Here is a 57,671-nt window from a genome sequence, read left to right as displayed (position 1 = left end):
CGCAGAGGTGGCGGAGTGTGACATTGGAGGAAGTGGGCATAAAAAATGCGGCCCGGTCGGTGACCGGGCCGCATCTGTTGGTGCGCCCAGAGGGATTCGAACCCCCGGCCTTCTGTTCCGTAGACAGACGCTCTATCCAGCTGAGCTATGGGCGCTTGGCCTCGCGGCCGGATACAACTGTAGCGTGTTTATCGGGCGGTCGCCAAATCGAGGGACCGATGCCCCGCTTGGCCCCGGAATTCCGGGCATTCTCGGCCCCTTGGGCTGGTCAAGCCCACTGCGGCGCCATGTGAACTAGACCGGTCTATATGACCTTAATCACATATTTGATCGCCGTCACAACCAAAAACCCCGGAATCGCGGGCCTTATCCTATTCGTCCCCGCCGAGGCCGGTTGGCGGACCCCCGACTGGTCTAGCCGGTGGCCCATAGCATCAGTACACACCACTGGCCCAAGAAAGGGATGAGTCATGGGCGATACAACGCGTCAGCCGGTTCTTGAGGAAACACTTGGGGACGCCCCAACTACACATGCAAAGCTTCTGGCCTGGGTGGCCGAAGTTTCCGAGCTGACGCAGCCCGACTCTGTGTATTGGGTGGACGGCTCCGAAGCGGAATACGCACGCCTGACCGACCAGTTGGTCGAGGCCGGAACGCTGCAGCGGCTGAACCCTGAGCTGTTCCCGAACTCGTTCGTCGGTTCGTCCGACCCGAAGGACGTGGCCCGCGTTGAAGAGCGGACCTTCATCTGCTCCGAGAAGGAAGCGGATGCCGGATTCACCAACAACTGGATGGACCCCGCCGAGATGAAGGCGATCCTGCGGGAACGCTTCGCCGGAAGCATGCGCGGGCGCACCATGTATGTGATCCCGTTCGTCATGGGTCCCCTGGATGCCGAGCAGCCGCAGTACGGCGTCGAAATCACTGACTCCGCCTACGTGGTCGCTTCGATGCGCATCATGGCCCGGATCGGAACCGACGTGCTGCGCAAGATGGAAGCCGAGGATGCCTTCTTCGTCCCCGCGCTGCATTCCGTCGGTGCCCCGTTGGAGCCCGGCGAGGCCGACGTCGTGTGGCCCTGCAACGAAGAGAAGTGGATCGTGCACTTCCCGGAAGAGCGTTCCATCTGGTCCTACGGCTCCGGCTACGGCGGAAACGCGCTGCTGGGCAAGAAGTGCTACGCCCTGCGCATCGCCTCGGTGATCGCCCGTGACGAAGGCTGGCTGGCCGAGCACATGCTCATCCTCAAGCTCACCAGTCCGGAAGGCAAGGCCTACAACGTTGCCGCAGCCTTCCCCTCCGCTTGCGGCAAGACCAACCTGGCGCTGCTGGATCCCACCATCGAAGGCTGGAAGGCCGAGACCCTGGGCGATGACATCAACTGGATGCGCATCGGCAAGGAGGGTGAGCTGCGCGGCGTGAACCCGGAGTACGGGCTGTTCGGCGTCGCGCCGGGAACCGGCTGGGGCACCAACCCGAACGCCATGCGCGCCATCGCCAAGGGCAACTCCATCTTCACCAACGTCGCATTGACCGACGACGGCGGTGTCTGGTGGGAGGGCATGACCGAGGAAGTGCCTGCTCACCTGACCGACTGGCAGGGCAATGACTGGACGCCGGACTCCGGCCGTCCCGCCGCCCATCCGAACTCGCGCTTCTGCACCCCGATCTCGCAGATCGACATGCTGGCCCAGGAGTACTACAGCCCGGACGGTGTGGAAATCCACGCCATCCTCTTCGGCGGTCGCCGCAAGACCACCATCCCGCTGGTCACCCAGGCCCGCTCCTGGACCAACGGCATCTTCATGGGTTCCACGCTGTCCTCGGAAACCACCGCTGCCGCGGCCGGTGCCGTGGGAGTGGTCCGCCGCGACCCGATGGCGATGCTTCCCTTCATCGGCTACAACGCCGGCGACTACCTCAAGCACTGGGGCACCATCGAGGGCAAGGCCAACCCGGAGCGCCTGCCCAAGGTCTTCCTTGTCAACTGGTTCCGCCGCACGGCCGACGGCGGCTTCGCCTGGCCGGGCTTCGGCGAGAACTCCCGCGTGCTCAAGTGGGCCATCGAGCGTATCGAGGGCACCGCGGACGCGAAGGAGACTCCGATTGGTTACATCCCGACCGGAGAGTCGATCGACCTGACCGGCCTGGACATGACTCCGGAGCAGGTGGAAGAAGCCGTCAAGGTGGATCCCCGGGAGTGGAAGGAAGAGCTCAAGGGCATCGAGGAGTGGTACGCCCGCTTCGGCGACGCACTGCCCGATGAGCTGGCTGCCGAACTGAAGCAGCTGCAGGCCCGCTTCGCCTGATCGGATCAGTCCGGGCCGCCACCATGGGCCCAAAAACGGGTGAGACCCGGCGCCGTTGCGCCGGGTCTCACCCGTTTTACCGTCCTGGACCTTGGGATCGGATCAACAGCCGCAGCACCGAGTCCGTGGAGCCGCTGGTCTAGACCGGTGACTCCACGGGCCAGCGGGATTAGTTGGCCGAGGCCAGCCAGAGGTCCGGACCGAAGACCTCGTAATGGACCTTGCTGGCCGGAATGCCGGCGTCGATCGCCTGGCTGCGGATCGACTTCATGAACGGCAACGGGCCGCAGACGTAGACCGATGCATCCGCCGGCAGTTCCACATCCTGCAGGGTCATGAAGCCGGCGTTGAAGCCTTCGGTCGGCTCTTCCAGCCAGAGCTGGAGGTTGGCGCCGTCCAGCTTCTCGACGTCCTCGGTCATCTGCTCGCGCAGGGCCCAGGCATCCAGGCTCTTCTCTGCATGCAGCACGATCACTTCGCGATCCGATCCCTGGCTGGCCAAGAGCCGCAGCGCGGAGGCGGACGGCGTGCAGCCGATGCCCGCGGTGGCGAAGACCAGCGGCCCCTCGCCGTCGTCCAAGGTGACGTCTCCGTAGGGGTTGGACAGCTCCAGCACGTCGCCCACCTGCACGTCGTTATGCAGGACCGGGGACACCTCGCCGCCGTCGTCGCGCTTGGTGGTGAAGACGCGGCGGGTGGTGGATTCGACGTCGGAGCTGAGCGAGTACTGCCTGACCTGGCGCAGCCCGTCCGCCAAAGTGACCTTGACCGAGACGAACTGGCCCGGGACGGCAACGGTGGCCGGGGTGTCGTCGGCCGGTTCCAGCACAAAGGTCATGCAGCCGATGCCGGCCGGGGTCTTCTCCACCACCTTCCACGGGGTCCACATCTTGTCATTGGCCTGCCGCGCGTAGAGGCCCTTCTCCAGCTTGATCAGGGCATCGGCCATCAGCCAATAGACCTCGGTCCACGCTTCGGCGATTTCCGCCGTGATCACGTCGGCCAACTCTTCGGCAATCGCCTCGAAGAGGTACTTGTAAACGATCTGGTACTGGTCCTCGGTGATGCCCAATGAGGTGTGCTTGTTGGCAATGCGGCTGAGCATCTGCTCCGGCACCAAGTCCGGGTTGGCGACCAGCGCGGAGGCGAAAGCGGCAATCGAGCCTGCCAGGGCCTTCTGCTGCTCGCCGTTGCGCTGGTTCGCGCGGCTGAACAACCCGTCCAGCAGCTCCGGATGAGCGGCAAACATCCGCGAGTAGAAGTTGGGGGTGATGCTCCCGAGCCGCTCGCCGACGAGGGGCAGGGTGGCTTCGATGATGGGGCGGGATTTTTCCGAGAGCATTGCTACTCCTTGCTGGAAGTGATCGTTACGAGATCAAAGTAGCACCGCAAATACTGGTTTAAATCCAAGTTTCTACGTGCTGTAGAAAAGATCGGCGGAATGGTGCGGATCAGGCCGGACGACGGGTGAGCAACGTCACAAACACCGGCTCCATTTGTGACTCGTGCGGCAGTGAGGAGACCACAACGGTGTCCAGTTCGCGGTAAAAAGCCTCGCGTGCACGGCGCAGGGCCCCGCGCAGTCCGCAGTTGTTGTTCATCGGGCAATCACCGTTGGGCGACTCGCAATCCACCAGGTCTTCGCGGGCATCCAGAGTGCGCAGCACGCTGCCCACTGTGACTGCCCGGCCGGCAGGGCTGATCCGCACGCCGCCGGACCGGCCGCGGACCGCTTCGATGAGTCCGAGCCCGCGCAGCTTCAGCACCGCCTTGCTGACATGGTTGTAGGGCGTCCCCACCCCGTCGGCAATGGCCTGGGTGGTCATCAATTCTCCGTCCGGGGCTGCCGAGAGCAGCATCAGCGCCCGCAGGCACACATCGGAGAACGCATTGATACGCATGCTTGCCATATTAGCCGCCCGCTCTTGACAAAAGCTGCGGCTGTGCCTTCAATCACCCAGTGCGGCGCAGCCCCGAGCCGTCGGGCCCACCCCGACGACGGGGAAACGGCGGCCCTGCTCAGCCCTCCGCCGGGCCGGCTTCTTCCACGGCATCGGGCCAGACCAGGCGTTCCTGCGGGTCCACGAAGGGGTCCGGGTAGCTCCACTTGCCATCGTCGTCGTGATGATAGGGCTGGATGGCGGAGACGGCGACGCCGGTAGAGTGCTCCACGGCAATCTGGATCGCGTCGGCGTCCTCTTCGGGCAGGAAGATGTCGCTGATCACGGCGACGGCGCGGAAGTCGCCGCGTTCCTGCCGCAACGTGGTGTACAGATCCTCGATCATGCCGTCCACGTTGACCTCGGCTGCCTCCGCATCCAGATCATCCGGAGAAACCACCACCAGGCGCAGTCCGCCGTCGTGCGTGGTGACCAGCGCTGCCGGCAGGAACGCCCCGTGGTCGGCCAACTGCTCCTGTGCTACGCCCAGTCCGGTGCCGAACAGCGTGTCGATGTCGGCCAGTACCTCGGCGGGTAGGCCGTCGCGCCAGGACGCACTCATGCTGCTTCCCGGACCCGGGCCAGCACATGTTCACGGAGCGTGGTGAGCAGCGCCGGGCTGGTGGCTTCGGCGTTCAAGCGCAGGAACGGTTCCGTGTTGGAGGGCCGCAGGTTGAACCACCAGGATCCGTCGTCGGCAATGACGGTGGTGCCGTCCAAGCGGTCCACACTCACACCGGTTCCCGCGTAGGCAGCAGGGCAGTTTGCGGCGGTGGCGGCGGTCCCGCCGGCGGCCGGGTCGCCGGCCAGAGCGGGCGCGAAGTCGGCCAGCACTCGGGCGACGGCGGCGTCCTTGTCCTCGACCTGCGAGTTCAGTTCCCCGGTGGCGTGGTAGGGATCGTACTCGGCGGCCAGCTCGGACAACGGCGCCTGCTGTTCACCGAGCGCGGCCAGTACATGCATGGCGGCGAGCATGCCGGTGTCGGCGTTGTAGAAGTCGCGGAAGTAGTAGTGCGCCGAGTGTTCGCCGCCGAATACTGCCTTTTCCTCCGCCATGTGCGCCTTGATGAACGAGTGGCCCACCCGGGTGCGCACGGCCCGGCCGCCGGCGGCTGCAATGGCTTCGGGCACGGCGCGCGAGGTGATCAGGTTGTGGATCACGGCCGGGTGTTCTTCGCCGGCGGCCCGGGCACGGGCGATTTCCCGGCGCGCGACCAGCGCGGTGATGGCCGAGGGGGAGACCACGGCCCCGGTGTTATCAATCACAAAGCAGCGGTCGGCGTCGCCGTCGAAGGCCAGGCCGATGTCGGCCCCGTGTTCCCGGACAGCGGCCTGCAGGTCCACCAGGTTCTCCGGTTCCAGCGGGTTGGCCGGATGGTTGGGGAAGGTGCCGTCCAGCTCGAAGTACAGCGGCACAATCTGCAGCGGCAGCGCCGGCAGGAGGCTGTCGCCGAGCACCGCGGGAGTGGTCATTCCGGCCATGCCGTTGCCGGCGTCGACCACCACTTTCAGCGGCCGGATGCCGGTGAGGTCCACCAGCGAACGCAGGTACCCGGCGTAGCCGGAGAGCACGTTGGTTTCGGTGATGGTTCCCGTTTCGGTGCCGTCCGGAATGCCGGTCTCAAGGTATTTCTGCGCACGGTCGCGGATGTCGAACATGCCGGTGTCGGAAGAGACCGGCACGGCGCCGGGCTTGGCCATCTTCATGCCGTTGTACTGGGCCGGGTTGTGGCTGGCGGTGAACACCACTCCGGCGGCGTCGAGGGATCCGCAGGCATAGTAGAGCTCGTCGGTGGAAATCAGTCCCAGCATCACGATGTTGGCACCCCGGCCGGCCGCGCCGTGCGCGAACGCGGCGGCGAACTCCGGCGAGGATGGCCGCATGTCCCCGCCCACCAGCACCGTCTGCCCGGCCAGGGATAGCACGTCCACGAAGGCGGCTCCGGTCGCCTCGACAGTAGCGGCGGTAATGGTCTCGCCCACGATCCCGCGGACGTCGTAGGCCTTGAAGGACAGGCCAAGATCTATGCTGCTCACCTCACCAGCTTATAAGGGGCACCTGTGGAAAAGGGACAGGTTGTCAGCTGCGGCTGGAATACTGGGCAGCATGGCTGAGCGGACCGACGGGACATTGAACACTGCGACGAACACCGCGACGGCGGAGATCGCCACAATGGAAACGGCGGCGGCCGGGCCGGACGGCGGGGCCCTGCGCCAAGAGGCTACGGCGCTGCTGCGGGCCCTGGTGGGCAATGACGCGGCGGAGTTCCACGAGGGCCAGTTCGAGGCCGTCGAGGCGCTCGTCTCCGGCGGCCGCCGGGCACTGGTGGTGCAACGTACCGGCTGGGGCAAGTCGGCGGTCTACTTTGTGGCGAGCCTGCTGCTGCGCCGCCGGGGAGCCGGTCCCACGTTGATCGTCTCGCCGCTGCTCGCGCTGATGCGCGACCAGGTGGCCGCTGCCGAACGCGCCGGCGTGCGGGCGGCCGCCATCAACTCGGCCAACCAGCTGGAATGGGGGCAGATCCAGGAGCAGCTGGCCGCCAACACGGTGGATGTGCTGCTGGTGTCGCCCGAGCGGCTGAACAATCCGCGCTTCCGGGACGAGCAGCTGCCGCAGCTGGTGGGCAGCTCCGGACTGTTGGTGATCGACGAGGCCCACTGCATCTCCGACTGGGGCCACGATTTCCGCCCCGACTACCGCCGGATCCGGGACTTGATCGGACAGCTCCCGGACCGGGTGCCGGTGCTGGCCACCACAGCCACCGCCAACTCCCGCGTGGTCCATGACATCGAAGAGCAGCTCGGCCTGCATGCCACCGCGGAGCACGACGGCGGGGTGCTCACCATCCGGGGGCCGCTCGCCCGCGCCTCGCTGCGGTTGGGAGTGCTTCGGCTGGCCAGAGCGCGTGCCCGGCTCGGCTGGCTGCTCACCCACCTGAACGACCTGCCCGGCAGCGGGATCATCTACGCGCTCACGGTCTCCGCGGCCGAGGATACGGCACGGCTGCTGCGTGAGGCCGGCCATGAGGTGGCCGCCTACACCGGCCGCACCGATTCAGCCGAGCGGGAACAGGCGGAAGCGGCGCTGAAGGAGAACCGGGTCAAGGCGCTGGTGGCCACCAGCGCGCTCGGCATGGGATTCGACAAACCGGACCTGGGCTTCGTGGTCCATCTGGGGGCGCCAAGCTCCCCGGTGGCTTACTACCAGCAGGTGGGACGCGCCGGGCGCGGCACCCCGAACGCTGACGTACTGCTGCTGCCCGGCACCGAGGACCGGGATATCTGGGAGTACTTCGCCACCGCATCGATGCCCAACGAGGGGACCGCCACCGCCGTGCTCCGCGAACTAGCCGCTCCCGGCACGGTGCTGTCCACGGCGGCGCTGGAGACGCTGGTCAACCTGAAGCGCTCGCCGCTGGAGCTGCTGCTGAAGGTCCTGTCCGTGGACGGCGCGGTCCGCAAGGTCAGCGGCGGCTGGGAGGGAACCGGCCAACCGTGGGTCTACGACGTGGAGCGCTACGGTCGCATTGCGCAGGCCCGGGTGGCGGAACAGAACGCCATGCTGGACTACGAGAATACTTCCGGTTGCCGGATGGAGTTCCTGGCCAGCGCGTTGGACGATCCGGCCGCAGCGCCGTGCGGTCGCTGCGACAACTGTGCCGGACCCTGGTACTCAGACAGCATCGCAGCCGAAGCCACCGAAAGCGCCGGCGCCGCCTTGCAGCGGGCCGGCGTCGAGCTGGAGCCCCGGGCCATGTGGCCCAGCGGAATGGACAAGCTGGGCGTGCCGGTCAAGGGCAAGATTCCGCCGGCCGAGGCCAACGGCAGCGGGCGGGCGCTGGCACGCCTGACCGATCTGGGCTGGGGCGGTCAACTGCGGGAGGTCTTTGGCACCGATGCTCCGGACCGTGAGGTACCTGCCGGCATGCTGAAAGCCTGCGTGCAGGTCCTGGCCCAGTGGGGTTGGGCCCAGCGTCCGGTGGCCATCGTCAACGTGCCGTCGCGGAGCCGGCCGCTGCTAGTGCGGTCACTCGCCCGGGGGCTCTCGGACATCGGCCAGCTGCCGTACCTCGGCGAACTCGCTGTCCCGCACGGCGGCCCCCGCAGCGGCCCCGGCGGCAACAGCGCCTTCCGGCTGGCCGATGTCTGGGACCAGTTCCAGGTTCCCGATGGCGGGGAAGCCTGGCTGGCGCAGAACCGGGGCCCCGTGCTGCTGGTCGATGATCTCGCCGACAGCCGCTGGACGCTGACCGTGGCGGGCCGCACACTGCGTCTGGCCGGGGCGGAATCCGTGCTGCCCTTCGCGCTCGCGCTCAAGGGCTGAGTTGCTCCCTGGGCCGCTCGGCGGGCGTACGCTCACGGGCTGAGCCGCGACCTCCCCGGGCACGTTGACGGTTGGCTGTGCCGGGGCCACAATCGCATTGTCAACGCGGACGAGATGCCGCGGGCCTAGGTGAAGGGGCACGGCTGCCTGGCCCGGCGGGTCCCGAACGTTCGAGGCCGCTGGCGCTGGTCGGATGGGCGGCGGTTCCTAGCATCAGGGGAGGTCGCCGAGCGTGGCCGAAAAGAAAATCGAGCACCCGACCGTCGAGGAGCGCGCTTCCCGCGGCAAGGAATGCCGCCAGCAGACGCCCGTCGCCAGCCACACCGGCTGGATTCCTGCCTCCGACCGGGCCGACCCGATAGCACTCCTCGAGAAACAGAACCAGACCAGGGAACAGGACCTGGTGCCGGTGCGGCACGGTCGGATGCTGGTCTCACCGTTCGCGTTTTACCGCGGCGCGGCCAAGATCATGGCCGCCGACCTGAAGGACACACCGCGGGCCGGCCTCCAGTCCCAACTGTGCGGGGACGCCCACCTGTCCAACTTCGGTGTGTTTGCCTCGCCCGAGCGGAACTTGCTGTTCGACTTGAACGACTTTGACGAGACGCTTCCGGGGCCGTTCGAGTACGACGTCAAACGCATGTCCGCGAGCTTCACCATCGCGGCCCGGAACAACGCTTTCACTAAGGAGGAAACACGCGACGTGACGCTCACCGCGGTTCGCGCTTACCGCGAGGCGATGGCACAGTTCGCGCAGATGCGGAAGCTGGACATTTGGTACGCCCGCCTGTCCGAGGAGGAGCTGGTGGAAGCCATCGACCTGGCCGTGGCATCGCAAAAGGGCAAGGCCCTCAAGAAGGCAGCCAAGCGGATGGGGAAGACGGCGCGGCAGAGCCTCGAAAAGGCCCACGCCCGAGACAGCCTGCATGCACTCTCCAAGCTCGCCGAGCGGGTGGACGGCAGCTATCGGATTGTCAGCCAGCCGCCCATTGTCATTCCGGCCCGCGAGCTGGCCGATGCGTATGGCATGTCAGGCGATGAGGTTGCGCACCTGATTCGTGAACAATTCCGGTCCTACCGGGCCACGCTGCAGGACGACCGGCGGTACCTCCTTGAACAATTCGAAGTTATCGACGTCGCCCGCAAGGTCGTGGGCGTTGGCAGCGTCGGTACGCGGGCCTACATCGCCTTGCTGCAGGGACGTGATCAACAGGATCCATTGTTTCTCCAGGTCAAGGAGGCCACGCGGTCCGTGCTCGAGGACCACTTGCCGAAGAGCAAGTTCCGGCAGCCCGGCGAGCGGGTGGTGCAGGGGCAGCGGATGATGCAGGCCGCGAGCGACATTTTCCTGGGCTGGACCAAGGGCGTGCAGGACAACCGGTACCTGTATTGGCGCCAGCTGCGGGATATGAAGGGCTCGGCCGTGGTGGAGGTGATGAAGCCGCGCGGCTTGACCTTCTATGCCAGCGCCTGCGGCTGGACCCTGGCCCGTGCGCACGCCCGATCAGGTGACCCGATCGCGATCGCCGCGTATCTGGGCAAGGGCACCAAATTCGACGTCTCCATCGCGGATTTCTCCGAGCGTTACGCGGACCAGAACGAGAAGGACTACCAGGCTTTTACCGAGGCGGTGCGGACCGGCCGGCTCGAAGCAATCGAAGGCGTCTGAGCAGTCCCGTCGCCGGCGCGGATGTGAGGTTGGGACCCACGTGTGGTTCGGGCCGTGCATGTTGTCCCCGCCACTTCCAATGTATCCCGCAGCAGGGGGCTTGCGGCAAGGCCCCGGTCGTGCCCCAAACTGGCTCGGACAAGCGTACAGGTGCACGGAGAAACGCGGAAAGGCGGTGGCTGCGATGGCCGACGTGATCATTGCCGGAGGCGGCCCGACCGGGATGATGCTGGCCGCTGAACTCACCCTGGCCGGGGTGGAAGCGGCGATTGTGGAGCGCCGTGTGACACCCGAACTGGTCGGCTCACGTGCGGGCGGATTCCACTCACGCACCATCGAGATTCTGGACCAGCGCGGGGTCGCCGATCGGTTCCTCGCCGAGGGCCAGCGAGTCCAGGCCGCATTCTTCGGGACCACGAAGCTGGACATGAGCGACTTTCCTACCCGGCACCCTTACACGCTGGGCCTCTGGCAGAACCATATCGAGCGGATCCTGGCCGGCTGGATTGAGGAACTGGGCGTGCCGGTCCATCGAGGACTTGAGGTAGCGGGCTTCGTCCAGGACCACAGCGGCGTCGACGTGCGGCTCGCCGATGGTGGCCGGTTACCGGCGCAGTACCTGGTCGGCGCCGACGGCGGACGCAGCGCTGTCCGGAAGGCAGCCGGTATCGATTTCCCCGGCTGGGACGCGACGCGGAGCAGCCTGATCGCGGAAGTGGAAGTGACTGAGGAGACGCCGGCCGGTGCCCGCATCGACGAGGTGGGGATTCACGGGCTGCACTCGATGGAGGACGGGCGAACCACGCGTGTGATCGTGACCGAGAGGCAACTTGGCCCTGCGACCGAACCCACCCTCGCCGACCTCGGCAAAGCCTTGACCGAAGTCTATGACACTGACTTTGGGATCCACAACCCGAGATGGATTTCGCGGTTCACCGATGTCACGCGGCAGGCCGCCTCCTACCGCAGCGGCCGGGTGCTGCTGGCCGGAGACGCCGCGCATATCCACGCTCCGTCCGGTGGGCAGGGAATCGGGCTTGGCATCCAGGACGCCGTCAACCTTGGCTGGAAACTCGCCCAGGTGGTCAAGGGCCTGGCCCCGGACAGTTTGCTGGACACGTACCACGCCGAGCGGCACCCCGCCGGGGCCCGGGCGTTGAAGCACACGATGGCGCAGTCGCTCATGCAGCGGGCCGATCCGCGGATCGGCGCGTTGGCCGACACGGTGGCCGAACTGTTGACCATTGAGCAGGCAAGGAAACAGGTGGCCGGGCTCATTTCCGGCCTGGACGTGCAATACGACCTCGGCGACGGGCACCCGCTGCTCGGGCGCCGGATGCCCGACCTCGACCTCGTCACGGCCAACGGCCCGCTGCGCGTGTTCACGCTCCTGCAAGAGGCGCGGCCGGTACTGCTCAACCTTCGCGCGCCGGGCAGTATCGGGTTGGGACCGTGGGCGGGACGGGTGCAGTTAGTGGACGCCGCGTACGACGGCGGGTGGGAGCTTCCCGTGATTGGTCCGGTCAGCGCTCCCGAGGCCGTCCTCATCCGGCCCGACGGGCATGTGGCGTGGACCGGAGACGGGGCGCAGTCTGGGCTGCAGGACGCGCTGGCCTGCTGGTTTGGGGGTTATAGGCCAGAAACGTGTGTCTGGTGGTGCCTGCTTCGTTGTGTTGCCGGGGCTAAATCCGGTTCCGCATACTCCGGGTCCTTTATTCGTGGAGGGTGCTTGATTCTTCGGACGAATGTGCTCTCTGCGGCGGGACGCTTAAACGCAATGGCAAAACAGCTGCCGGTTCGCCCAGATGGCGGTGCAAGGCATGCGGTGCCAGCACGTCTGAACGCCGGCGCAGGCCCGACGTTTCCCAACGGCACGATCTGGAGGCATTCCTGCGCTGGCTGCTGGGCAAGGACTCCCAAGCCCGAGCCGACGGCACCGCCACCGGGCGGACCCTGCGCCGCCGCGTCGCGTGGTGCTGGAACGTGGTTCCGCAGATCCCCGCTACCGGCCAGATCCATGACGAGGTCCAGCTCGACGGGATCTACCTCTCCGGCGGCTGGTGCTGCCTGATCGCGATCGCCGGCGAACACGTGATCGGCTGGCAGTGGTGCGATACCGAGAAGGCCGCAGCCTGGACCGCGCTGCTGGAAAGGTTTCCCGCCCCGCGGGCCGTGGTCGTCGACGGCGGTTCCGGCCTCGCGTCGGCGCTCAAGCGGACCTGGCCCGAAACGAAGGTCCAGCGCTGCCTGGTGCATGTCCAGCGCAACGTCCGCGTGCTGCTCACGCTGCGCCCGCGAACCAAGGCAGGACGACAGCTGCGAACCCTTTCGCTGACACTGACCAGAATCGCGACCCGGGACGAGGCACTGGCCTGGCTGAACGCCCTGAACGCCTGGCACAACCTTCACAAGGACCTCCTGGCCGAACGCACCTACCGCGGAACAGGTCCAGTACCCAAACACGCCGCACCGAACCAAACCTGGTGGTACACGCACCACCGGCTCCGCCGCGCCTACCAACTGATGGCCCGCTGCGTCCGCCAGGAAGTGCTCTTCACCTATCTGCACCCGGACCTGGCCGGCCTTCAGATCGCCTCCACCACCAACCGGATCGAGGGCGGCATCAACACCGGAATCCGCTACCTGCTGCGCAACCACCGCGGCCTGCCGGCAGAACGCCGCAAACGCGCCGTCGAATGGTATCTCTACCAACGCAGCGAGAACCCCCAACCGCCCTGGACACTGATACGGCCCGAACACCACCAACCCGCCACAACGACCGTCAAACGAGTCGAAGACGAGCCACTCGGACCAGCCGAACTCGGTACCACTGCCACCGCCGAGGAAGGCCTCTGGGCACGCTCAGGATGGGCCGGCAGAACCTGACACGCCCGGGCCAGACACACGTTTTTGGCCTATAAGCCTGGTTTGGTCCCGCAGCGGTAACAGCCGGAGACGCAAAAACTCCCCCGGTTTCCCGGGGGAGTTGACGCGGAGACGGGGGGATTTGAACCCCCGGTCGAGTTTAACCCCGACCCTTCATTAGCAGTGAAGTCCATTCGGCCGCTCTGGCACGTCTCCAAACGCTATTGCTAGCCACACAAGACTACCCAGAACCGAGGGTCAAGAGCAAAACCGAGAACGGCCTAGTCCGTCAGCGCCCGCCACAAGAAGGTGTGCGAGAGGGCCTGCAGCCGGGCAGTCTGCTTATTGTCGCTGGCGCCGGCATGGCCGCCCTCCAACGCCTCGTGGAACCAGACGTTCTCCACTCCCAACTCCAGCATCCGCGCCGCCATTTTCCGGGCCTGCACCGGGCCGACCCGGTCGTCCGAGGTGGCGGTCCAGATCAGCGCATCCGGATACTCGGTGCCCGGCTGGAGCAGGTGGTAGGGCGAGAAGGTGCGGATGAACTCCCACTGCGCCGGGTCCTCCGGATCCCCGTACTCGGCAATCCAGGAGTAGCCGGCGGAGAGCTTGGTGTAGCGGGCCATGTCCAGCAGCGGCACCCCGCAGGACACCGCGCCGAACAGATGCGGGTAGCTGGTCAGCATGTTGCCCACCAGCAGGCCGCCGTTCGATCCGCCCGCGCAGCCCAGCCGCTCCCGCCGGGTGACGCCCCGGTCCGTCAGGTCCTGGGCCACCGCCGCGAAGTCCTCGTAAGCGCGGTGCCGGTTGGCCTGCAGCGCCGCCCGGTGCCATCCCGGACCGTACTCGCCGCCGCCGCGGATGTTGGCCACCACATACACTCCGCCGCGGCCGTCCGCGGTGCGCTGTTCCAGCCACGCCCGGCCGACGGTGCCGCTGTAGCCAGGGGTCCTGGCGATTTCGAATCCGCCGTAACCCGAGAGCAGCACGGGATTGCCGCCGTCGTCCTTGAGGTCTTTTGGCGCCACCTGGAAATAGGGCACCTGGGTGCCGTCCTTGGAGGTGGCGAAGTGCTGCTGGACCTCGTAGGCGTCAGCCTCAAAGTACGACGGCGAAGCCTTGACTTCCGCCGCCGGCCCGCCGATGGTGCCGCGCGAGAGCGTGGAGGGAGTGAGGTAGCCGGTGGCCACCAGCCAGTAGTCGTCGGACTCTTCGTCATCCACAGCCGAGGCATCCACGGCATGCAGCGGCGGGCAATCCTGCAGCTCCGAGGCCGACCACCCGTCCGACGGATCCAGCACCCGGACCTGGGAGGAGACATCGTGCAGCAGGTTCAGCAGCAGGTAGTTCTTCGTCCAGCTCCAGGACTGCAGCGAGGTTGCCGCATCCGGCGCGAACAGCACCTCCACCTGGCGGTTGCCGTCCAAGAACGCCTCCAGATCCGCGGCCAACAGCGAGCCCGCGGGGTGGACAGAACCGCCGATTTCCCAGTCGCCCTGCGGCCTCATCAGCAGCCACTGGCGGTGCAGGTCCACGTTCACGTCGGTGGGCACGTCGATGGGCAACCATTCCGCGTCCCGCCGCAGGTAGGTGCGGTAGTTGAAGAAGTCGATCACGTCCACGGCGACGTCGCGTTCAAAGCCGGGCGTGGAATCGTGCCCAACCTGGGCCAGCATGTGGTCCTCGGGGACGTCGAAGTATTCCTGGGCCTCCGCCGGATCCTGGCCGCGGAGCAGGATGCGGCTGGTCCGCGGGTAGGAAGACGTGGTTAGCGAGCCCGGGCCGAAGTCGGTGCCCAGCAGAATCCGGTCCGGGTCCAGCCAGGAAACGTAGGCCTTGGCCACGGGGATGTCGAAGCCTCCGGCCACGAAGGCCCGGTCCTCGACGTCAAACTCCCGCAGCCGCACTGCATCGCCGCCATCGGGCGACAACCGCAGCATCGCCCGCCGGTAGCTGACGCCGTCGGCCGGCCGCAGGAAGGCGGAACCGGCGTACACCCACTCGATGCCCTCGGCCGCGGCCAGCGCGTCCACGTCCAGCAGGACCTCCCACTCGGGGGAATCCGTCAGGTAGCTTTCCCACGTCGTCCGCCGGAGCAGGCCGCGGGGGTGCGCCTGGTCGCGCCAGAAGTTGTAGTAGAAGGGGCCGCGCTTGGTGACGGCAGGAATCCGGTCCTCCGCGTCGAGGACCTGCAGGATGCCGGCCTCCATCACGCTGAACTGCGCGTCCACCAGTTTGTCCTCGGTGCGCCGGTTCTGGTCCTTCACCCATTCCAGCGGCTTGTCGCCATAGATCTCTTCCAGCCAGATGAGGTCGTCCTGGGGCAAGTGCGTGCTGTGCTGCGCGGAGTCCTGAGCCATGCACCCATCCTAGGCATCCTGCTGGCGGACAGGATGCGCCACATTGTCCTCCCACCAGTAAGCAAAGCTGGCGCTGCTTCCGTCCGCTGGCCCGGGAACACCGGGGCCACTCGGATCAATCATGAGGACCACTGGCCCTTCCGTGACGAATGTGGCGCCCGCTGTACAAGTGAGCAGGTCGGCCGTCGACTCGCCGTCCGGGCGTCCGGGCGGCAGCCCGTAGGCTAGAAAGCATGGACAATCCGGGTATCTATCGTGTGGCCATCGTGGGCGCTGGCCCGCGGGGCACCTCTGTGTTGGAACGAATATTGTCCAACCAGCAGGCACGCGGCGGGGCCCGGCTGCGGATCCATCTGGTGGACCCGTTCCCGCCCGGCCCGGGCCATGTCTGGCAGCCGAACCAATCACGGCTGTTCCTGATGAACACGCCGTGCCTGTTCCCCACGGTGGTACCGGCGCCCGGGACAGAGCTGGTGGGACCCGAACCGGTGGCCGGGATGACCTTCGAAGCCTGGCGCACCGCCGTGGCGGACGGCAACATTCCCGATGTGCCGCCGGCCGACGCGGAGGAGGCGGCAGCGCTGGGGCCCGCCGATTTTCCCAGCCGCGCGCTGTACGGCCGCTACCTGGCATGGACCTTTGCGCACCTGGCCGCCCGGACCGGTGCGGATGCCTCGCTGACCGTTCATGCGGCGGAAGCCACCGATCTGGCACGGCACGACGGCAGGTGGCAGCTGCAATTGGACGACGGCACCACCCTGCCGGCCGACGCGGTGGTGCTGGCCCTGGGCCATGTGCCGGCAGCGCTGAACCCGGAGCAGCAGCAGCTCCAGGATGCGGCCGCGCGGCATGGGCTGAACTATCTGCCGCCGAATGTGCCGGCCGATGTGGACTGGGGCCGGCTTCCGCCCGGGCGCACGGTGCTGGTTCGCGGAATGGGCCTGAACTTTTTCGACCTGATGGTCCAAGTGACCGAAGGCCGCGGCGGACGGTTCCTGCCCGCGACGGACAGCCAGCCGCTGACTTACATTCCGTCGGGGAAAGAACCGCGGCTGGTGGCCGGATCCCGGCGCGGCACCCCCTACCGGGCCAAGGCCAGCATCAACAGCTACATTCCGGCCGGCGTGCAGCTGCAGCACTTCACCACACACACGGCCCGCCTGTTCGCCGAAGCCGGCGTGCAGCCGGGCTTCGACCACGATCTGTGGCCCATGCTGCACCGCGACGTCTATTGGACCTATTACTCCACCCTGGCGCGGGTACAACCGGAATGCCTCAAGGTGCCACCGCAGGAACTGCTGGCCGGGCTGGACCACCTGCTGGCGGAGAAATGGGAGCCAGGAAACCGCACGCTGCTGACACGGGTCCGGAGCTACCTGGCCGAGCGGGTCAGCGAAGACAAGTTGCTGGACGTAGAGGCCCTGGCCAAACCCTTCAGCGGGCGGAAGTTTGGGTCCGCGGCCGAGTACCAGCAGGCGGTGCTGGACTATCTGGACGCGGACGCGGAGAGCTCGGCGCGAGGTACCGATGATCCGCTCAAGATGGCGGTTGGGGCCCTGAACGCCGGCCGCTCGCTGCTCAAGAAGATCGTGGCCGACGGCGGCATCACCGAAGAATCATGGCTGGCCGAGCTGCGCGGCTGGTTCGAACCGCTGGTCGAGGGACTGGCCAGCGGGCCGCCGGTGCTGCGCATCGAGCAGTTGGCTGCCCTGGCGCGGGCCGGCGTTGTGCAGTTTGCGGGCCCCGAGCCGGTCTACCAAGTGGATCCGGAGACCGGTCGCTTCCGGGTCACTTCGCCATGGGTCGACGGCGCCGATTACAGCGCCGCATACCTGGTGGAGGCGATGATGCCGGCCAACCGGGTGGCCCATAGCCGGTCGCCGCTGCTGCGCCGGATGTTCGAGGACGGCCTGGCCCGGCCCAAGCTGATGATCGGGCCGAACGGAGCGCCGGTGACCGGCTCCGGGCTGGATGTCACGCAGCCGCCGTACCGTCCGCTGGACCGGAACGGGCAGCCGGTGCAGGACCTGTACGTCATCGGGTTGCAACTGTCCGCGGTGCAGTGGGGCACCTCGGTAGCCGCCGAAGCCGGGGCTTCCGGCGAGACCGGCGGCCGGACGTTGCAGGATGCCGACCGGATAGCCCGTGCCGTCCTGGACGCCGCGGACCACAGAAGCCTGGCGGGCGCCGCGCAGGCGGGCACCGCCGTCGTCGTCGGCAGCAAGAGCCAAGCCGGCTGACGCCAGCAGCACGAGCCAAGCCGGCTGACGCCGGCAGCGGAGCGAACGAACGGGCCCTCCCCACACTGAGAAGTTCAGCGTGGGGAGGGCCCGTTCGTCGCCGAGCTGGCTAGCGCTTACCGCCGCCGTTGCCGCGATCCTTGTCCATGTCCAGGCCCACGATGATCGGATCGTGGTCACTGGCCCGGTAGGGATCCGGAGCGTAGAAATTGGTGGCGTTGTAGTTGTACCGGCTGTATTCCAGCGCGATCGATTCCACCGAGTTGATGTTCCAGATATCGGCGCCCTTGACCTTCGCGTCCGCTGCGGGCGAGGCGAAGATGTAATCCAACGAGCCAACCATGCCGTCGAAGCTGTAGCTGTGCTCACCGGTCTTGGCGCCCTGGTCCACGTACCCGGCCTCGGTGAGGACCTTGATCGGGTCCTCCTGTGCGTAGGAGTTGAAGTCGCCGGTCAGCAACACCTTGTCCGTACGGAACTTCTCCTGCATCTGCTTCGCGAAGCCCACCAGCGAATGCGCCTGTGCGGTGCGGGCTGCATTCCAGGCGCCCTGGCCGTGGTCGGCATTCTCGCCCGAACTCGGGCCGGAGCCCTTGGACTTGAAGTGGTTGGCGATCACCACGAAGGTATCCGACGGGCCGTTCTTGGCCTTGAACGCCTGGGCCAGCGGCTTGCGCGCGTTGGCGAAGGCTTCGGTGTCGTTGTGAATCACCGACTCCTGGACCGTCTTCACCTCGTCCTTCTTGTAGATGAAGGCCGTGCGGATGAAGTCTTCGTCCGCCAAGGCCGGCAGTTCCTCCGGAGACCGGACGTAGTCCCAGCCGCCGTGCTGCGGCCCCTTGCCGGAATGTTTGCCGTTGTGGCGGGTGTCGCCCAGATCCGCGTTCAGGGCCTTGGTCAGTGCGGCCAGGGCAGCGTCGCGGTCCTTGCCGAACTGGGCGGAGTTCTCAATTTCCTCCAGTGCAACAATGTCCGCGTCCAGAGCGTTGATGGCCGCAACGATCTTGGCCTGCTGGCGTTCCAGGTTCTCCGCGTCCCAGGCGCCGCGGGCATCGCAGTTGCGGGCCGTGATCGGGTTGCCGTCGCGGTCCGTGAACGCACCGCACCCCGCCACCTGGTCACCGGTGGTGCTGAAATAGTTCAGCACGTTGAACGAGGCCAGTTTTACCCCGTCCACCTGCTCCGGAGCATCGGTGCGGGTGTTCTGGAACGACGCCGGCTGGACGCTTTCCGCGTTGTCCACCGTCAGGTGGCCCAGCGGCTGGAAGCGCCAGAGATCGAAACGGTAGTCCAGCACCACGTTGGTGTCGAACGTGGCTGGGGAGCCCACCCGCACCGGATTTTCGGTGGACAGGTAGGGCAGCGGGATGTCCTTGTTGGCATCCGCGCCCAGGTAGTTGACGCTCGAGCCGTCGTCCAGCGTGACGGCCAAAGCGGCGTTCTTCTCCGTTTCTGCCCAGAACTCGTCCGAGCCGTAGGCTCCGACGGAGGTGGGTTGCACCAGCGCGGCGTCTCCGGCGGCAAGGCCGATCTCGCCGTACTGGTTCAGGGAGAAGTTGTCGGTGACGGTGAAGCCGCCCTGCGGGCTGAGCAGCATGCCCTCGAACTGCTCGCGCTCCGCCTCCGTGGCCGGCCAGCCGATGGTTGCTGCCTTCGGCGCTTCCGCGGCTTCCGTCAGGACGGTCAGTCCCTCGGTGCCGACGGTGATCTCGGTCAGGCCGTGGAACTCGCTGACCTTGCCGGTGACCTCCACGAAGTCGCCGGTTTCCACGTCACCGACGGTCTCGGGGGAGTAGACGAACACGGCGTCCGAGGCGGTCCGGTCGGTGGTGTTGGTGTCGCCGCCGGTGCCTTCGGTCTGCAGGTAGTAGCCGTCGAAACCGCCGGTGGCGTAGGCCGCAGTCACCACGCCGCGGGTGGTCACGGTCTTGCCAGCCAGCGGGCTCTCCGTGCCGGTGCCCTGGATTTCAGCGATCGTCGCTGCTGCCGGCTCGGGATCACCGCCGCCGTTGTCCTCGCCGGAACCCTGCGGGGAGATGTCTTCACTGAGGCTGAAGTCCGCCGCGTTGTTGTTGGTGTCGGTCCCGTCGGCGCGGTTCATCGACCGGACATCCGTGTTGCTCCTCGGCGACTGGGCCGCTTCGGTCTCGAACGTGTTCGAGGTGCCGTAGCCCAGCAGGTCCACCACATTGCTGCGGTCGACCACCGAACCGGTGCCCAGATCCGCCACCGCGCCGGCCTGGTTGGCCAGCAGCAGGGTGCCGTTGGTTCCGGACGGCGACAAGGTGGTCACCAGATCCGGTTCCGGCAGCTTTTCGCCGCTGCCGCCGTTGGAGTTTGCCTGCACCAGGTAGTAGCCGCCGGCCTCAATGCTGCCGGACAGTGCTGCCACACCGGTGGGGTTTCCGGTCCCGCCTGCCGAGCGGTACTGCAGCGACCAGCCGTCCAAGCTGACCTCCGCGTCGGTGGGGTTGTACAGCTCGATGAACTTGTTCTGGAAGGCGGCTCCGGCGCTGCCGCCGGAGAGGTAGGCCTCGTTGATCACCACATGGTCGCCGCTGCTGCCACCGGCCTTGGTGGCGGACGGCAGCCGGACGGTGGTCCCGGAGGGGGTGGCCTTGAGTTCGAAGCGGCCGCCGTCCAGCGCGGCAGGCGCGGTGAACTCGATGGAGGCACCGCCGTCGGCCACCGGGAAGCTGCCCAGTTCCGTGCTGGTGCCGGCCGCGTCAACGTAGGACAGCGCCACTTCCATGTTCACCGGGGCGCCCAGCGAGGTCAGATCCAGTTTGGTTAGCTGCACGCTGACCTGCTGGCCCGGGCTGACTGATTCCGGTGCCCCGGCCACCTGCACGGTGCGACGGGCGAAGTCCGGCGAGAGCGGGCTGTTGTCCTGGATGTAGGCGATCCAAGCGTCGCGGTCCACCAGGCCCGAGTCGCGGGTGTCCGTGCCTTCGGTGAAGACATGGAAGTTGTCGCCGCCCTGGGCCAGGAAGCTGAAGGTGCCCACCCGGTAGCCGCGCTCCGGGTCCAGCGGTTCGCCGTTGACCCAGACGCCGGTGATGCGCTCACCTTCGGGCAGTGCCGGGTCGTAGGTGTAGTTGACGTTCTTGCTGAGGCCCAGCTGCAGGTAGGCGCGGCTGGGCACCTCACCGGCGGCGGTGCGCTGCCATTGCTGCTCCAGCATGGTCTTCACCTGGGCGCCGGTCAGCGTGGTGGTCCACAGGTTGTTCAGGAAGGGCAGTACTCCGTTGGCCTCGGCGTAGGTGACCGTGCCGTCCGGCGCGTAGTAGAGCTCGTTGCGCAGCCCGCCAGGGTTCACCACACCGATCTCTGCGCCGCCGCGGTCGGCGGAGGCGAGGGAAGCCAGCAGCGAATCGGCCACCAGATTGCCCAGCGTCGACTCAGAGCCGCGGTCGTCGCGGTCCGGCTCCGTATCCGCGTCCGGACCGTCGGGCAGGAAAGCGGTGGTGATGTCGCCGGTCACCGAGCCGACCGGCTGGGCGCCGACTTCCTCGGCGTTTTCCAGTGCGGCCTGGACAATCGAGGACACTTCGGCCACCCGCGGATAAGCGGATACCAGCTCGCCGTCGGCGGTGCCGGTGCGGGGGACGACGGCGGCGGTGTGCGCCAGCACCTCGTCGGTCGCGGCGTCGTAGCTCAGCTGCACCTGGCCGATGTTCGCGCCGTAGGAACCGGTCTGCACCACTGGCCGCGTTTTGTCGTCCGCACCCGGAACCGGGGCGTCGAAGCTGTAGGCCTGGTGGGTGTGGCCGTTGAAAATGACGTCCACATCAGCACTGGTCTCGTTCACGATCCGGCTGAACACCGCGCTCGCAGCCATCGCGCCGGCCAGATCCGTGTTCGTGTTCGCGCCTTCGTGGTAGGAGGCCATGATGACGTCGGCTTCGTCGCCGGTGCCGTCGGTCAGCTCGGCCGCCACCCGGTTGACGGCGTCCACCGGGTCGCCGAACTCCACGTCGGCGATCCCGCCCGGGGACACCAGCGAGGCGGTCTCCTCGGTGACCACGCCGACCACGCCGACGGTCACACCGTTGACCGGGACCAGTTCGTACTCGGGCAGGGCCGGTTCGGTAGTACCGGCCCGGTACACGTTGGCGCCCAGCTGGCGGTACTTGGACGCGGGGGCCACACGGTCCGTCAGGTCCTCGAAACCGCGGTCGAACTCGTGGTTGCCCACCGCCGTCGTCGCCAGTTCGAGGGCGTTGAGCACATCGATGGTCGGCTGGTCCTGCAGCGTGGAAGACGCGAAGACCGAGGCCCCAATGTTGTCTCCGGCCGAGGTGAACACTGTTCCCTCCGGGTTCTGCACCCGAAGCTGTTCCACGGTGCCGGCGAACTTGACCGTGTTCGCGTCGATCCGTCCGTGGAAGTCGTTGATGCTCAGCAGGTTGAGTTCGACCGGATCGGCCGCATGCGCGGGTAACGCCGCGAATGGCGCCGCTACCAGGCCTGCCGTCAGGACCGCAGCCAGCGCGGTCTTCGGTGATGAAGTAGCCATTTGGCCCTATCTCTCAAGGTGGAAGTGATGATCCGCGCACCCAGGGAACGGCTGCGGCACGGCTGCACGGTGCAAGCACCGCTCCCCAGTTCAGCTGGCTGGGATGAACGGGAGGTTACCCGAGGGCCAGATGTAGCGGAATACTTCTATGAAAGAACAGCTTCAAAGAGGGTGAAACGTTCGCCAAGTCTTGACAGAAAGGGCTGAACCCGTTGAAAGAGCCAGACTCGGTTTAGAGGCTTCCGGCGGGCGACATCCGGCCGGCCGCCGGGACTCGGCTCAGCGGCGGCTGTCCTTGAGCGTGCCGGTGGTCGGCTCATCCTTGTCGCCCACCAGGCAGAGCAGTTCCCGGTCCTGCTCGCCGCTCCAGCTTTCCTCGGTGGGGTTCAGGTGGATCAACTCCAGCTCGGAGTCGTCGTAGGGAACGCCGGCGAAAGCCTTGAACTCGGCCACGCAGAATTCTTCGGCCTTGGCCGCCACTACCTCGTCGCCGGGATAGTCTCCGTCCGGCAGGTTGCTGGACGCGAACGCCTCCAGTTCGTGGGGCTGATCGCACGGCACGAACTCCACCTCGGTGAGGCGCTCGGCACGCGGGTTGTTCAGGCAGTCGCCCACCTTGATGGCGTAGGCGCCGGCGGAAGCGGCTTCGGTGACGGCTCCGGATTCATCCCGCGGCGGTTCCTGCGGGCCGCCCAACCCGCAACCGCTCAGCGCTGCCAAGAGGACGACGACGGCGGACGCCGTGAGTGGGCGGCGGACGGGTGCGGACTGGCTGGGCACGGGGTTCTCCTCGGGGCTTTGATGCAACGGCTCCTAGCCGAGGTTATACCGGCGGCGCGGAGGAGGCAGAATGCTTCACTCCGGCCGGACGCCCCGGTGCCGCCGCCTTCTCGCCTCGGTGCAGCCGCCTTCTGCCGTGGAAAAGCAGCAGGTGCCGCCGCCTTCCCCCGTGGAAAAGCAGCAGGTGCCCGGGCCGGACGGCCAAGACACCTGCTGCTGAAGCGGAAGGTATGGGATTTGAACCCATGAGACGGGGTTACCGCCTACTGGTTTTCAAGACCAGCTCCTTCGGCCGCTCGGACAACCTTCCTCACCTTGTAGTCTGACACGGAGGGGTGTACCCGGGCAAAGCGCGTACGCTCACGGTTTCCGTGTCCGGAGCAGGCGAAGGGAGGCTGGCATGAAAGCGGTTTTTTACGAGGGAGCAGGCGGCCCCGAGGTCTTGAGGCTGCGGGAGGCCGAAGCCCCGCAGCCGGCGGAGGGCGAAGTAGTCATCGATGTGGCAGCGGCCGGGGTGAACCGCGCCGATGTCCAGCAGCGCATTGGCGTCTACCCGCCGCCGCCCGGCGCATCCGAGATTCCCGGCCTGGAGGTGTCCGGACGCGTGTCCGCGGTCGGTGCCGGAGTCACCGCGCTGCGGGTCGGCGACGAGGTGTGCGCCCTGCTGGCCGGGGGAGGGTACGCCGAACAGGTGGCGGTCCCTGCGGGCCAGGTGCTGCCGGTGCCCCAAGGCGTGGACCTGGTGACGGCGGCGGCGCTGCCGGAAGTGGCCGCGACGGTCTTCTCCAATCTGTTCATGACCGCCGGCGTGCAGGCCGGTGAAACCGTCCTGATCCACGGCGGGGCCGGCGGTATCGGCACCATGGCCGTCCAGTTGGTCGATGCTTTCGGAGCCGTCCCGGCGGTGACGGCGGGCAGTCAGGAAAAGCTCGACGTCGCACGTGGCCTCGGTGCCGAGGTGCTGATCAACTACCGCGAGGAAGACTTCGTGGAGCGGATCAAAGAGGCTACCGGCGGCCGCGGCGCGGACGTCATCCTGGATGTAGTGGGTGCCAAATACTTGCAGCGGAACGTGGATGCCCTCGCCACCTCCGGCCGACTGGTCGTGATCGGCCTGCAGGGCGGAGCCAAAGCCGAGCTAAACCTGGGCCAGTTGATGGCCAAACGAGGCGCGGTCATCGGAACCACGCTGCGGGCCCGCCCAACGGAGGAAAAAGCCGCCATCATGCGCGCGGTTGCCGAGCATGTGTGGCCGCTGGTGGTCTCCGGGGACGTCACGCCACAGGTGCACCGGACCTTTGCTCTGGCGGACGCTGCCGCGGCCCACGAGTACTTCGATTCGGGCGCCCACACCGGCAAGATCCTGCTCACCACCGGCTGAAACGGGCGGCTCCGTTCCCTGTAGACGGCGGCGCTGCTACGGTGCATCGTTAATAGCATCGGCGTTCCACGAAGGGGGAGCATGATGAGTGAGAAACCCACCGGAGCCCTGTCCGGGCAGTCCGGAAAGGACCCGGACTCCGACCTGCTGGTGCAGGACCCGAACCTTCCGCCGGTTGCCTTGGATCCGGCCGCTGAGGCCGAGCAATCGAAGTGGACTCCCACCAAGATCGTCATCTGGGTCGCCATTGCGCTGCTGGGCGCCGTGAGCTGGAGTTTCCTTGCGTTCTCCCGGGGTGAAACGATCAACGCGATCTGGTTCGTTTTCGCCGCGGTGTGCTCGTATTTCATTGCCTACCGCTTCTATTCCAAGTTCATCGAGAACAAGCTCACCCGTCCCAACGACCGTCGCGCAACGCCGGCCGAGTACAAGGCCGACGGCAAGGATTATGTGGTCACGGACCGGCGCGTGCTCTATGGCCACCACTTCGCCGCCATCGCCGGAGCCGGTCCGCTTGTCGGGCCCATCCTGGCTGCGCAGATGGGCTATCTGCCCGGCACCCTGTGGATCATCATCGGCGTCATCCTGGCCGGCGCCGTGCAGGACTACCTGGTGCTGTTCTTCTCGATGCGCCGCGGCGGCCGCTCCCTCGGTCAGATGGCCCGCGAGGAACTCGGCGTGGTCGGCGGCACCGCCGCTCTAATTGCCACCCTGACGATCATGATCATCATTGTGGCGATCCTCGCCCTGGTGGTCGTGAACGCCCTGGGCGAGTCGCCTTGGGGCGTCTTCTCGGTCTCGATGACCATTCCGATCGCCATCTTCATGGGCGTCTACCTGCGCTTCCTGCGGCCGGGCAAGGTCAGCGAAGTCAGCGTCATCGGCTTCGTGTTGCTGATCGCCGCCATCATCGGCGGCGGCGCAATCGCCGAAACGGGGTGGGGCGCAGCAATCTTCACGCTGGACCGGACCACCATCGCCTGGGGCATCATCATCTACGGCTTCATCGCCGCGGTGCTGCCGGTCTGGCTGTTGCTTGCTCCGCGGGATTATCTCTCCACTTTCATGAAGATCGGCACCATCCTGATGCTGGCCCTGGCCATCGTGCTGGTCCGGCCGGAGATCAACGTCCCGGCGTTCAGTGAGTTCGCCGGCCGTTCCGACGGGCCCGTGGTCCCGGGATCGCTGTTCCCCTTCCTGTTCGTCACCATCGCGTGCGGCGCGATCTCAGGGTTCCACGCCCTGATTTCGTCCGGCACCACGCCCAAAATGCTGCATAAAGAGAAGCAGACGCGCATCATCGGGTACGGCGGCATGTTGATGGAGTCGTTCGTGGCGATCATGGCGCTGGTCGCGGCCATCTCAATCGACCGCGGCATCTACTTCGCGATGAACTCGTCCGCGGCGGCGACCGGCGGCACGGTGGAAGGCGCGGTAGCCTTCGTCAACGGCCTCGGTTTGGCCAACGTGAACCTGACGCCTGACATGCTCACGGAACTGGCCCGCAACGTCGGCGAGGAGTCAGTGGTCTCGCGGACCGGCGGCGCCCCGACCCTCGCCGTCGGCCTCTCGCACATCATGCAGGGGCTCATCGGCGGCGTCGGGATGATGGGCTTCTGGTACCACTTCGCCATCATGTTCGAGGCGCTGTTCATCCTCACCGCTGTTGACGCCGGAACCCGGGTGGCCCGGTTCATGCTGCAGGACACCATCGGCAACGTCCTGCCGAAGTTCAAGAACATGTCCTGGCGACCCGGCGTCTGGATCTGCACCGCCATCATGGTGGCCGGCTGGGGGTACATACTGATCCTGGGCGTGACCGATCCATTGGGCGGCATTAATACGTTCTTCCCGCTCTTCGGCATCGCCAACCAACTGCTGGCTGCCATCGCGCTCGCAGTCTGCCTGGCCATCGCGGCCAAGCGCGGGGCGTTCAAGTACCTGTGGATCATCGGGTTGCCGCTGGCGTTCGTGACCTTGATCACCGTCTGGGCCTCGATCCTGAAGATCTTCAGCCCGGACGTCAAGGTGGGCTACTGGGCCAACAACATCGCCAACCGCGAAGCCCTGGCCGCCGGCCAGACCAGCTTGGGGAACGCCAAAACGGTGGAGGAAATGGAGGCAGTGGTCCGCAACACCGCGGTGCAGGGCACGCTGTCCATTGTCTTCGTGGTCCTGACCATCATCGTCATCGCCACCGCCTTGGCCGCCGCCTATAAGTCCTGGCGGCTGGGCGGGGAACCGTCGCACGAGGACCCGGCGATCGTCTCCGGCACCTACGCGCCGGCGGGCCTCTTGGCCACCCGGCCGGAGAGGGATCTGGAGAAGCAGTGGAACGCACTGCCCGCAGAAATCAGACGGGAACACAATGTCGAGCATTAACTGGCCCCAAGCGCGGCGCGGCTGGCGGAGCTTCGCCTGGTACTTCAAGGGGGTGATGGGCGAGCACGCCTACCAGGACTACCTGGAACACCACCGGCGGACACACCCGGGCACGGAACCGATGAGCGAACGCGAATTCTGGCGGGACAAGACGGACCGGCAGGAAAACAACCCGCAGGGCCGCTGCTGCTGACGCGCCAAGCACGACGGCGGTGCCCGCACCTGAGCGTTGACCAACGTTTCGGTGCGGGCACCGTTGTGTCCCGGAACAGCCCGGATCTGGTCTGCGCCGGCTGGCTGTCTCTGGCAAGATAAAAACATGAGCGAAGAGCAGACGCCGCAGCCCGAAGAACCGGTCATCGTCGGCGCACTGTCCGGCCGGAGCCCGGAAGACGGCGAGCCGCAGCCCGAGGAAGCCGGCACCGACGCTCCGCGGGGCGGCCGCGGCGGCTCAAAACTCGCAGACTTGGTTGACGAACCGGCCAAGGTGATGCGGATCGGCACCATGGTCCGGCAACTGCTGGAGGAAGTGCGCAGCGCCCCGCTCGATGACGCGGCCCGCACCCGCTTGGCCGAGATCCATGAGCGGTCCGTCAAGGAACTTGAGGATGGGCTGGCGCCGGAGCTGGTCGAGGAACTCCACCGCATCAATCTGCCGTTCACCGATGACTCCACGCCCTCGGACGCCGAGCTGCGCATTGCCCAGGCACAGCTGGTCGGCTGGCTCGAAGGCCTGTTCCACGGCATCCAGACCGCGATCGCCGCCCAGCAGGCGATTAACCAGCAAATGGCGGCGCGGATGCAGATGCGCCAGCTGCCGCCGGGCACCATGATCGCACCGGGCGTCGTGATTGGCGACGACGGCGAACCCCGCCGCGCGCCCGGAGCGGAGGGGGAGAACGCCGGCCAAAGCGGCGAACGCCACCTCGGTCCCGGGCAGTACCTCTAGCTCCGTGGCGCTCTTCGGCGCTGCCCGGCAGGCCCGCCGGGACGACAAGGACCTCGGCAAAGGTATCTGGCGCCGTGCGCATGACCGTTTCCGCCGCGCCCTGGAGCGCTACCACCAGATCCTCGAGGGCGTGCAGGACGACGCTCTCTATGGCGAGCTGCTGCCGATTGCCAACCAAATGGCCGGGCTGCTGCCCCGGGTGCGCAACTGCTGTGTGGCAGCGCAATCCATGCATCCCACGGACGGGTTGGACATCCCGGGCGGCCCCTTGGCGGAAGTCCACCGGAGCCTGTCCAGAGCCGGCAACTCGCTGGCCGCCACTGCACAGGCGGCAGCCATGGCCAGGCTCGGCGGCGCGCAGGGCTATGACGTCGGGGTCGAAAACGTGCGCCGGCACGCCGCCGTCGTCCTAACGGACCTGGCCGAAGCCGAGCGGCTGCTAACCAGCCAGGAGCGCGGAGGCGCAGGGCAGCGCTAACCGGCCTCAGCCCATCAGCACCATGGCCTGCTGGATCCGGACGTGCCATCATGTTGGCAATCAGGTGCCAGTGTGGACGGCCCGGTTCCGGGCGGAATGGACGCGCGCTCATGACCTACATCAACAATCTCGACGATGTGGGAGACGGGGATCTTGCCGCGGTCGGCGGCAAGGGCGTGGGCCTGGGCGGCCTGCGTCGGGCCGGCGTCCCCGTGCCTGACGGATTTGTGTTGACCACCGAGGCCTACATGGCATTTGTGGACGCCAACCACCTGGCGGCGCGCATCCGGGAACTGGCCATGCTGGGTCCGCAGGCGGCGATGCCGGACTACCAGCGGGCCTCGGAACAGATCCGGACCCTGTTCACCAGCGGGACCATGCCGGCGGAGGTCGCCGCTGAACTCGATGCCGCCTACCAGAGCCTCGGTGACGGGGGCGCCACGGTGGCAGTGCGTTCCTCCGCCACCGCCGAGGACCTCGTTACGGCCAGCTTTGCCGGACAACAGGACAGCTATCTGAATGTGCACGGGACGGAGGGCTTGGCCGCGGCCGTGACCGGCTGCTGGGCTTCGCTCTGGACCGCCCGGGCCATGTCCTACCGGGCGCGCGAAGGCATCGGACCCGAATCGGTGCGGCTGGCGGTGGTGGTCCAGCGGATGGTCGGCGCAGATGCAGCCGGGGTGATGTTTACCGCCAATCCGGCCAACGGGCGCCGCGACCAGATCGTGGTCAGCGCAGCCTGGGGGCTGGGCGAATCCGTGGTCAGCGGAACGGTCACCCCGGACAACATCGTCGTCGACGCGGAGTCGGGCCAGGTGATCTCGCGTCGGACGGCGGACAAGGACACCATGACCGTCTACGCGGAGCGGGGCTCCCGGGAGCAACCGGTGCCGCAGGAGCGTCGCCGCCAGCCGGTATTGGACGATCGGGACGCGGCGGCACTGGCCGGTTACGGAGCACACATTGCGGAGCACTTCGCGGCGCCGCAGGACATCGAGTGGGCACGAACCGGTGACGGGTTCTTCTTCCTGCAATCCCGGCCCATCACGGCGCTGCCGGAGCCGGCGGCCGAGCCTCCGGATAGCTGGACTGTGCCCTACCGGAACGGGCTCTACTTCCGCGCCAGCATCGTAGAACAGTTGCCGGACCCGCTCTCGCCGCTGTTCGCCGACATGATTGACGGCTCGGTGTCCCGGTCGCTGAGCGCGCTGATGGCCGAGGTCTTGGGAAGCAACACCATCCGGGAGACCGACGTAGGACTGACCACCGTCAACGGCTACGCCTACTATTTCTACCGGAACTGGGCGATGGTCCGGTTGATGGCCAGGACGCTGCCCGCCGTCGGGGCGCTGGTCCGCGGCAAGGAACATCTGGGCATCACCGGGTGGCGGGAATTCTCCCACCCGCGCTACGAGCAGGTTGTGGCGGACTGGTCAGCGAAGCCGATACCGGAGCTTTCCGGCGAGGAACTGCTGGAGGGCGTGCAGTCGCTGCTGGATGCCTGCACCGTCTACTACACGGCGGTACAGTCCGTGATCCCGACCGCCGCGACCAGCGAACTCTCCTTCCGGGCGTTTTACAGTAAGGTTGTCCGCCGCAAGGAAGATCCCCCTGCAGTGACCTTCCTGCTGGGCTTCGACAGCGAACCCATCCGGGCCGAGAAGTCCCTCTACGACCTCGCAGCTTGGGCCCGCGGGGTGCCGGGACTGGCCCCGGAACTCCTCGGTGCACCGGCAACAGCACTGGCCGACGCGCAGCGCACCGGGTCCGCTCCTGCCGGTTTCGACGATGCACTGTGGCGGCAATGGCAGCCACGGTTCCAAGCCCACCTCGACCGGTTTGGCCATGCGGTCTACAACCTCGACTTCGTTCATCCGGTGCCGGCCGACGATCCTTCACCGCTGCTAGAAACGGTGAAGTTCTACCTGCGCGGACAGGGCCAGGACCCGTATGAGCGGCAGAGAATGTCGGCCGCCCGCAGGGAGGACCACACCACCCGCATTGCCGCCCGGCTGGGACGGACCCGCCGGGCCGCCGCCTTCTTCCGGCTGCTGCGCTGGGCGCAGAAGGCCGCGCCCATCCGCGAGGACGCTCTGGCCGACGTCGGCCTGGCCTGGCCGCTGATCCGCCGGATGCTGCTGGAGCTAGGACAACGGCTCGCCGACGCGGCTGTGATTGCAGAGCCCGCCGACGTCTTCTGGCTGCGTCATCGGGAGCTGGTTAGTGCCGTCGACTTCGGCCTCGCCGCACCGCGGACCCGGGAAGTCGGGAAAGACCGGGGCGTTCCGGAGCCTCCCGCCACGCCTCCGGTGGCCATTACCGGAGCGGACCGCCCGGTCCGGGCCGACGCCGTGGAGAACCGCAAGATGCTGTGGCGGGGCCAGCTCAAGGCAGCCGCTCCGCAAATGCTGCCGGAGAGCAGGCTGATGGACCGGGCCTTCGGGTCAATGATGCCCGCACGTACCCAGCAGACCAGCGGCACCATCAAAGGGATCGGGGCCAGTCCCGGCAGGGTCAGCGCTTCCGCACAGGTCCTCGAGGGGCCGGAGGACTTCGCCCGGATGACGCCCGGAGACGTCCTGGTTGCCCGCATCACCACGCCGGCTTGGACGCCGCTGTTCGCGATGGCCTCGGCCGTGGTCACCGATGTCGGCGGCCCCTTGAGCCACAGCTCCATCGTGGCGCGGGAGTACGGCATTCCCGCCGTGCTCGGCACGGGCGTGGCCACCCAACGCATCGCCAGCGGCGAGCCGATCCACGTCGACGGCGATGCCGGCACCGTCACGATCGAGCACCCGGCCGCTACCTAGGCCCGGCCGCTTTAGCGGTGCAGTTCCAACGGCTGCTGCAGGTGCTGGAAGGTCTCCACGATGAGCTCGACGCTCAGCGCTTCAGGAACGTCCGGGTCGCCGGCCTCGAACTCGGCCAGCTCGACGCCGCGGATGCTCTCAGTGGGCAGTGCCGCGAAGATCGCCGCGACCTGGCCGGGCAGCAGTCCGGAAGGAATCTTGTAGGCGGCGGGAATGTAGCCGGGCTCGAGCACATCCCAGTCCACATGGATCCAGACGGGGCGGCCGGCCACCAGCTCCTGCACGGCCCCCGGGGTGGCCTGGTCCGGCGACAGGATGGTCACCCCGGCGTGCTGGAGCAGTGCCAGCTCGGCGGAGTCGATATCCCGTGCTCCGACCAGGATCACCTTCCGCGGGTCCACGGAGCCGCCGTGGCCGCTGTCCCACAGTCCGCAGGCGCCCGCCAACGCCATTCCTCCCAGGTAGCCGGACTCGGTGGTGTCCGGGGTATTGAAGTCGCCGTGGGCATCGATCCACAGGAACACGGCGTCCGGGAGCCGTTCCGCGGCCACGGGCAAGGTGGCCAGGCTGGCCGCGCAGGTGTTGGTGACCAACAGCGGCACCCCGGCCGCATCCAAGGTTGAGCTGACAGCGGCGGCGAGTGCGCGCAGGGTGTCCGCTGCCTGGTCAAGGGCCGGCCGCCAGTCGTCCTGGGCCGCCGGCGAGGGTTGACCCACAATGGTCGGCTCGACCGACAGGTGCTCGGCCAAGGCGTGTCCGGCCTTCCGCGCCCCGACGAGGGCGCCGTCGGTACGATCGGCGACCCTGCCTTGATTGATGATCAGGCGGTAGTCCAAGATTGTCCTTCTTTCTCAACACGGCGTCAGGACCGGCCAGGCAGCGCGGGCTTCTCCATTCTTCCTGAAGCTGTGACGGCCACCGAAACGCTAACGCCTCGGGTCCTGGCCTCACTCGCCGGCGGACGGAGCGTTCGTTCGTCGCATCTCTTGGGCCAGGGCAGGGTTGTGATGCTCCAGCTGGGCGATCACGTTCTGCACCACGCCGGGCTGTTTGTTCTGGCTGAGCTTCGCCCTCGCACCGAAGCGTTCCACGAGCATCCGCAGCCCCACCGTTCCCTTGGAGGTGCGGCGGGTTCGCTCTTCGTCGTCGCTGAGGCGCCGGCCGCCCGGGTGGTGCTGCTCAAAGTGGTCGGTGAGACGGCTGAGCATGTCGTAGTTTTCGTCGTCGCTAAGGATGTCCGGCGTTCCGTACAAGTGCGCGGTGACGTGGTTCCACGTGGGAATCAGATCGCCCGGCGCGTACCAGCTGGGCGAAACGTAGTCATGCGGACCCTGGATGATGACGAGGATTTCGTGGCTGCCAAGCTCGTGCAAAGTGTCGTCGGGGCGGCCAAAGTGGCTGACGATGGTGATCTCTTCCCGGTCTTCTTCGAGCAACACAGGATAGTGCGAGGCAACCAGCCCGTTGCTTGTCCCGGAGACGAAGGTGGCCCAAGGGTTGTTCCGGATCAGGCGCTTCACTTCGGCAGGATCGGTCATCAGGTAGGCGGGGGTATGCCGCATCAGCAAGTTCCTTTCGTGGAGGCACCGAGGCAGGCCAGCGGGCACAGGTGCCTACCGGGCCAGCATCCCACTTTCGCTTGATGGTGTCCCGAGGGAAACAAAATCCCCCTAGGAGCCAGGGGCCTAGGGGGATTGCTGGAGCCCCCTGCCAGAATCGAACTGGCGACCTTTTCATTACGAGTGAAACGCTCTACCGACTGAGCTAAGGAGGCGGGACGCCGCACCGTTGCCGGGCTGAATCCACGAAGAACAACTATATGGGAGCCGTGGCGGGCCGGTCAAAACGGGCCCGCCCGCGGTGGCCTAGGAACAGACCTTGCCTTCGGCAGGCATAGTGCCGTCGGTGAAGTAGCTGTCCACGGCCTCGCGGATGCAGGTGTTCCCGCGCCCGTACGCCGTGTGTCCCTCACCCTCGTAGGTCAGCAGCGTGGCAGACTGCAGCTCCGAGGCCATGGATTCGGCCCACTCGTAGGGAGTGGCCGGATCCCCGGTGGTGCCGACCACCAGGATGGGGGCGGCGCCCTCGGCATGGATCGGGGCGCGTTCGCCCGTTGGTTCGTACGGCCAGTCCCTGCAGTTCGCGCCGCCGAAGGCCAGGTAGCGGCCGATGGTGGGGGAGGCCTGCTCCAGTTCCTTGGCGTCCTGGCGCATGCCGGCCAGATCGCTCACCATCGGGTAGTCCAGGCAGTTGATCGCGGTGAACGCGTCCGTGGTGTTGTTGGTGTAGTGGCCGTCCTGATCGCGTCCGGCGCCGGCGTCAGCCAGCAACAGCATGCTGCTGGGGTCGCCCCGGAACGCGGTGGTCAGGGCCTGGGTCAGGACCGGCCAGCTGGCGTCGTCGTACAGCGGGACCAGCATGCCGGATACGAAGGTGCCGACGGGCACCAGGCGTCCGTCGGGCGCGGTGAGCGGGCTCTCTTCGACGGAGCGGATCAGGTCCCGCAATTGGTCAACGGCGTTGTCCACGCTGCCACTCATCGGGCAGCCGTCGTTGTCCAGACAGTACGCCGCGTAGGCGTGGATGGCGTCCTCGAAAGCGGCTGCCTGGCCCAGCGTGACCTGCTCGTTGCTCAGCGCGGGATCCAGTGCACCGTCGAGCACCATCCGTCCAATCCGTTCCGGGAAGAGCCCGGCATAGGTGGCCCCCAGGAAGGTGCCGTAGGAGAAGCCCAGGTAATTCAGCTTTTCATCGCCGACCACGGCGCGGAGGATGTCCATGTCCTTGGCGGCGCTGACCGTATCCACATGGCCCAGCACCGGTCCGGTTTTCTCGGCGCACTGTGCCGCGAGCCTGGCGGCGTCGTCGATGGCCCGCTCGATATCCGCGTCCGAATCGCGGTTGTAATCCGTCTGCCGGGCCTCGTCCCGTTCGGCGTCGGTCTGGCAGGTCACCGGCGCGGAGCGCTGTACGCCGCGCGGGTCGAAGCCCACCAGATCGTATTCGCTGCGGAGCTGCTCGGAGAACATCGTCTGCAGGCCGTCCCGCAGCAGGTCGTAGCCGGAGGCTCCGGGACCGCCCGGGTTGACCAGGATGGACCCCTGGGCGGAACCGCCGGCGTCGCTGCGGATCGCCGCGATCTTGATTTTCTCGCCGCCAACATCCGCGTAGTCCAGCGGCACCTCAATGTCGGCGCACTCCAGGCCGTTCTCGCACTGCTTCCAATCAACGTCCTGGGTGTAGAACGGCACCAGCTCTTCGGCCACACCGTCGGTCACCTTGGCCGGGTCGGCCGGCTCACGCGGCTGTTCGGGCGCGATGACCGAACAACCCGTACCCAGCAGAAGTACGACGGCGGCCAGCACCGCCGCGGCGGAATGGCGCAGCTGTGATGCGGGACGGCTGGTGCTGGGCATGCGGGCGGCTCCTGGGTAGTGCGCGGGCAAACTCCGAGTGGAGACTCAGAGCAGGCTGACGGCCATGGCTTCCATGGCGAGGACTGGGGCAACGTTGGTCCCCAGGCGCTGCCGGGCCTGGGCGATGGCATCCATTCTGCCCAACGTCTGTTCGGGGGTGGATCGTTCCGCATAGCTGGTGAGGTCCTCGCGCAAGTATTCGTTCACCAACTCGGTGCCGGTCCCCAGTTGCACAGTGAGCACATCGCGGAAGAAGGTGCTCAGGTCGATCAGCACCCGGTCCAGCGAGTCGCTCAGGCTGCGCTTGGCCCGGCGCTTTTGGTCTTCTTCCAGCCGCTTGAGCTGGCTGCGGATGGCCGGCGGCATGGCGCCTTTTTCCGGTGCACCCAGCGCGATCAGCAACGCTTCGCGTTCGGCCTCGTTGCGCTGTTCTGAAGCGGCCGCGGCGTCGGCGTTGGAAATATCCACCAGCTCGCCGGCGGCGGTGACGGCATCGGCCACGCCGCGTAGCCGCAGCGGCAGCCGGACAATCGTGTCGCGCCGGTGCCGCGCGTCCGCGTCGGAGGCCAGACGCCGGGCCACGCCGATGTGGCTTTGCGAGACCCGGGCGGCGAAGCCGGCCAATTCGGGATCGGCGCCGTCCCGGCGGACCAGCAGCGCCGCCACGTCGTCGGCGGGCGGAATGCGCAGGCTGACCGGACGGCAGCGTGAGCGGATGGTGACCAAGACGTCGGCCGGGCTGGGCGTGCAGAGGATCCAGATGGTCCGCGGCGGCGGTTCCTCGATGGCCTTGAGCAGCACGTTGGTGGTGCGTTCGGTCATGCGGTCCGCGTCCTCGATGATGATGACCCGCCAGCGGCCCGACGACGGCTTGTCCTGTGCCTTGCCGACCAGGTCGCGCATCTCCTGAATGGAGAAGGTCACGTTCTCGGTGGCCACCACGGTGGCGTCTGCGTTGGAGCCAGCCAAAACGGTGCGGCACGCGTGGCAGGTTGCGCAGCCGCGTTCGGCAGGATCCTGCTGTTCGCACAGCAGCGCGGCGGCGAAGGACTTGGCGGCGTTGCTGCGGCCGGAGCCGGGAGGGCCGGTGAACAGCCAGGCATGCGCGGGCCGTTCGGCGGCGGCCGCGCGGCTCAGCTGTTCGATCACCGCGCTCTGGCCGGGCAAATCGGACCAGACGCTCATGGTGTCAGCTCCCGGACCCGGTCCATGATGGCGGCGGTGAGTTCTTCCCGTGGGGCGCTTGCGTCAAGGACCAGATATTTCTCCGGGGCCGCTTCGGCCAGCTCCAGGAACGCCCTGCGGATCCGCGAATGGAAGTCGTCCGGTTCGGACTCCAGACGGTCTTCGGCAGCGTCACCGGCGGTACGGCGGTCGCGGCCCTGCTGCGGGGCGACGTCCAGCAGGACGGTCAGGTCCGGCAGCAGTCGCTGCGTGGCCCACAGGTTCAGTTCCCGGACTTCGGCGAGGCCAAGTCCGCGGCCGGCACCTTGGTAGGCCACCGAGGAGTCGATGAACCGGTCGCACAGCACCACCTCGCCGCGCGCCAGCGCAGGCCGGATGACTTGTTCCACGTGGGCGGCGCGGGAGGCGGAGAAGATCAGCGCTTCGGTGCGGGCATCGATCTCGCCATGGCCATGTTCGAGCACCAGGGCACGCAGTTTCTCACCCACGGGTGTGCCGCCCGGCTCCCGGGTCCGGAGCACGGTGCGGCCCATGGCCAGCAGGCGATGTTCGACGGCGGTGGCTTGGGTCGATTTTCCGGCCCCGTCCCCGCCTTCGAATGCGATGAAGAGGCCGCTGGCGTTGGCGGGCAGGCGGTCGGAACTCACCTGATTAGCCTAGCCGGAATCGCCGGGGCGCGGGACGGTCACAGTTAACGTGTGCATGGCGGCCGGTACTACTCTGCTGTCATGACCGACGCTTCCTCCCGCGACCTTCAGCATGCCGAGCATCTTGCGCCGGACACCGTGGTGGTGTCTGCCGGACGGCCGCCGCGCGACCACGATGCTCCGGTCAATCCGCCGGTGGTGTTGTCCTCCACGTTTTTCGGCCGTGGTGAAGTGGTCCAGGGGGACCGCGCGTACGGCCGCTACTCCAACCCCACCTGGGACCCGTTCGAGGAGACCCTGGCCGAACTGGAAGGCGCCGCGCTGCCCGGCCTCGTCTTCGCGTCGGGCCTGGCCGCCGTCTCGGCCGCGCTGTCGCTGATCCCGTCCGGCGGCGTTTTGGTGATGCCAAGGCACAGCTACCAGGGCAGCCTGGCCATGGCCGAACAATTGGCCGAGCGGGGCGAGCTGCAGTTGCGCACGGTGGACATTGCTGACACCGACGCCGTGCGTGCGCAGCTGGGCGGCGCCGACATGCTGTGGCTGGAAAGCCCGACTAACCCGATGCTCGAAATCGCTGAAGTGGAGGCGCTGGCCAGCGCCGCACACCAAGCGGGCGCCCTCGTGGTCGCGGACAATACCTTCTCCACGCCGCTCGGGCAGCGTCCGCTGGCGGCAGGGGTCGACGTCGTGGTCCATTCGGTGACCAAGTATCTGGCCGGCCATTCGGACGTGGTGCTGGGCGCCGTCGTGACGTCCAGCGAAGAGCTGCGCTCCAAGCTGCTGGTGCACCGGTCGCTGCACGGGGCCATCGCCGGGCCGTTCGAGACCTGGCTGGCGCTGCGCGGTGTGCGGACCATGGCGCTGCGGATCGAGCGTTCCCAGGCCACCGCCGGCGAGCTGGCCCGCAAATTGCAGCAGCACCCGGCCGTGGAGGCCGTGCGCTATCCCGGCCTGCCCGACGATCCGGGGCATGCCCGCGCCGCCGCGCAGATGGACGGTTTCGGCTCCATCATCGCCATCCAGGTCAAGGGCGGTGGTGCCGCCGCGGACAAGGTCATCGACGCGCTGCGGCTGTGGCTGCCGGCAACCTCGCTGGGCGGGGTGGAATCGTTGATCGAGCGGCGCCGACGGCATGTCAATGAGCCGGACAGCGTGCCGGAGAACCTGCTGCGGCTGTCGGTAGGAATCGAGAACCCTGCCGACCTGTGGGCGGACCTGGACCAGGCGCTCATCGCGGCCGACGTGTGAGACTGCCGAAACATACCGCCACCGGTTAGTCTTAAGGCGTGCAACTTGCCTACGACATCCAGTACTGGCTTTACATGGCCCTGGGGCTGATCGCCCTGGTGATTGAACTGTGGGCGCTGGCGGATTGTGTGGGCCGCAAGGCCGACTATTTTCAGGCCGCGTTCAAGAAGACCAAGGGCTTCTGGGTGGGCGTGCTGGTAGCCGCCACGGCCGTGGGCGCCTTGTCCGCTCTGGGAGCCGGCGGCCTGGGAACGTGGATGATCTTCCAGTTGGCTGCCGCCGCTGCTGCCGGCGTCTACCTGGCAGACGTCAAGCCTGCGCTGATCGAGGTCAAGGGCGGCGGTTCGGCTTACCCCTGGTAAATGCGCAACACGCATCGGCTGTACTGATTTGGCCCACCCCGCGGGCGATTCCGGGCGTTATCCGTACAGCGGTTTGGGAGCGACGGCTTTCCAAGCGACGGTGATCTCGCCCAGGCGCCAGCGCGAGGGGCCATCCAAAACCGGCCATCCGGCGTCGTGCATTGACTTGCACATGGCCAGCCAGCGCTGCCGGTGACCGAACGCGGCCAGCGGCGCCGCGTCCGCCCAGGCTCGGTCCAGCGCCCGCAGATAGCGGTGCACCGGCTCGCCGGGGACGTTGTGGTGGATGAGCGCCTTAGGCAGCCGCTCGGCCACCTCGGACGGCCGCGCGAACGCGCCGAAGCGCAGCGAGATGCTCAGCGAGAGCGGCCCTTCCGGAGCTACCGCAATCCAGGTGGCCCGGCGTCCGATTTCGTCACAGGTGCCGTCAATGAACAGCCCGCCGGGTGCCAGCCGGCCGCACACGGTGTCCCACGCTGCACCGAATTCGGCTTCGCGGTACTGCCGCAGCACGTTGAAGGCGCGGACCACCGCGGGCCGCCGGCCGGAGACCGGGATTTCGAACCCGCCTTGGCGGAAGCTCAGGCCCGGACGCTCCAGCGGCTTGGCGATGGCGACGCGGGCCGGTTCGATTTCAATGCCGATCACTTCAACATCGGCGCGCACCCGGCAGAGGCGGTGGTGGAGTTCGACGGCGGTGGTCGGCACGGCGCCATAGCCCAGGTCGATAACCAGCGGATCCGCGGCCCGGCGCAGCCGGGAGGCCTCGGGGCCGGCGAGCCAGCGGTCCATTCGCCGCAGCCGGTTGGGGTTCGTGGTGCCTCGGGTGACGGTTCCGATGGGTCGGCGGATCGGCCGAGTGGCGGTCGTGGCGGTCTGGGGCACGAGAAAAAAGAATAAGCGAACGGCGGTCCGGCACAGGGCGCTGCGGTACCGATTGTGCCGAAGCTCACGCAGGTATTTTCTTCCGTGTCCCGGGCCGTCCGTCAGCGTAACGTCCCGCCGGAAGCCACGGGTGCCGGCCGGCACTCCGCTAGGATTGCAGCCATGACTGCCACCTCGAAACACACGCTGGTCCTGTTGCGCCACGGGCAGAGCGACTGGAACGAAAAGAACCTCTTTACCGGCTGGGTCGACGTCCCGCTGACCGACCTGGGACGCAAGGAAGCGCACCGCGGCGGCGAACTGCTGGTCGAAAACAACCTGCTGCCGGACGTCCTGTACACCTCGCGGCTGAAGCGTGCCATCGTCACCGCCAACATTGCGTTGGAGGCCGCCGACCGCAGCTGGATCGACGTCAAGCGCAGCTGGCGGCTGAACGAGCGCCACTACGGTGCCCTGCAGGGCAAGGACAAGGCGCAGATCCGCGACGAATTCGGCGAGGAGCAGTTCATGATGTGGCGCCGCTCCTACGACACTCCGCCGCCCGCCCTGGACGACGCCAGCGAATGGTCGCAGGTCAACGACCCGCGTTACGCGGACCTGGGCAACAATGTTCCGCGGACCGAGTGCCTCAAAGATGTGCTGGAGCGGTTCCTGCCGTACTGGGAGTCGGACATCTCCGCGGATCTCACCGCGGGCAAGACCGTGCTGGTGGCCGCGCACGGCAATTCGCTGCGCGCGCTGGTCAAGCACCTGGACGGCATCAGCGACGACGACATCGCCGGACTGAACATCCCCACCGGCATCCCGCTGGTGTACGAACTGGACGAGAACCTGAAGCCGGTCACCCCGGGCGGCACCTACCTGGACGCCGACGCCGCGGCCGAAGCTATCCAGGCCGTGGCCAACCAGGGCAAAAAGTAACCACTGGCTTAAACCGCAAAGGCCGGCTCCCTGCGGGGAGCCGGCCTTTGCGGTTTAAGCGGTTGTTAGATCGACTGGGCGTTGGGGCGCCACTCGCCGGTCACCAGGTAGGTCACCTTGCGGGAGACGGAAACACCGTGGTCGGCAAAGCGCTCGAAGTAGCGGCTGGCCAGCGAGACGTCCACCGTGGTGGGTCCGGAGGAGTCCCATGCCGGATCGGCGATGGCCTTGAAGACGCCGGCGTGCAGTTCGTTGACGCGGGAGTTGCTCACATCAATCTGCGTGGCAAGTTCCAGGTCGCGGGTCTCGAGGAGCTCGGTCAGCTTCTCCGAGATGGCGATGTCCTTCTCGGCGAATTCCCGGAACGTCTCGCGCATCGACTCGGGGATGACGGTGTCCGGGTAGCGCAGGCGCACCAACTGGGCGATGTGCCGGGCGAGGTCGCCCATCCGCTCCAGCGAGGCGCTCATCCGCAGTGCGCCCACAATCATGCGCAGGTCGGAGGCTACCGGCCCCTGCAGCGCCAGGATGTCGATGGAGCGCTCGTCCAGATCAGTCTGGAGGAAGTCAATCCGGGCGTCGGCGGCAATGACTTCCTGGGCCAGCTCGATGTCTGCGGTCTCGAGCGCAGTGGTTGCCTTTTGCATTGCCTCGGTGACGAGCCGGGAAATTTCTACCAGCTGTTCTCCGACTTGATGGAGCTCGGCCTGGAAAACCTTGCGCACTGGCGTCCTTTCGCTTGTGTTCGTGAGCATACGGGACCTAGCATCCCATTCGCATCACACCCTGTCAGGCGGTGGTTAACTATTACGCCGCCTCAGGTGAACGTTAGTTGAACGGACTGGCGATTACTACCGGATCGGCCTGATGCCGTGGCAGGCTGCGCCTAAGCTAGAAGCGTGGATCCACTGACTATCGGCCTGTTGGCTGGACTCGTAGGTTTGGCGCTGGGCAGCTTCGGTGTGCTCGCGTTCGGCCTGAGCGACCGGCAGCGGCGACGGCTGCAGGAAGTAGCCGAGCCGACGTTGCCGGACGGAGCCGCCGAGGTGCTTTCCGTCGTCGGCCGCGCCTACGTGGTGGTGGACGCAATCGACGGCGTGGTGCGCGCCAGCCCGGCCGCCTACGCCTTCGGGTTGGTCCGCGGCCACACCATGGTGCACTCCGAACTTCTGGACCTGACCGCCAGGGTGCGCCGCGACGGCGTGATCGAAGAGCGCCAGCTGGAACTGCCCCGCGGTCCGCTGGGCCAGGGCACCATTGTGGTGCAGGTGCGGGTGGCGCCGATCGGTGAGGAGTACATCCTGCTGCTGGCCGATGACCGGACCGAAATTACGCGGACCGAGGCCATGCGCAACGACTTCGTCGCCAACGTCTCGCACGAACTCAAGACTCCTGTCGGGGCGATCTCGCTGCTGGCCGAAGCGATGGACGACGCGGCCGACGATGCCGAAGCCGTCCGGCGCTTTGCCGGCCGCATGCACAAGGAGGCCCGCAGGCTGGGCGCGCTGGTGCAGGACATCATCGAGCTGAGCCGATTGCAGGGCGCGGACGTGGTGCAGGGCGGCACCGAGGTGGACCTGAACGCAGTGGTCGCCGAAGCCGTGGACCGCAACAAGCTCACCGCGGAAAGCCGGCACATTGAACTGTCCGTCGGCGGAAACATCGGTGTCCCGGTCTTCGGCGACGCCGAGCTGCTGACCACGGCGCTGCGGAACCTGATCGACAACGCGATCCGGTATGCGCCCGAACGCAGCAAGGTGGGCGTGGGGCTGCGGGTGCGTGAGGGCCTGGCGACCGTCTCGGTGACCGACCAGGGCCCGGGCATCACCCCCGACCAGCAGGACCGGATCTTCGAGCGCTTCTATCGGCTCGACGACGCCCGCTCGCGGCAGACCGGCGGAACAGGTCTGGGCTTGAGCATTGTTAAACACGTCATCTCCCAGCACGGCGGAGAAGTATCGGTGTGGTCACAGCCCGGGCAGGGTTCCACCTTCACCGTACGGCTGCCGGAAATGGAGCAGGAAGACGGCGGCGCCACTGAATCCGTGGAGCCGCGTACGCAGGGCGCCGGTGTGGCGCATGAACAAGGAGTCGGTGCTTGACCCGCATTCTGGTCGTCGAAGATGAAGAGTCGCTGAGCGATCCGTTGAGTTATCTGTTGGGTAAAGAAGGCTTCGAAGTCGAGGTAGTGGACAACGGGCTGGAAGCCATCGTGGCGTTCGACCGGGCCGGCGCGGATTTGGTCCTCTTGGACCTGATGCTGCCGGGACAGTCCGGCACGGAAGTGTGCCGGCAGCTGCGGCAGCGGTCCTCCGTCCCGGTCATCATGCTCACCGCCAAGGACTCGGAGATCGACAAGGTCGTGGGGCTTGAACTGGGTGCCGACGACTATGTCACCAAGCCCTATTCCTCACGCGAGCTGGTGGCACGGGTGCGTGCGGTACTGCGCCGCCAGGGCGAACCGGAGGAATTGGTGCCGAACACCGTTTCCTCCGGCCCGGTGCGGATGGACGTGGAGCGGCACGTCGTCAGTGTCGACGGCGAGCCGGTGTCGCTGCCGCTGAAGGAATTCGAACTGCTGGAGATGCTGCTGCGCAACTCCGGCCGGGTCCTGACCCGGGGACAGCTGATTGACCGGGTCTGGGGCTCCGACTATGTAGGTGACACCAAAACGCTGGATGTGCACGTCAAGCGGCTCCGCAGCAAGATCGAGCCTGACCCGTCTGCACCGCGCTACCTGGTCACCGTGCGCGGGCTGGGTTACAAGTTCGAGCCGTAAGCCCGCCGCGCCGCTGGCAGGACGCAAAAAGGCCGGGCCGCTTCCTGAAAGGGAAGCGGCCCGGCCTTTGAGCTAGGTAGGTGGGATCAGGCCCCGGCCTCGTCGGTCGGCGCGGGGGATTCCTCCGGGGCAGCGCTCTCGGTCGGTGCCGGGGTGGGGAGGAAGCTGTTGTATTCGGGCAGCGTGCCGTCCAAGACCGGGATCTTGACTTCGGCCGATTCGTTGTTCACGCGGACCGTGACGTTGGCCAGGGCGCCGGGCGCGGCACCCGGGCGGTCCACCGTGGTTTTGTTCTTCTCGTCCTCGAAGTTGATCTGCCCATCGGCCGGAACGGTGACGGTGGCGGTGCTGCCGGAGCCCGTCATGCTCAACTGCACGGGGGAATCGGAGCTGTTCACCACGGTGCCGAGGAGGCGGCCGGTGGAGTCTTCGTTCTCGGCAACAACCATCACGTTGCGCAGGCCGATCGGGCCAACGTTGGCCACAATGCCGTCGCTGGCGGAGTAGGACTTGGTGGTGGCCTGTTCGTTGATTGCGCCGCATCCGGTCGATGCGAGCAGGGTGAGCGCGGCGGCGCCTGCTACAAGGGTGCGCTGCACACGGTTCTTCGGCGCAATCTTCACGGCAGAAACTCCTCAGTATCAATCAGGTGCGGTGCTGCAGATCTAGGCAGCTTGCCTCGCCTAGCCTATCGGCAAACCGGTGAAAAGTAGGATTCGGGGTCTGTAAGAATCCCCTCGAATGCACCAAATCCGTGATCCGTCAAGAGGGTCAGGGGCCGCATTTTAGCCCCGGGACGGGCCGTTACCCCTGCAAACTCGCGGAAGTGGCTGAATCATCCATGGTAAACTGGTGGTCGGGAAAGGGGATACTACAGATGGTATTTGAGGTCGGCGAGACGGTTGTTTACCCTCACCACGGTGCTGCAAAGATCGAAGAGATCAAAATGCGCACCATCAAAGGTGAAGAGAAGATGTATCTCAAGCTCCGGGTTGCCCAGGGCGATCTGACGATTGAAGTTCCGGCGGAGAATGTGGATCTGGTCGGGGTCCGCGATGTAGTGGGCAAGGAAGGCCTCGAGCATGTGTTCGATGTGCTCCGTGCCGAGTTCACCGAAGAGCCGACCAACTGGTCCCGCCGCTACAAGGCGAACCTGGAAAAGCTGGCCTCCGGCGACGTCATCAAGGTAGCGGAAGTTGTCCGCGACCTGTGGCGCCGGGACCATGACCGCGGACTCTCCGCGGGCGAGAAGCGGATGCTGGCCAAGGCGCGCCAGATCCTGGTTTCCGAACTCGCCCTGGCAGAGAAGACCGACGAAGACAAGGCAGCCGAAGTCCTCGACGAGGTCCTCGCCTCCTGATTGTGCTCCAAGCGGCCGGCATCCTGAACGGGATGCCGGTCGCTTTTGCATGCCGGCAGAGAAGCCGGGCGGCCGGATTAGGCTAGGGGGATGAGCACAGCACAGGCATCGGTGGGCGTGATCGTGGTGGCGGCAGGCTCCGGCACCCGGTTGGGCTACGGGCTGCCCAAGGCCCAGGTCCCGTTGGCTGGTGAGACGATCCTGGCGCATGCCCTCCGTGGTGTGGTGGAATCCGGCGTGGCCGCCCGGATCTGCGTGGCTGTGCCCGCCGGGGATACAGCGCTGCGCCAGGTCTGTGCCGGCTTCGCGGCGCAGCACCCGGAAGTGGACATTTCAACCGTCGACGGCGGTGCCTCCCGGGCGGCCTCGGTCGCCGCGGCGCTGCGCGGGCTGGGGGAGGGAGCCACCAGGGTTCTGGTGCATGATGCCGCCCGGGCACTCACCCCGCCCGAGGTGTTCCAGCGGGTAGCGGACGCACTGGCTGCGGGAGCCCGCGCCGTCGTTCCTGCGGTAGCAGTGGTGGACACCATCAAGACTGCGACGCCCAGCACCGGAGCAGAGGCGGACATCGCGCCGGAGAAAGTGGCGGCCACGGTGGACCGCGTGCAACTGCGGGCCGTGCAGACCCCGCAGGGATTCGACGCCGCTGCGCTGGCCCAAGCGCACCAAAGCCTGGCCGGTCTGGCGCCGGCGGAGGCCGACGGCATCACCGACGAGGCACTGCTGATGGAACGCAGCGGAATTGATGTCATGCTCGTGCCCGGCTCCGCGCAGGCCCTGAAGATCACCACGCAGCTGGATCTGGCTGTGGCCGAAGCACTGCTGGCCGCCCGCCAGCCGAACACCATGGAAGGCTGATTGTGCCCCAAATCCCGTATCCGATCCCCCGCACCGGAATTGGTGTGGACGTGCACGCCTTCGCCCCTGCGGCGGACCCCCAGCCGTTGTGGCTGGGCGGACTGCTGTGGGAGGGAGAGCAGGGCCTGGCCGGCCATTCCGACGGCGACGCTGCCGCGCACGCTGCCGCCGACGCGCTGTTCTCCGCGGCCGGAGTCGGCGACCTGGGCACGCACTTCGGCACCGACCGGCCGGAGTACGCGGGCGCTTCGGGCGTGCGGTTGTTGTCCGAGGCGGCCCGGATTGTCCGCGAGGCAGGGTTCGAGATCGGGAACATTGCGGTGCAGCTGGTCTGCAACCGGCCCAAGTTCGGGCCACGCCGGCCGGAATCCGAGGCGGTGCTCAGCGAGGCCGCCGGTGCACCGGTCAGCGTCTCCGCCACCACCAGCGACGGGTTGGGCTTCACCGGCCGGGGCGAGGGGATCGCGGCGGTGGCCACCGCCGTCGTTGTTTCCGTCCGTTAAGGGCGCAGCCCGCATCACGGGTGGAGGAGTCCGGCGCGGGCAGCGCGGGCAGCGCGGGTAGTGCTCGTCGGCTGCGGGACCCGGCGCCGACGCTCCCGTTGGATCGTTTGCTCCCCCTCGAGCGGGAGCAAACCGGTCCAACGGGAGCGGTTCGTGCGCTGCGTGAATGACCGGCGGCTCAATGGTTCGCACCGGCAGCGCGGGCACGGCTACGCTAGAGCGGTGAGCCTGAGATTCTATGACACCGCCACCGCGCAAGTACGCGACTTCGTCCCGCTGGTACCGGGCAAGGTGGGGCTCTATTACTGCGGGGCCACGGTCCAGGGCGACCCGCACGTGGGCCACATCCGGTCGGCCATCGCGTTCGACCAGCTCACCCGCTGGCTGCGCTACAGCGGCTTCTCCGTCACGGTGGTGCGCAACGTGACGGACATTGACGACAAGATCCTGGATAAGTCCGCCGAGTCCTTCCGCCCGGACGCCGCCGAGGTGGTGCCGGTGCCGAACGAGCCGTGGTGGGCGCTGGCCTACCGCTATGAGCAGGAGTTCGCCAAGGCCTACGACACGCTGGGCGTGGAACGGCCCACCTATGAACCTCGCGCCACCGGCCACATCCCGGAGATGCACCGGCTGATCCAGCAGCTGATCGACCGGGGCCACGCCTACCCGGCGCTGGACGATTCCGGGGACGTCTACTTCGACGTGCGCTCCTGGCCCGAATACGGTTCGCTGACGCACCAGCGGATCGAGGACATGCAGGCCGCACCCGACGCCGGACCCCGCGGCAAGAAGGACCCGCGCGACTTTGCGCTCTGGAAGGGGCACAAGGACGGGGAGCCGGAGACCGCCAGCTGGACCAGCCCCTGGGGCGCCGGCCGGCCGGGCTGGCACCTGGAATGCTCGGCCATGGTCACCAAGTACCTGGGCACCGAGTTCGACATCCACGGCGGGGGACTGGACCTGCGCTTCCCGCACCACGAGAACGAAGTGGCGCAGTCCCGCGCGGCCGGCCACGGCTTCGCCAACTTCTGGATGCACAACGGCATGGTCACCTTCGAGGGCGAGAAGATGTCCAAGTCGATCGGCAACATCATCACCCCGGCGCAAATGCTCCAGGATGCCCGGCCGCTGGTGGTCCGCTACTACCTGGGCCAGGCTCAGTACCGGTCCGCGCTGGACTACAATCCGGGTTCGCTGGTGGAAGCGGCCGCCGCGGTGGAGCGGATCGAGGGCTTCATGCAGCGTGCGTTGAAGTTCCTCTACGGCGAGGGACAGTTCGGCCTGATGGTGACCGAGCGCGTGCCGGACGCGTTTGCCGCCGCGATGGACGACGACCTCAACGTGCCGCAGGCGCTGGCCGCGGTCCACGAAACGGTGCGGGCCGGAAACACCGCTCTGGACGCCAAAGACAAGGAAGCGGCCACTCGCGCGCTGCACCAGGTCATGGCGATGACCGACGTGCTGCACATCAACCCGCTGGATCCGCACTGGCACTCCGGCGGCGCGGATACTGCGGCCCACCAGGCACTGGACACGCTGGTGCGCGCCCAGTTGGAGGAGCGCCGGGCGGCCCGGGCGGCCAAGGACTGGTCCCGCGCCGACGCCATCCGCGACACGCTGACCGAGGCCGGAATCGTCGTGGAGGACTCGGCCGAAGGCGTGAGCTGGAGCCTCAGCTAACAGCAGCTGGGACGGTTGGCGGTACCCTTTAAGCCAGACGGTTCCCGTCGGGCCAGCCGGCCACCGCCGGAGTGCGGCAGCGGGAACCTACCTTCCCCAACACCAAAGGTAGTTTTCGATGGCCAACAAACCTCGCCCCGGAGCGGTGCGCAAGTCCAAGAAGGGACCCACCACAGGAACCGGCGGCCACGGGCGCAAAGCGCTCGAAGGCAAGGGGCCGACGCCGAAGGCCGAAGACCGCCCGTACCACAAGGCGTACCGCGCCAAGCAGCTCTCCGAACGCTCGGCCGCCAAACACCAGGGCGGCCAGCGCGGTCCCGCTGCCCGCCGCGGCAAGTCCGCCGGCGAGATGGTGACCGGGCGGAATTCCGTGGTGGAAGCACTGCGCGCCGGCGTGCCCGCCAAGGCCCTGCACGTAGCGGTCCGGATCGAAATGGACGACCGGGTCAAGGAATCCCTGAAGATCGCCGCCGAACGCGGCATCCCGGTGCTCGAATCGCACAAGCCGGAACTGGACCGGATGACCGACGACGCCGTCCACCAGGGCCTGGCCCTGCAGATCCCGCCCTACGAATATCAGGACGCGTTGGAGCTGGCCGAGGAAACCATGGCCAAGTTCAAGAAGGGCTACATCAACAACGCCCCGCTGTTCGTGGCACTGGACGGCATCACCGATCCGCGCAACCTCGGAGCCATCATCCGTTCCGCTTCCGCGTTCAGCGGCCACGGCGTGGTGGTGCCCGAGCGCCGCTCCGTGGGCATGACCGCCTCCGCCTGGAAGACCAGCGCGGGCGCCGCCGTGCGCGTGCCGGTGGCCAAGGCGAACAACCTGACCAACACGCTCAAGGCTTTCCAGCAGCTGGGCATCTTCGTGCTGGGCCTGGACGGCGAGGGCGACGTCTCGCTGCCTGACCTGTCCCTGGCCACCGAGCCGGTGTGCCTGGTGGTCGGTTCCGAGGGCAAGGGCCTCTCCCGGCTGGTCCGCGAAAACTGCGACCAGATCGTCTCTATCCCGATCGATTCGGCGATGGAATCGCTCAACGCCTCCATGGCGGTGGGCATCAGCCTGTACGAAATCTCGCGGCAGCGCGCCCGCTAGGAGCAGGTGGACCGCTGTGGCTCGTCACGCCAAGAGCATTCCCGCCAGGCCTCCGGCGCGCCAGCCACAGCTGTCGCGGGCCTTTCCGCTGGGGGTCAGCGAGACGGCCCCGGGCATGCCGCCGATCCCCGGTGCGGTGAATGTAGCGGTCTTCGCGCCCGGGTTTGCCACCGTGGACGTCCACTTCCAGGACGGCGAGGGGGTTTGGCAGCGCGCCGAGTTGAATGCTTTCACCGACGGCGTCCACCATGGCACGGTCAAAGGGCTGGAGGCCGGCAGCCGGTACGCCTTCTGGCCGCACGGCGAGCCGGTCCCGGCTTCGGGGCAGCTGCTGCTGGATCCGTATGGGCGTGGCATTGACGACGACGGCGGTGTGCTGCGTTCGGTGTACGTCACCGGCGGCTTCGACTGGGGGAACGACGCGCGCCCGCACATTCCGTGGCGGGACACCGTGGTCTACGAGTGCCATGTCAAGGGCCAGACCATGCTGCATCCGGAGATTCCCGAGGAGCTGCGCGGCACCTATGCCGGCTTGGCACATCCGGTGATGGTCGATTACCTGCAGGAGCTGGGCATCACCACGCTGGAGCTGCTGCCGGTGCACTACCACTTGGACGAGCCGCACCTGCAGGACCTCGGCTTGGCCAACTACTGGGGCTACAACACGCTGGGCTTCTTCGCGCTCTGGCCGGGCTACGCCACCGCGGCCGCCCAAGCCGCCGGACCGCAGGCTGTCCAGGACGAGTTCCGGGCGATGGTGAAGAAGCTGCACTCAGCCGGGATCGAAGTGGTCCTGGACGTGGTGTACAACCACACCGCCGAGGGCGGGAAAAACCAGGACACGTACTCCTTCCGCGGCTTGGCGGACCACGTGTACTACCGGCACGACGGCCACGGGAACTACCTGGACACCACGGGCTGCGGGAACACGATGAACTTCAACGAGCCCCGGGTGATCCAGCTGGCCCTGGACTCGCTGCGCTACTGGGTAGAAGAGTTCCACATCGACGGCTTCCGCTTCGATCTGGCCGTTTCCCTGGGGCGGGATGGGCACAACCAGTTCAATCCCCGCCACCCGTTTTTGGTGGCCGTCGGCGCGGACTCGGTCCTGTCCGGAGCCAAACTGATCTCCGAACCCTGGGACGTGGGCGACGGCGGCTGGCAGACCGGCCACTTCCCGCCGGGCTGGGCCGACTGGAACGACCGTTTCCGCGACACCGTCCGTGATTTTTGGCTGGCGGACCAAGCCGCCGCGGCGTCGGGCGGACGCGGCGGAACCGTGGCCAGGCTGGCGAGCTGCCTGGCCGGATCCACCGAACTGTTTGCCGGCTCCGGCCGGACCGCGCTGGCTTCATTGAATTTCGTCACCGCCCATGACGGATTCACCTTGGCCGACCTGACGTCCTATCACCGCAAGCACAACGAGGCCAACGGCGAGGAAAACCGCGACGGCCACGACGACAACCGCAGCTACAACCACGGCGTCGAAGGGCATACCGGCGACAGTCAGATCCTTGACGCGCGCGAGCGGACCGCGCGGAACCTGATGGCCACCTTGCTGCTGTCGCTGGGCGTGCCGATGATCTGTGCCGGTGACGAAATTGGGCGCAGCCAGCAAGGGAACAACAACGCGTACTGCCAGGACAACGCCTTGGCCTGGACCGACTGGCAGCTGGATGAGCGCGAACACCGCATGTTTGAGGTCACCCGCCGGCTGCTGCGGATCCGCCGCTCCTTCCTGGCGCACCAGCCCTACAACTATCCGGCGCGGGAGGAGAGTTCCTACCTGCTCTGGTTCAATGCCGACGGCGAACCGATGACACCGGATGACTGGAACGACCCGGACTGCCGCATGGTTCAGCTGCTGATGGGCTCGCCGCAAGGGGTGATCGACGGCCTGGTGGTCATTAACGGGGGCTACCAGCCGCAGAAGATCGTGATGCCTGCTCCACGATCCCTGCGGGACTTTGGCAAGCGCCCCGGCGAAAAGATTCCCTTCGAACTGCTCTACACCACCGCAGACGTCGACGACCAACGGCGCGGGGCCAAGATCCGCAGCGGCGAGAAGGACATCGTCGGCGCCAACGCCATCTCGATCTACCGCTCCTGACACGAATCCGGCGCCGGGAGCCCCAGACGGGCTTTCCCGGCGCCGGATGATCGCGCGGTGGAATCTGATCCGAGCGGATCAGATCTGCCGCGGCGGCTCCTGCACATTCCCGCGGGCCTCCTGCGCCCGGTCCTTGACGTCCTGGGCGGCGGAAGTACCTTCGGCCTTGACCTTGTCCATCGAGTCCTGGGCCGAGTACTTCAGGTCCTCGGCGGCCTCCCGGGCCGGCTCCTTCATGTCCTGGGCCACCTCTTGGGCTGCGTCCTTGACCTTCTGGACCACCGGCTGGGCTTCTTCCTTGACCTTCTCGGCTGCCTGCTGTTCCACACGACTGGACGGGAACAACGAGGACAGCAACCAGCCTGCGCCGAACGCGATCAGGCCTGCTGCCAACGGATTGCCCTCCGTCTTGCGGGCGATCTGGTGCGGGACGTCGCTGGCCATCTCGCCGGCGTCGTGCATCATGGACTTCGTGCTGCTGCCGGCGTCGTCGGCAGCACCCATGACCTTGTCCTTGACCCGGCCCACGGAATCTTTCACCTTGTCCGTCTGCCGGTGAACGATGTTCGACGGCGAGGCTTTCTCCGCCACCGCGTCAACGTCGGTGCCCAGCCGGGCACGGGTGCGTTCGATGTCGGCTCGAATTTCTTCTGGTGACTGGCTCATCGTGCTTCCTCACTTGGCTTCAATGTTTCCGGAATCTTCTTCACTGACTCGGTGGTGCGGGGCATCCCCCGGACGGTCTTGAGCTGTTTGCGGCCCACCGCGTAGAGGATGGCGGCAATGATGGCCCAGATGACTGCCACGACCAGCCCGGACCAGGCCAGGCCGATTGCGTAGGCGATCCAGGTCCACAGCGCCAAGGAGAGGAAGAGCAGGACGAAATGGCCGGCCACGCCGGCACCGCCCAACATGCCTGCTCCCTTGCCGGCGCGTGTGCCGGATTCCTTGAGCTCCGCCTTCGCCAGTTCCACTTCCTGCCGCATCAGCACCGAGATGTCCTTGCTGACTTGGCTGAGCAGGTCGCCGAGCGACTCATTCTCCGCCTTGATTTCCGCCCGCGTTGGCTCGGCGGCATCCTGGCCGGGCACCCGCTGGTTGCTCTGACCGGGCACCTGCTGATGACTCATCGTGTTCCTCCGTCGTCATAGGGGTTGCGGTCCGGGATTGCGGTGCCGCGACCGCCGACGGGCGGTTCGCCGACCGGGTAGGTTGTCTCAGGCTGCGCCGGTGCACCACCGATGGCCGAGCCCGTCTGTGCCCCCGGCGCCGCAAAGCCCGCTGCGCTCTGGGCGTCGTAGCTGCCGGCCGTTTCCGGTGTGGCGTAGACCGGCCCGGCGGTGGCACGGTGCATGCCCACGCGCTGTCCGGTTCCCGTGGCCGATCCGCCGCTGTCGGCGGTCAGGCCCTTGGTCAGCCGACCGGCGAGCACACCGGCGCCGGCCGCGATGGCCAGGAACGCTCCGGGGCGCTGGCGCGCGAAGCGCTTCACTTCGTCCAGCAGCGAGCCCGGATCGCGGTTTTCCAGCCAGCCCGCCACCGAGTCGGCCCGGTCTGCGGCCCGGCTCACCAGATGGGTGGCCGTTCCGGACTGATCGGAGTTGCGGGCCATGGAGCTCAGCTCTTCACCTATCGACCGCAGCCCCGAGGCGACGCGCTGTTGCTGCACGTGGGCCTGGCCGTAGACGTCGTCGCCCAGTTCGGACATCAGGTTCCGGGCCTTTTCCTTGGCCTCATGAGCCACCTGTTTTGCCTCGCCCTTGGCCGTCTCGGCCACATGCTGGCCGGCTTCGACCCCCTCGCGACCAACTTCCTTGGCCTCGGTCTTGGCCGTCTCGCTCCTGGCCTGACCGGTGGTTGGCCCGGTGGTCGGCGGAGTCGTGGGCGGCGGGACTGCAGCGCCGCCGGCCGGGTAAACGGGAACTCCCTCGTCGTAACTGCCGGAACTTGAATTCGTGGTCATGGCAATTCCTTTTCTGTATCGGGTTTTTTCCTGTCAGGCCTGACGTTTTCAGGTGTGTTCGCGGGATCCCTCCTCCTGCCCGTAGGCATGACGGAGCTTGCGGCCCCGCGCTATGTCCTCCTCTTCCTTCTCGGCGTCCTTGTCGCTCTTGCGACTGTCACGGACCGGAAGCTGAATGTTTTCCTCGGCGGCGATGCCGGCTTGGAGTTGGCGTCCGCGCTCGGTCTCTGCGTCGAACTCAGCACCGAACAGCAGGGCCAAGTTGGCCAGCCAGAACCACAGCAGCAGCACGATCACGCCGCCGATGGCCCCGTAGGTCCTTTTGTAATTCCCGAAGTTGGCCACGTAGAAGGCAAAACCGAGGGTCGCCAGCGCCAGAACCAGCAGCGCGATCAGGGCGCCCAGGCTCATCCAGCGGAATTTCGGCTGCTTCACGTTGGGCGTCGCGTAATACAGCACCGCGACCATCAGCACCGCGAACAGGACCAGGACCGGCCATTTGGCGATGTTCCAGACGGTCAGTGCCACTTCGCCGAGACCGATGAAGGAACCAACGGCCTGCGCGACCGGTCCGGACAGCACCAGCATCAGCATCATCAGCACCGCCAGCAGCAGCACCACAACGGTGATCAGCAGCATGACCGGGCGGAGCTTCCAGAACGGCCGGCCTTCGTCGACCTCATAGATCCGGTTCATGGCCCGGCCGAAAGCGTTGACGTAGCCGGAGGCCGACCAGATGGCACCCACGAGGCCGATGACGAAGGCGAAGCCCGCTCCTTGCGAGCTGGCCAGCTGCTCGATCGGCTGCCGGATCACTTGGACGGCTTGGCCCGGTGCCACTCTCTCCACCATGTCCATCATGGCGTTGGTAGTTGCTTCGGCCTGGCCGACCAGTCCCAAAACGGAAACCAAAGCCAGCAGACCCGGGAACAGGGACAGCACGCCGTAGTACGTCAGGCCGGCGGCCAGATCGGTGCAGTCGTCGTCGGTGAATTCGCGGAAAGTCTTGCGGAAAATGTATTTCCAAGAGGCCTTCTTCACCTGCGGGGGAGTCTGAGGCTTGTCCTCATGGTCCGGCGGTGGTGCGGTGCCCTGCTCGGTACCGGTGCCCATATTCGCCTCCTTGGTGGTTCATTCGGACGGACACCCTCATGCTATTAGTCAGCATGCTGATAATAAAGGGGTATGCCATACAGAAGAACGTACGAAGGGGCAGATTTTCCGCTGCGGCGGCAGCGGAAGCGGGCAGCGCGGGACGGGGAACAACGAAGTGTTGGCGCGGATAGATCGGCCACGGCAGCCGCCGCGCCCCGGCGCTCGTCCGGCGTGCCAACACGGCCGAAAAAATGTTTAACTTTCAGCCGGATTTTGCCCCGCAGAGTTCCCCGCCAGGGCCGGTTGGCGGGGAACTCTGCCGGGCACGACCGGGATCAGTTCGTGGCGTTGGCCACCAGGCCGAGTTCGGCCGGGTTGGCCAGGGCGTCATGCCTGGGCAGCACCCGCACGCTATAGCCGAACGAACCGGAACGGTCGATAGTCACCGGGCCGGAGAACAGATAGCGGCCGTCGCCCAGTTGCTCGGCCACGGTCAGGTCGTCGCTGGATGTCTGCGCGAGGTCGTCATTGTCGGTGACCAGCCCGTGGACTACCTGGACGGTGACGTTGTCGGGTGCCAGCGGGCCCAGCCGGACATAGGCATTGACCGTCAGCGACTCGCCGATTTGCGGTTCGTCGGTAATGCCCATCGAATCCACGTGCTCCACCGAAACGTCGCCCCAGGCGCTGCGGACCCTGCTGGTCCACGCAGCCAGTTCCTTTGCCGCTTTAAAATCATCGGTGCGGGCGGCCCGCCCGGATTCCGATGCGGGACGGTAGAGCTGCTCCACATAGTCCTGCAGCATCCGTTCGGCGGAGACAGCGGGCCCCAGGTTGGCCAGCGTGTGCTTGATCATGGCAATCCACTGGTGCGGTACGGTGTCCGTTCCGATCGGCTCCGACGGGCCGGCGGCCCCGGCACCTTCGGATATCTCGGCGGCGTAAAAGCGCGGCGCAACGTGGTGCTCCACCAAGTCGTAGAGTGCTGCGGCCTCGATGTCGTCCCGCTCATCCGGATCGAACACGTCGTCGGTCCCGGCTTCGGTGGAGGGGTTGGCCGTCGGAATCGCCCAGCCGTTGTCGCCGTCGTACATCTCATCCCACCAGCCGTCCAGCACGGACAGATTCAGGCCGCCGTTGATGGCCGCCTTCATGCCGGAGGTGCCGCAGGCTTCCAGCGGACGCAGCGGATTGTTCAGCCATACGTCGCAACCGGGAAAGAGGGTGCGGGCCATGGCGATGTCGTAATTGGGCAGGAAGACGATCCGGTGCCGGACCTCCGGGTCGTCGGTGAAACGCACCAGATCCTGGATCATCCGCTTGCCCTGCTCGTCCGCCGGATGGGATTTGCCGGCGATGACCAACTGGACCGGCCGCTCGGGATGCAGCAGCAGCGCCTTGAGCCGGGCCGGATCGCGCAGCATCAAGGTCAGCCGCTTGTAGGTGGGAACCCGCCGGGCAAAACCGATGGTCAGCACGTCCGGGTCCAGCACCGAATCGGTCCAGGCCAATTCGGCATCCGCGGCGCCACGCTTCTTCCAGGAGGCCCGCAGCCTGCGGCGGACATCGTCAATCAGGTTGGTCCGCAGGGTCCGGCGTAGCGCCCAAATATCCTCGTCGGCGGCGTCGTATACCCGGTCCCACTGGCGGTCGATCACGGTTTGGTTGCCGAAGGCCGACCGGGCGAACTCCGCCACCCGCGGGTCCACCCAGGTGGGCACGTGCACGCCGTTGGTCACCGAGCCGATCGGCACTTCCTGCTGGTCGAAGCCCGGCCAGAGCCCGCGGAACATGCCGCGCGAGACCACGCCGTGCAGCTTGGCCACACCGTTGGCCCGCTGCGCCAGCCGCAGTCCCATCACGGCCATGTTGAACTTGGACGGATCTCCGCCGTCGTAATTTTCATCGCCCAGTTCCAGGATCTTGGCGCTGGGCACGTCCGGGGCGAGTCCGGCGCTGAAGAAGTGCTGGATCTGCGCCTTGTCGAACCGGTCAATGCCGGCCGGCACCGGGGTGTGCGTGGTGAAAACAGTGTTGGCCCGGCCCGCGGCCAAGGCCTCGTCCCAGCTCAGTCCGGCCGCCGCCAACTCCTGGATGCGCTCGACGCCCAGGAAACCGGCGTGTCCCTCGTTGGTGTGGAAGACCTCCGGGGCCGGAGCACCGGTGAGCCGCTGATGGACGCGCAGCGCCTTCACCCCGCCCATGCCCAGCAGCAGCTCCTGTTGCAGCCGGTGGTCGCCCCCGCCGCCGTAGAGCCGGTCGGTGATGCCGCGTGCGGCCTCGTCGTTGCCCGGAATGTTGGAATCCAGCAGCAGCAGCGGTACCCGGCCCACGTCGGCCCGCCAGATGTAGGCGCCAAGCCGGCGCCCGTTGGGCAGCGGCAAGGTGATCTGCGCCGGCTGCCCGTCCGCCTCGCGCAGCAAGGTCAATGGCAGGCCGTCCGGGTCCAGCACGGGATAGGTTTCCTGCTGCCACGCGTCGCGGCTCAGCGACTGCTTGAAGTAGCCGGCCGCATAGAGCAGGCCCACACCCACCAGCGGCACGCCCAGGTCGGACGCTGCCTTCAGATGGTCACCGGCCAGGATGCCCAGGCCGCCGGAGTATTGCGGCAGCACATGGGAGATTCCGTATTCGGGGGAGAAATAAGCGATCGACGCCGGGGCGTCGGGGCCCAGCGTCTGGTACCAGCGGTCTTCGGTCAGGTACTTATCCAGGTCAGCGTCGAGTTCGCGAACCCGGGACACTACCTGCTGGTCGGCGGCGAGCGATCGCAGCCGTTCCCGGGTAAAGGAGCCCAGCAGGGCCACCGGATCCTGCTGCACGTCGGCCCAGGCCTGCGGGTCCAGTTGTTGGAAGAGCTGCTGGGTTGGCTGGTGCCAGGACCAGCGCAAATTGCCTGCCAGGCGAGCCAGCGGAGCAATGCTCTCGGGGAGGACAGTGCGGACGGTAAATCTGCGTATTGCCTTCACCCGGCCAAGGTTAGCGCAGATACTTCTCCGGTCGATGACCGGCAGGTAAATGCGCGCCGAACTGGCCGCCAAACCGTCTCCGGGGCGTCTGGATCCTTCGCAATCGGGAAGGATTCTCGCTAACGTCTAGTCTTGTGACGACTTCGATGCAGGAGCACAGCCCGTCCCAACCTACGCAGCGCCTGAAATTCGGCCGGATCCCGGTCGTCGATGTGTGGCCCGTGGTGGGCGGCGGCGATTTCCCGGCCAAGGCGATCCCCGGCGAGGACTTGGAGGTAGCCGCCACCGTCTTCCGCGAGGGGCATGACAAGATCGGCGCCACCGCGGTGCTGTTCGACCCGGACGGCAACCCCGTCCAGCGTGCCCGGCTCACGCCCGGGGCCACCGGCACCGACCGCTGGCATGGCCGTCTGCGCCCCACCGGTACCGGCCTCTGGACCTTCCACATTGAAGGCTGGGGAGACAACTACGCCACCTGGCGGCACAACGCGGAGGTGAAGATCGCCGCCGGCGTCGACGTCGAACTGATGCTCACCGAGGGCCGGCTGCTGCTGGAACAGGCCGGCGGACAGGGCGGCCGGCCCGAAGAGAATGCGCGGGTGCTGCGCGACGCCGCCGCCGCGCTCGCCGACGAGTCGCTGTCGGTGCACGAGCGGCTCGCCGCGGGCACCTCGGCCGCAGTGCTGGACGCGGTGCGAAGCCACCCGATCCGCAGCCTGGTCAGTCCCTCGAAGCAGTACCCCATCCTGGTGGAACGCGAACGGGCCGGCCGCGGCGCCTGGTACGAATTTTTCCCGCGCTCGGAAGGCGCGCACTACGATCCGGCAGCCGGCACCTGGACCTCCGGGGACTTCACGACGGCGGCCGAGCGGCTGCCGGCGGTCGCCGCCATGGGCTTCGACGTGATCTACCTGCCGCCGATCCACCCGATCGGCGAGGTCAACCGCAAGGGCCCGAACAACACCTTAACCGCCGGACCGGGGGACCCCGGGTCGCCGTGGGCCATCGGCTCCAAGGACGGCGGTCACGATGCCATCCACCCCGACCTGGGCGGCTTCGAGCAATTCGACGCCTTCGTGGCGGCGGCCGAAGCCGTCGGCCTGGAAGTGGCGCTGGACCTGGCCCTGCAGGCCGCCCCGGACCATCCGTGGGCCACCGAACACCCCGAATGGTTCACCACCCGGGTGGACGGCACCATCGCCTACGCAGAGAACCCGCCGAAGAAATACCAGGACATTTACCCGCTGAACTTCGACAACGACCCGCGCGGCCTCTCCGAAGAGGTGCTGCGGATTGTGCAGCTGTGGATCTCCCACGGAGTGAAGATCTTCCGGGTGGACAACCCGCACACCAAGCCCGTGTGGTTCTGGGAATGGCTGATCGGCACCGTGAACCGCGAGCATCCGGACGTGGTGTTCCTGGCCGAGGCCTTCACCCGCCCGGCCATGATGCACGCGCTGGGCCGGGCCGGTTTCCAGCAGTCCTACAGCTACTTCACCTGGCGCAATACCAAGGAAGAGATCGAAGAGTACTTCACCGAGGTCAGCCACGAGACCGCGGCCTTCTTCCGGCCCAACTTCTTTGT

43 protein-coding genes, 4 tRNA genes and 1 pseudogene are annotated in these 57,671 nt (G+C 67.0%); 24 read left to right on the top strand and 24 right to left on the bottom strand.

Features of this window, described 5'->3' with window-relative positions; all coding sequences use genetic code 11:
* Window positions 1-78: 78 nt before the first annotated feature.
* Window positions 79-155: transfer RNA gene (locus ACMX2H_RS10785), tRNA-Arg, on the bottom strand.
* Window positions 156-470: 315 nt separating this feature from the next.
* Between ACMX2H_RS10785 and ACMX2H_RS10780 the strand changes: the two genes are divergently transcribed.
* Window positions 471-2,309, top strand: coding sequence for a phosphoenolpyruvate carboxykinase (GTP) (locus ACMX2H_RS10780; RefSeq protein ID WP_414960489.1), 1,839 nt, complete (start codon window positions 471-473; stop codon window positions 2,307-2,309).
* Between the two features lie 169 nt (window positions 2,310-2,478).
* On the opposite strand, the gene ACMX2H_RS10775 is transcribed toward ACMX2H_RS10780, so the two are convergent.
* From ACMX2H_RS10775 to ACMX2H_RS10760, 4 genes are all read right to left on the bottom strand, one after another.
* The gene (locus ACMX2H_RS10775; RefSeq protein WP_414960488.1) at window positions 2,479-3,651 is read right to left on the bottom strand and encodes a globin domain-containing protein; all 1,173 of its coding nucleotides are present in this window, start codon (window positions 3,649-3,651) and stop codon (window positions 2,479-2,481) included.
* A 109-nt stretch (window positions 3,652-3,760) separates the two neighbouring features.
* Complete coding sequence (locus ACMX2H_RS10770) at window positions 3,761-4,210, bottom strand: RrF2 family transcriptional regulator (protein WP_414960487.1); 450 nt, start codon at window positions 4,208-4,210, stop codon at window positions 3,761-3,763.
* Window positions 4,211-4,328: 118 nt separating this feature from the next.
* Window positions 4,329-4,811, bottom strand: a complete 483-nt coding sequence (locus ACMX2H_RS10765; RefSeq protein ID WP_414960486.1) for a hypothetical protein — start codon at window positions 4,809-4,811, stop codon at window positions 4,329-4,331.
* Window positions 4,808-6,286: a phosphohexomutase domain-containing protein gene (locus tag ACMX2H_RS10760; protein WP_414960485.1), complete on the bottom strand. Its 1,479-nt coding sequence runs from the start codon at window positions 6,284-6,286 to the stop codon at window positions 4,808-4,810. The genes ACMX2H_RS10765 and ACMX2H_RS10760 overlap by 4 nt, the downstream gene beginning before the upstream one ends.
* 70 nt (window positions 6,287-6,356) lie before the next feature.
* Between ACMX2H_RS10760 and ACMX2H_RS10755 the strand changes: the two genes are divergently transcribed.
* The 4 genes and pseudogenes from ACMX2H_RS10755 (at window position 6,357) to ACMX2H_RS10740 (ending at window position 13,128) form a co-directional block, all read left to right on the top strand.
* Window positions 6,357-8,573, top strand: coding sequence for a RecQ family ATP-dependent DNA helicase (locus tag ACMX2H_RS10755; RefSeq protein ID WP_414960484.1), 2,217 nt, complete (start codon window positions 6,357-6,359; stop codon window positions 8,571-8,573).
* Between the two features lie 232 nt (window positions 8,574-8,805).
* Window positions 8,806-10,242: a DUF2252 domain-containing protein gene (locus ACMX2H_RS10750; protein ID WP_414960483.1), complete on the top strand. Its 1,437-nt coding sequence runs from the start codon at window positions 8,806-8,808 to the stop codon at window positions 10,240-10,242.
* A gap of 58 nt (window positions 10,243-10,300) precedes the next feature.
* Window positions 10,301-11,860: pseudogene (locus ACMX2H_RS10745) on the top strand (FAD-dependent monooxygenase); the annotation flags it as partial.
* Between the two features lie 80 nt (window positions 11,861-11,940).
* Window positions 11,941-13,128, top strand: a complete 1,188-nt coding sequence (locus ACMX2H_RS10740; RefSeq protein WP_414960511.1) for an IS1249 family transposase — start codon at window positions 11,941-11,943, stop codon at window positions 13,126-13,128.
* 106 nt (window positions 13,129-13,234) lie between these two features.
* On the opposite strand, the gene ACMX2H_RS10735 is transcribed toward ACMX2H_RS10740, so the two are convergent.
* Window positions 13,235-13,323, bottom strand: a tRNA-Ser gene (locus tag ACMX2H_RS10735).
* 65 nt (window positions 13,324-13,388) lie between these two features.
* Complete coding sequence (locus ACMX2H_RS10730; RefSeq protein WP_414960482.1) at window positions 13,389-15,467, bottom strand: prolyl oligopeptidase family serine peptidase; 2,079 nt, start codon at window positions 15,465-15,467, stop codon at window positions 13,389-13,391.
* Window positions 15,468-15,700: 233 nt separating this feature from the next.
* Between ACMX2H_RS10730 and ACMX2H_RS10725 the strand changes: the two genes are divergently transcribed.
* Window positions 15,701-17,707 (top strand): FAD/NAD(P)-binding protein, encoded by a 2,007-nt coding sequence (locus ACMX2H_RS10725; protein ID WP_414960481.1) that lies wholly within the window; start codon window positions 15,701-15,703, stop codon window positions 17,705-17,707.
* 109 nt (window positions 17,708-17,816) lie between these two features.
* On the opposite strand, the gene ACMX2H_RS10720 is transcribed toward ACMX2H_RS10725, so the two are convergent.
* The 3 genes from ACMX2H_RS10720 to ACMX2H_RS10710 form a co-directional block, all read right to left on the bottom strand.
* The gene (locus ACMX2H_RS10720) at window positions 17,817-22,226 is read right to left on the bottom strand and encodes an ExeM/NucH family extracellular endonuclease (protein ID WP_414960480.1); all 4,410 of its coding nucleotides are present in this window, start codon (window positions 22,224-22,226) and stop codon (window positions 17,817-17,819) included.
* A 279-nt stretch (window positions 22,227-22,505) separates the two neighbouring features.
* Complete coding sequence (locus ACMX2H_RS10715; protein ID WP_414960479.1) at window positions 22,506-23,006, bottom strand: septum formation family protein; 501 nt, start codon at window positions 23,004-23,006, stop codon at window positions 22,506-22,508.
* 222 nt (window positions 23,007-23,228) lie between these two features.
* Window positions 23,229-23,316, bottom strand: a tRNA-Ser gene (locus ACMX2H_RS10710).
* A 90-nt stretch (window positions 23,317-23,406) separates the two neighbouring features.
* Here ACMX2H_RS10710 and ACMX2H_RS10705 point away from each other — a divergent pair.
* From ACMX2H_RS10705 to ACMX2H_RS10680, 6 genes are all read left to right on the top strand, one after another.
* The gene (locus tag ACMX2H_RS10705; protein WP_414960478.1) at window positions 23,407-24,387 is read left to right on the top strand and encodes an NAD(P)H-quinone oxidoreductase; all 981 of its coding nucleotides are present in this window, start codon (window positions 23,407-23,409) and stop codon (window positions 24,385-24,387) included.
* Window positions 24,388-24,471: 84 nt separating this feature from the next.
* Window positions 24,472-26,769, top strand: a complete 2,298-nt coding sequence (locus ACMX2H_RS10700; RefSeq protein ID WP_414960477.1) for a carbon starvation CstA family protein — start codon at window positions 24,472-24,474, stop codon at window positions 26,767-26,769.
* Window positions 26,756-26,962, top strand: coding sequence for a YbdD/YjiX family protein (locus ACMX2H_RS10695; protein WP_414960476.1), 207 nt, complete (start codon window positions 26,756-26,758; stop codon window positions 26,960-26,962). Before ACMX2H_RS10700 ends, ACMX2H_RS10695 begins: the two co-directional genes overlap by 14 nt.
* Window positions 26,963-27,088: 126 nt before the next feature.
* Window positions 27,089-27,718, top strand: a complete 630-nt coding sequence (locus ACMX2H_RS10690) for a bacterial proteasome activator family protein (protein WP_414960475.1) — start codon at window positions 27,089-27,091, stop codon at window positions 27,716-27,718.
* Between the two features lie 4 nt (window positions 27,719-27,722).
* Window positions 27,723-28,196, top strand: coding sequence for a hypothetical protein (locus ACMX2H_RS10685; protein ID WP_414960474.1), 474 nt, complete (start codon window positions 27,723-27,725; stop codon window positions 28,194-28,196).
* Window positions 28,197-28,306: 110 nt separating this feature from the next.
* The gene (locus ACMX2H_RS10680; protein WP_414960473.1) at window positions 28,307-31,006 is read left to right on the top strand and encodes a PEP/pyruvate-binding domain-containing protein; all 2,700 of its coding nucleotides are present in this window, start codon (window positions 28,307-28,309) and stop codon (window positions 31,004-31,006) included.
* Between the two features lie 11 nt (window positions 31,007-31,017).
* Here the strand turns inward: ACMX2H_RS10680 and ACMX2H_RS10675 are convergent, their stop codons facing one another.
* The 6 genes from ACMX2H_RS10675 to tmk all read right to left on the bottom strand — a co-directional run bounded on the left by ACMX2H_RS10675 (window position 31,018) and on the right by tmk (window position 36,254).
* Window positions 31,018-31,842 carry an arginase family protein gene (locus ACMX2H_RS10675; protein WP_414960472.1) on the bottom strand — a complete coding sequence of 275 codons (825 nt, stop codon included), beginning with the start codon at window positions 31,840-31,842 and terminating at the stop codon, window positions 31,018-31,020.
* A gap of 111 nt (window positions 31,843-31,953) precedes the next feature.
* Complete coding sequence (locus tag ACMX2H_RS10670; protein WP_414960471.1) at window positions 31,954-32,568, bottom strand: FMN-binding negative transcriptional regulator; 615 nt, start codon at window positions 32,566-32,568, stop codon at window positions 31,954-31,956.
* Window positions 32,569-32,704: 136 nt separating this feature from the next.
* Window positions 32,705-32,780, bottom strand: a tRNA-Thr gene (locus tag ACMX2H_RS10665).
* 91 nt (window positions 32,781-32,871) lie between these two features.
* Window positions 32,872-34,422, bottom strand: coding sequence for an alpha/beta hydrolase (locus ACMX2H_RS10660; RefSeq protein ID WP_414960470.1), 1,551 nt, complete (start codon window positions 34,420-34,422; stop codon window positions 32,872-32,874).
* Window positions 34,423-34,467: 45 nt separating this feature from the next.
* Window positions 34,468-35,607 carry a DNA polymerase III subunit delta' gene (locus ACMX2H_RS10655; RefSeq protein WP_414960469.1) on the bottom strand — a complete coding sequence of 380 codons (1,140 nt, stop codon included), beginning with the start codon at window positions 35,605-35,607 and terminating at the stop codon, window positions 34,468-34,470.
* Window positions 35,604-36,254: a dTMP kinase gene (gene tmk, locus ACMX2H_RS10650; RefSeq protein WP_414960468.1), complete on the bottom strand. Its 651-nt coding sequence runs from the start codon at window positions 36,252-36,254 to the stop codon at window positions 35,604-35,606. Before tmk ends, ACMX2H_RS10655 begins: the two co-directional genes overlap by 4 nt.
* 81 nt (window positions 36,255-36,335) lie before the next feature.
* On the opposite strand from tmk, the gene ACMX2H_RS10645 reads away from it, so the two are divergent.
* Window positions 36,336-37,502, top strand: a complete 1,167-nt coding sequence (locus tag ACMX2H_RS10645) for a trans-sulfuration enzyme family protein (protein ID WP_414960467.1) — start codon at window positions 36,336-36,338, stop codon at window positions 37,500-37,502.
* A gap of 38 nt (window positions 37,503-37,540) precedes the next feature.
* Complete coding sequence (locus ACMX2H_RS10640) at window positions 37,541-37,864, top strand: DUF2516 family protein (protein ID WP_136787235.1); 324 nt, start codon at window positions 37,541-37,543, stop codon at window positions 37,862-37,864.
* A gap of 57 nt (window positions 37,865-37,921) precedes the next feature.
* Here the strand turns inward: ACMX2H_RS10640 and ACMX2H_RS10635 are convergent, their stop codons facing one another.
* Window positions 37,922-38,656: a class I SAM-dependent methyltransferase gene (locus tag ACMX2H_RS10635; RefSeq protein ID WP_414960510.1), complete on the bottom strand. Its 735-nt coding sequence runs from the start codon at window positions 38,654-38,656 to the stop codon at window positions 37,922-37,924.
* Window positions 38,657-38,911: 255 nt separating this feature from the next.
* Here ACMX2H_RS10635 and ACMX2H_RS10630 point away from each other — a divergent pair, with 255 nt between their 5' ends.
* Complete coding sequence (locus ACMX2H_RS10630; protein WP_414960466.1) at window positions 38,912-39,670, top strand: phosphoglyceromutase; 759 nt, start codon at window positions 38,912-38,914, stop codon at window positions 39,668-39,670.
* A gap of 65 nt (window positions 39,671-39,735) precedes the next feature.
* On the opposite strand, the gene phoU is transcribed toward ACMX2H_RS10630, so the two are convergent.
* A complete protein-coding gene (gene phoU, locus ACMX2H_RS10625; RefSeq protein ID WP_414960465.1) occupies window positions 39,736-40,395 on the bottom strand; it encodes a phosphate signaling complex protein PhoU in 660 nt (219 codons plus the stop codon).
* 183 nt (window positions 40,396-40,578) lie between these two features.
* Here phoU and ACMX2H_RS10620 point away from each other — a divergent pair, with 183 nt between their 5' ends.
* Window positions 40,579-41,772 (top strand): sensor histidine kinase, encoded by a 1,194-nt coding sequence (locus tag ACMX2H_RS10620; protein ID WP_414960509.1) that lies wholly within the window; start codon window positions 40,579-40,581, stop codon window positions 41,770-41,772.
* A complete protein-coding gene (locus ACMX2H_RS10615; RefSeq protein ID WP_136787239.1) occupies window positions 41,769-42,449 on the top strand; it encodes a response regulator transcription factor in 681 nt (226 codons plus the stop codon). The genes ACMX2H_RS10620 and ACMX2H_RS10615 overlap by 4 nt, the downstream gene beginning before the upstream one ends.
* An 86-nt stretch (window positions 42,450-42,535) precedes the next feature.
* Here the strand turns inward: ACMX2H_RS10615 and ACMX2H_RS10610 are convergent, their stop codons facing one another.
* Window positions 42,536-43,072: a hypothetical protein gene (locus ACMX2H_RS10610; RefSeq protein ID WP_414960464.1), complete on the bottom strand. Its 537-nt coding sequence runs from the start codon at window positions 43,070-43,072 to the stop codon at window positions 42,536-42,538.
* A gap of 254 nt (window positions 43,073-43,326) precedes the next feature.
* Here ACMX2H_RS10610 and ACMX2H_RS10605 point away from each other — a divergent pair, with 254 nt between their 5' ends.
* The 6 genes from ACMX2H_RS10605 to glgX all read left to right on the top strand — a co-directional run bounded on the left by ACMX2H_RS10605 (window position 43,327) and on the right by glgX (window position 50,059).
* On the top strand, window positions 43,327-43,809 hold the full coding sequence (locus tag ACMX2H_RS10605) for a CarD family transcriptional regulator (protein ID WP_127513280.1): 483 nt from the start codon (window positions 43,327-43,329) through the stop codon (window positions 43,807-43,809).
* Window positions 43,810-43,899: 90 nt separating this feature from the next.
* On the top strand, window positions 43,900-44,667 hold the full coding sequence (gene ispD, locus ACMX2H_RS10600) for a 2-C-methyl-D-erythritol 4-phosphate cytidylyltransferase (RefSeq protein ID WP_414960463.1): 768 nt from the start codon (window positions 43,900-43,902) through the stop codon (window positions 44,665-44,667).
* Between the two features lie 2 nt (window positions 44,668-44,669).
* Window positions 44,670-45,170 (top strand): 2-C-methyl-D-erythritol 2,4-cyclodiphosphate synthase, encoded by a 501-nt coding sequence (gene ispF / locus ACMX2H_RS10595; protein WP_414960462.1) that lies wholly within the window; start codon window positions 44,670-44,672, stop codon window positions 45,168-45,170.
* Window positions 45,171-45,392: 222 nt separating this feature from the next.
* Entirely contained in the window at window positions 45,393-46,850 is a 1,458-nt protein-coding gene (gene cysS / locus ACMX2H_RS10590) for a cysteine--tRNA ligase (RefSeq protein ID WP_414960461.1), read from the top strand.
* A gap of 118 nt (window positions 46,851-46,968) precedes the next feature.
* Complete coding sequence (rlmB, locus tag ACMX2H_RS10585) at window positions 46,969-47,949, top strand: 23S rRNA (guanosine(2251)-2'-O)-methyltransferase RlmB (RefSeq protein ID WP_414960460.1); 981 nt, start codon at window positions 46,969-46,971, stop codon at window positions 47,947-47,949.
* 115 nt (window positions 47,950-48,064) lie between these two features.
* Complete coding sequence (gene glgX, locus ACMX2H_RS10580; protein ID WP_414960508.1) at window positions 48,065-50,059, top strand: glycogen debranching protein GlgX; 1,995 nt, start codon at window positions 48,065-48,067, stop codon at window positions 50,057-50,059.
* 78 nt (window positions 50,060-50,137) lie between these two features.
* Here the strand turns inward: glgX and ACMX2H_RS10575 are convergent, their stop codons facing one another.
* From ACMX2H_RS10575 to glgP, 5 genes are all read right to left on the bottom strand, one after another.
* Window positions 50,138-50,725, bottom strand: a complete 588-nt coding sequence (locus ACMX2H_RS10575) for a DUF3618 domain-containing protein (RefSeq protein ID WP_414960459.1) — start codon at window positions 50,723-50,725, stop codon at window positions 50,138-50,140.
* Entirely contained in the window at window positions 50,722-51,189 is a 468-nt protein-coding gene (locus ACMX2H_RS10570; RefSeq protein ID WP_414960458.1) for a phage holin family protein, read from the bottom strand. Before ACMX2H_RS10570 ends, ACMX2H_RS10575 begins: the two co-directional genes overlap by 4 nt.
* A complete protein-coding gene (locus tag ACMX2H_RS10565; RefSeq protein WP_414960457.1) occupies window positions 51,186-52,022 on the bottom strand; it encodes a hypothetical protein in 837 nt (278 codons plus the stop codon). Before ACMX2H_RS10565 ends, ACMX2H_RS10570 begins: the two co-directional genes overlap by 4 nt.
* Window positions 52,023-52,070: 48 nt before the next feature.
* On the bottom strand, window positions 52,071-53,135 hold the full coding sequence (locus tag ACMX2H_RS10560) for a YihY/virulence factor BrkB family protein (protein ID WP_414960456.1): 1,065 nt from the start codon (window positions 53,133-53,135) through the stop codon (window positions 52,071-52,073).
* A gap of 317 nt (window positions 53,136-53,452) precedes the next feature.
* Entirely contained in the window at window positions 53,453-56,086 is a 2,634-nt protein-coding gene (gene glgP, locus ACMX2H_RS10555) for an alpha-glucan family phosphorylase (protein ID WP_414960455.1), read from the bottom strand.
* Between the two features lie 146 nt (window positions 56,087-56,232).
* Between glgP and ACMX2H_RS10550 the strand changes: the two genes are divergently transcribed.
* On the top strand, window positions 56,233-57,671 hold a 1,439-nt coding region (locus ACMX2H_RS10550; RefSeq protein ID WP_414960454.1), incomplete at its 3' end, for a maltotransferase domain-containing protein.

The sequence above is a fragment of the Arthrobacter sulfonylureivorans genome (assembly GCF_047607445.1).
In the GTDB taxonomy this organism is placed as follows: Bacteria; Actinomycetota; Actinomycetes; order Actinomycetales; family Micrococcaceae; genus Crystallibacter; species Crystallibacter sulfonylureivorans_A.
This window is presented reverse-complemented; position numbering and strand designations above follow the sequence as displayed.

Excerpts from the sequence above, each read along its gene's own strand:
- ACMX2H_RS10780 (WP_414960489.1), top strand. The coding sequence starts at position 471 with ATGGGCGATACAACGCGTCAGCCGGTTCTTGAGGAAACACTTGGGGAC.
- ACMX2H_RS10775 (WP_414960488.1), bottom strand. The coding sequence starts at position 3,651 with ATGCTCTCGGAAAAATCCCGCCCCATCATCGAAGCCACCCTGCCCCTC.
- ACMX2H_RS10770 (WP_414960487.1), bottom strand. The coding sequence starts at position 4,210 with ATGCGTATCAATGCGTTCTCCGATGTGTGCCTGCGGGCGCTGATGCTG.
- ACMX2H_RS10765 (WP_414960486.1), bottom strand. The coding sequence starts at position 4,811 with ATGAGTGCGTCCTGGCGCGACGGCCTACCCGCCGAGGTACTGGCCGAC.
- ACMX2H_RS10755 (WP_414960484.1), top strand. The coding sequence starts at position 6,357 with ATGGCTGAGCGGACCGACGGGACATTGAACACTGCGACGAACACCGCG.
- ACMX2H_RS10730 (WP_414960482.1), bottom strand. The coding sequence starts at position 15,467 with ATGGCTCAGGACTCCGCGCAGCACAGCACGCACTTGCCCCAGGACGAC.
- ACMX2H_RS10725 (WP_414960481.1), top strand. The coding sequence starts at position 15,701 with ATGGACAATCCGGGTATCTATCGTGTGGCCATCGTGGGCGCTGGCCCG.
- ACMX2H_RS10720 (WP_414960480.1), bottom strand. The coding sequence starts at position 22,226 with ATGGCTACTTCATCACCGAAGACCGCGCTGGCTGCGGTCCTGACGGCA.
- ACMX2H_RS10705 (WP_414960478.1), top strand. The coding sequence starts at position 23,407 with ATGAAAGCGGTTTTTTACGAGGGAGCAGGCGGCCCCGAGGTCTTGAGG.
- ACMX2H_RS10700 (WP_414960477.1), top strand. The coding sequence starts at position 24,472 with ATGAGTGAGAAACCCACCGGAGCCCTGTCCGGGCAGTCCGGAAAGGAC.
- ACMX2H_RS10695 (WP_414960476.1), top strand. The coding sequence starts at position 26,756 with ATGTCGAGCATTAACTGGCCCCAAGCGCGGCGCGGCTGGCGGAGCTTC.
- ACMX2H_RS10690 (WP_414960475.1), top strand. The coding sequence starts at position 27,089 with ATGAGCGAAGAGCAGACGCCGCAGCCCGAAGAACCGGTCATCGTCGGC.
- ACMX2H_RS10680 (WP_414960473.1), top strand. The coding sequence starts at position 28,307 with ATGACCTACATCAACAATCTCGACGATGTGGGAGACGGGGATCTTGCC.
- ACMX2H_RS10670 (WP_414960471.1), bottom strand. The coding sequence starts at position 32,568 with ATGCGGCATACCCCCGCCTACCTGATGACCGATCCTGCCGAAGTGAAG.
- ACMX2H_RS10660 (WP_414960470.1), bottom strand. The coding sequence starts at position 34,422 with ATGCCCAGCACCAGCCGTCCCGCATCACAGCTGCGCCATTCCGCCGCG.
- ACMX2H_RS10655 (WP_414960469.1), bottom strand. The coding sequence starts at position 35,607 with ATGAGCGTCTGGTCCGATTTGCCCGGCCAGAGCGCGGTGATCGAACAG.
- ACMX2H_RS10645 (WP_414960467.1), top strand. The coding sequence starts at position 36,336 with ATGACCGACGCTTCCTCCCGCGACCTTCAGCATGCCGAGCATCTTGCG.
- ACMX2H_RS10635 (WP_414960510.1), bottom strand. The coding sequence starts at position 38,656 with ATGGACCGCTGGCTCGCCGGCCCCGAGGCCTCCCGGCTGCGCCGGGCC.
- ACMX2H_RS10630 (WP_414960466.1), top strand. The coding sequence starts at position 38,912 with ATGACTGCCACCTCGAAACACACGCTGGTCCTGTTGCGCCACGGGCAG.
- ACMX2H_RS10605 (WP_127513280.1), top strand. The coding sequence starts at position 43,327 with ATGGTATTTGAGGTCGGCGAGACGGTTGTTTACCCTCACCACGGTGCT.
- ispD (WP_414960463.1), top strand. The coding sequence starts at position 43,900 with ATGAGCACAGCACAGGCATCGGTGGGCGTGATCGTGGTGGCGGCAGGC.
- rlmB (WP_414960460.1), top strand. The coding sequence starts at position 46,969 with ATGGCCAACAAACCTCGCCCCGGAGCGGTGCGCAAGTCCAAGAAGGGA.
- glgX (WP_414960508.1), top strand. The coding sequence starts at position 48,065 with ATGCCGCCGATCCCCGGTGCGGTGAATGTAGCGGTCTTCGCGCCCGGG.
- ACMX2H_RS10575 (WP_414960459.1), bottom strand. The coding sequence starts at position 50,725 with ATGAGCCAGTCACCAGAAGAAATTCGAGCCGACATCGAACGCACCCGT.
- ACMX2H_RS10570 (WP_414960458.1), bottom strand. The coding sequence starts at position 51,189 with ATGAGTCATCAGCAGGTGCCCGGTCAGAGCAACCAGCGGGTGCCCGGC.
- ACMX2H_RS10565 (WP_414960457.1), bottom strand. The coding sequence starts at position 52,022 with ATGACCACGAATTCAAGTTCCGGCAGTTACGACGAGGGAGTTCCCGTT.
- ACMX2H_RS10560 (WP_414960456.1), bottom strand. The coding sequence starts at position 53,135 with ATGGGCACCGGTACCGAGCAGGGCACCGCACCACCGCCGGACCATGAG.